A 57,671-nucleotide genomic window follows, 5' to 3' on the forward strand; every position below is an offset into this window, starting at 1 on the left:
ACCCGTCCACGCCCGCGAATCCCGAGCCACGACAGCCAGGGAGGACGTGGCATCGCGCACCCGCGCCGCCACCTCCACCACCGCAACCGTCGTCTCGAACATGTGTACGATTCTACGCGAACCGTACGCACCCGGCAAGGCCCTGACCTGCACAAACATATCCACAGGACCCACGCCGAGCCGCCCACAGCCCGCGAACTCAGGCTCAGACACGCGGTCGAAAGTCGGACGCGCAAAGCCCAGAATCGAGAGAGAGTCCGGGCGCCAGGATCCGAAGCGGACCGTGCGGTCCGCAGGCCGGACCGCCAAACCAGCCCTCGACCTACGCGCCCGCCGCCCGCAGCCGCACAGGCGCCACGGACCCGATCCCCGCCAACCGCCGCGCAGGCCGAGGCTCGAGCACGAACCGCGGATCGGCGGAGAGCACCTCGGCGGTCGAGGCGTCGACCAGGACGGTGCTCGGATCGGCGATGTCGGTCAGCCGGGCGGCCAGGTTCACGTCGGGCCCGAAGACGTCGCCGAACCGCGACAGCACCCGCCCCCACACGAGCCCCACGCGTACGGGGGTGACACCGCGGGCACCCTCGAAGAGGCCGCCGGTCGTGGTTTCTCGGTCGACGTCGAGCTCCTTACCGAGGGCGTCCGCCAGGCCGAGCGCGATGACCGCCCCGGTGGCGGCGCTGTCGGCGACGAAGAGGATGGCATCGCCGATGGTCTTGACCACGCGCCCGCCGTTGGCGGAGACCACGTCGCGCGCGGCAGCCTCGAACCGCTGGACGAACTGGGAGAGGTCCGTGGACCCCAGGCCGGCGGTCCGGCGCGTGAACGAGACCATGTCCGCGAACCCCACCGCGCGGGCCAGGGGCAGCGCGGAGCGGTCCGGATCGGGGCCGCGGAGCTGGCCGAACTCGCCCGCGTACCGGCCCGCGATGGCGGCGAGCTGGCGGCGGTAGGAGTGCACCAGCTGGGCCTCGAGGACCGGCGCCAGGGACGCGAGGCGGTCGAGGACGAGCAGCCGGGCCGAGGTGTCGTCGAGCTCGTAGCGCGTGGCCATGTCCTCGACCAGCGCCTCCACCTGCCAGAGCGCGAGGCGGTCGGAGGTGTGCCCGAGGGCGCGGGTGACGGTGATGACGGTGCGCAGGTCGAGCCCGTGCTCGCGGACCAGGGCGGCCGCCCGGTCGATGGCCTCGGCGTCGCGTTCGGTGTAGATCGGGTCGTCCGGGTCGGCGTGCGGCAGGCCCATGGTGGTCCAGAACGCGCGGACCACGTCGATCTCGATCCCGGCGCGCTCGGCCAGGTCACGGGCGCTCAGCGTGCGCGGGCCGCCCAGCAGCTCGGCGTCGAGCTCCCCCACGGTCGACTCGAGGAAGTCGAGGTCCTGCGATTGCTCGTCCGGCACGGGACGAGGGTAGTTCACCCGGCTGCGCGGACGTGGCGTACGTCACCCGCGAGCACCCGGTGCGGGGTGCCGGCGTCGTCGACGGCCACCAGCGCACCGTCCTCGTCGAGCCGTGCGGCCAGGCCGGTGACCGTGCCGCCTCCCGGCAGCTCGACCCGCACGACGGAGCCGAGGGTGCCGCAGACGGCCGCGACCTCGTCGGCCAGCCCGGACCGGACGGCGTCTCCCCCGGACTCGCGCCAGCGCTGGGCCACCTCGACCTGCGCGGCGACGAGGGCGACCAGCATGCTCTCGCGGTCGACGTGCTGCGCACCCGCGAGCGCCAGCGAGGTCGCACTGGGCACGGGGAGTTCGTCGGCCGTCTGGCTGACGTTGATCCCGATCCCGATGACGACGGCCGGGGGCTGACCCGACGGCAGCGCGACCACCTCGGCCAGGATCCCGCCGACCTTGCGCACGGCCCCCCACCCCTCGATCTCGGTCTCGGCGGGTACGAGCAGGTCGTTCGGCCACTTGAGCGTGGCGGGGACGCCGGCCGTGGCGCGCAGGGCGTTGACCGCGCCGAGCCCGGCGAGGAGTCCGATCCAGCCGAACGACGTCGCCGGCACCGGCGGGTGGACCACGAAGCTGCACGTCAACGACGTCCCGCGCGGTGTCTCCCACGTGCGCCCCGCCCGGCCGCGCCCACCGGCCTGGTGCTCCGCGACGAGCACGCTCGCGTCCGGCCACGAGGCCGGGTCGGCGCGCAGCGCGTCGGCGAGGTCGGTGTTGGTGGACTCGGTCACGTCGACCACCTCGACGCGCGTGAGCGGCCCGGCGGGGGCGAGCAGGAGGTCGCGGAGCTCGGCGACACGAAGCGTGGGCATGCCGCCATCCTGACGCCCCTTGTGGGAACCCGACACCCCGACGCGGGCAACGCGGTCATCGCACTGCACGTGCATGGTGGGCATCGACAACTAGCCTCGGTCGGGTGACCGACACCCAGCAGCCCGTCGAGACGGCTCCGCGCACCACGGCCGCCAAGCTGGCGGACCTCGCCTCGCGCTACGAGGCAGGTGCCGCGGCAGAGCAGTCCGCCGTCGACAAGCAGCACGCGCGCGGCAAGCGGTCCGCCCGCGAGCGCATCGAGCAGCTCCTCGACCCGGGCTCGTTCACCGAGCTCGACGCGTTCGTCCGGCACCGCTCCACCAACTTCGGCCTGGACAAGAAACGGATCGCCGGCGACGGCGTCGTCGTCGGCCACGGCACGGTGGACGGCCGTCCGGTCTGCATCTACTCGCAGGACTTCACGGTGTTCGGCGGCAGCCTGGGCGAGGTGCACGGCGAGAAGATCACGAAGGTCATGGACCTCGCGCTGCGCACCGGGGTGCCGCTCATCGGCATCAGCGACGGCGGCGGCGCGCGCATCCAGGAGGGTGTCGCGGGCCTGACGCAGTTCGCGGAGATCTTCCGCCGCAACGTCGCCGCGTCCGGGGTCATCCCACAGATCAGCCTCATCCTCGGCCCGTCGGCGGGCGGCGCCGTCTACTCCCCCGCGCTCACCGACTTCATCGTGATGGTCGACGGCACCTCCAACATGTTCATCACCGGCCCGGACGTGATCCGCGCGGTCACCGGGGAGGACGTCGGCTTCGAGGAGCTGGGCGGCGCGACCACGCACAACACCCGCTCGGGCGTCGCGCACTACATGGCGTCCGACGAGGACGACGCGCTCGACTACGTGCGCTCCCTGCTCACCTACCTGCCGCAGAACAACCTCACGGACCCGGTGACGTTCGACCACGAGACCGACCTGGAGGTGACCGACGCCGACGAGGAGCTCGACACCCTCCTGCCCGACTCGGACAACCAGCCGTACGACATGCGCAGTGTCCTGGAGCACGTGCTCGACGACGGTGTACTTCTCGAGGTCCAGCCGTTGTACGCACAGAACGTGCTCATCGGGTTCGGGCACGTGGAGGGCCACCCCGTCGGGATCGTCGCCAACCAGCCGATGTCCATGGCCGGCACGCTCGACATCAACGCCGCCGAGAAGGCCGCCCGGTTCGTGCGCACGTGCGACGCGTTCAACCTCCCGGTCCTCACGTTCGTCGACGTCCCGGGGTTCCTGCCGGGCACCGACCAGGAGTGGAACGGCATCATCCGGCGCGGCGCCAAGCTCATCTACGCGTACGCCGAGGCCACCGTCCCGCTCGTCACCGTCATCACCCGCAAGGCGTACGGTGGCGCGTACATCGTCATGGGCTCCAAGCAGCTGGGCGCCGACGTGAACCTGGCGTGGCCGACCGCGCAGATCGCCGTCATGGGCGCGGGCGGCGCGGTGAACATCCTGCAGCGCGGCGCTCTGAAGTCCGTCGCCGAGGCCGGTGGGGACGTGGAGGCCGAGCGCCGACGCCTGACCGCGGAGTACGAGGAGGCGATCGTGAACCCGTGGGACGCCGCCGACCGCGGCTACGTGGACGCGGTGATCGCCCCGGCGAAGACCCGCACCGAGATCACCAAGGCCCTCCGTCTGCTGCGCACCAAGCGCGCCAGCCTCCCGCCGAAGAAGCACGGGAACATCCCCCTATGAGCGAGCACCAGCACGACGAGCATGACGAGCACAGCGGGCACGACAACCCCTCCCACGGCCCCGAGCCGCTGGTCGGCGTCGACGCCACGGACCTGCACGCCGCCGTCGCCGCACTGGCAGCGGCCCTGCACGGGTACGTCGACGCGGCGGTGGGTGTGCGCGCCGAGTTCGGCTCGACGGAGGCCGACGAGGACCCGCGCATCCTCGTGCTGGAGTCGGAGATCGGCGGCCTGAACGCCCGGCTGTACGACCTGCTGCACGAGCGCCTGGGCCTGCACGCCGACCTCACGGGCATGTCCTGGGGCGAGGACGAGCACGGCGACGCGGACGCACCGCGCAGCGACGCCGAGGTCGACACGTTCCACCTCGGCTTCGTCGTCGGTCCGCCGCCCGGCACGTCGGACCTCTCGCTGGAGTCGGTGCTCGACCTCGTGGAGCAGGGGGGCGCCGAGCTGGCGCAGCACCTTGTCGACGCGGGGTTCGAGGTGGGCGAGTGGGGGGCGTCGCGCGGTGCGGCGGTCGAGTTCGAGGACGAGCTGGACGACGCGGACGAGGACGACGACAGCGACGACGACGTGACGGGCATGTCGTGATGCAGCGCGACGCCCACGTGCAGGTGGTCCGCGGCACGCCGGACGACATGGAGCTCGCCGCACTGGTGGCCGGGCTGATGGCCGCCGCGTCGGAGCGAGCACGCCTGGCGGAGGTCACCGACCGCGCCGTCGCGGCTCCGTGGGCGGACCGGCGCCGCACGATGCGGGGCTCCCGCGTCACGCTGCGGCCGGGCCCGGACGCGTGGCGCTGGAGCCTGCGCGGCTGACCCCGGAAAGCGCTCTGACCGGTCGGGTACCGACGAGTAGGGTCGGGCGGGTGACAACGACGCCCACCACCCCGAGCGCGCCGGCCGAGCGCGCGGCCTCTCCGATCGACACGATCGCGGAGTCCTACATCACCCAGTACGCGACCCTCGACCCGCTCGGCGCCACCGCCATGGGGATCGCCGGTCACGACGCCGAGATGACCGACCTCTCCCCCGCGGGCCAGCAGACCCGTGCCGAGCTGGCCAGGGAGACGCTCCAGACGCTCGACGGCGTCGCCCCCACCGACGAGATCGACGAGATCACCCTGGCCGCCATGCGCGAGCGCCTCGGCCTTGAGGTCGAGCTGCACGAGGCGGGCGAGTTCCTGCGGGACCTGAACAACATCGCCTCGCCCGTGCAGGGCCTGCGCGACATCTTCGACATCATGCCGACGGGCGACGTCGAGGCCTGGTCGAACATCGCCGCCCGCCTCAACGCGCTCCCGGGAGCGGTCGACGGCTACATCGAGTCGCTGCGGCTCGCCGCGAGCACCGGGGCCGTCGCCGCCGTCCGACAGGTCGAGGAGTGCGCCCGCCAGGCCGCCGAGCAGGCCGACCCCGAGAGCTCGTTCTTCACCACCTTCATCACGGGCGAGGCCGTCGACTCCGTGCTCGACGACTCCGCCGCGTGCTCGCTGGTCCGCGCCGAGCTGGAGCACGGCGCCACGGCCGCGCGCGCCGCGTACGCCACGCTCGCCGCCTTCCTGAAGGACGAGCTGGCCCCGCAGGCTCCGCAGGAGGACGCCGCGGGCCGGGCGCGCTACGCCCTGTGGTCGCGCGCGTTCCTCGGTGCCGCGGTCGACCTCGAGGAGACGTACCAGTGGGGGCTGGAGGAGCTCGCCCGCGTGGTCGCCGAGCAGGAGGCCGTCGCCGAGCAGATCGCCGGTCCGGGCGCCACGGTCCAGCAGGCCGTCGCCAAGCTCGACGAGGACCCCGAGCGCACGCTGCACGGCACCGAGGCCCTCCAGCACTGGATGCAGGAGACGTCCGACGCGGCCATCGCGGCCCTCAACGGCACGCACTTCGACATCCCCGTGCCCGTGCTCACCCTCGAGTGCAAGATCGCCCCGACCCAGAGCGGCGGCATCTACTACACGGGTCCCAGCGACGACTTCAGCCGCCCGGGACGCATGTGGTGGTCGGTGCCGCCGGAGGTCACCACGTTCAACACGTGGCGCGAGAAGACGACCGTCTACCACGAGGGCGTCCCGGGACACCACCTCCAGGTGGGGCAGGCCGTGTTCGAGCGCGCGACGCTCAACACCTGGCGCCGGCTGGCCTGCTGGACGTCGGGCCACGGCGAGGGCTGGGCCCTGTACGCCGAGCGCCTGATGGCCGACCTGGGCTTCCTCGACGACCCGGGCGACCGGCTCGGCATGCTCGACGGCCAGCGCATGCGGGCCGCCCGCGTGGTCTTCGACCTGGGCGTGCACCTGGGTCTGGAGGCCCCCGAGGAGTGGGGCGGCGGCACCTGGGACGCCGACAAGGGCTGGGAGTTCCTCAAGGCCAACGTCAACATGCCCGAGGCGTTCATCCGCTTCGAGTGGAACCGGTACCTGGGCTGGCCGGGTCAGGCACCCTCGTACAAGATCGGGCAGCGCCTCTGGGAGCAGACGCGCGACGCCGCCGCGACGAAGGCCGAGGCCGCCGGCGAGGAGTTCGACATCCGTGCGTTCCACGCGCGGGCGCTGAGCATGGGCTCTCTGCCGCTGGACGTGCTGAAGACCGCGTTCGCGGGCTGACGACCGACGACGAAGGGCCGGTGGCGCACGCCACCGGCCCTTCGTGCGTCGGTGCTCAGACGATCAGCGTGGACCCGTACTTGGCCAGCACCGCGACGGCCAGCAGGACGATCAGCGCGGCGGTGACGAACCAGTCGTTGCCGTGGGCCACGAACCGCCGCGCGGCCGGCCCCCAGCGACCCGGGAACGTGAGCACGCCCTCGCGCACGTTCAGCCGGGTCAGCCCGGCCCACACGAGCGTCGTGGTCACCGTGATGAGCAGGCACCACGGGCAGAGCGCCTTGATGACGAAGAACGCCTCGAAGAACAGCCACCAGGCGAACAGGAAGCCGAGGGTGTAGATCGTCTGCGCGCAGAGCATGTACCAGCGCGGGAACCGGACGCCGCCCGCGATGGCCACCGCCACGGTGATCACCACGGCCTCGGCGGCGATGCCGAGGAACGCGTTGGGGAAGCCGAACAGCTGCGCCTGCCAGCTCTTGGCGACGGTGGAGCAGCTGATGACCGTGTTGAAGTCGCACCCGAAGGTGGCGTTCTTGTCCGCCGCGAGCGCCAGCGCCTCGATGGAGAGCACGAACGACGCCAGCAGGCCGAGCAGGCCGGAGACGGCCATCTCGATCGCGGTGCGCGTCCGCCACGCCTGGGTCGGCGGCTCGAGCAGGTCGGGGTCGGGATCGACCTCGAGCTCGTCGAGCCCGTCGAACTCGTCCAGCTCGTCGACGGCCACGTCGCGCCCCTCGCCCACCTCGCTCGACGACCTCGTCGCGTCACCCACAGCGTCTCCTCGCGTCCCTCGTGATCCCGGACCGGCGGTACCGCCCGCCGCAACTGAGACCCGCGCCCATTGTGCCCCCCACACCTGTGCCACGGACCAGGACCATCGTCCGCTCAGCCGGGGCCGGACGAGCCGATCCGGACGAACAGCAACGCAGGAGCGAGCTCGACGTCGTGCGTGTGCGACGAGATCGTCGGTTGCAGCTCACACTCTCGACGCAGACTCACGATCTCGGCCGACCCAGGACCTTCGGACGACCGACGAACTAGGCTCCCCACCCGTGACCCGACTGCTGCTCGCCTCCGCCTCCCCCGCCCGCCGCGCCACCCTGCTCGCCGCGGGGATCGACCCCCTGGTCGCGGTGTCGGACGTCGACGAGGACGCGGTGCTCGCGGCGGCGACGGCCCGGTTCGGGGCACTCGACCCGGCAGACGCGGTGCTCCTGCTGGCGCAGGCGAAGGTCGAGGACGTGTCCCGGAACCTGCCCGACGAGCTCGAGGACGCGGTCGACCTGCTGCTGCTCGGCTGCGACTCGATGCTCGAGCTCGACGGTCAGATCTTCGGCAAGCCCACGGATGCGGCCGACGCCACGGCCCGCTGGCGGGCGATGCGCGGGCGGTCCGGCGTGCTGCACACCGGGCACTGGCTCATGGACGAGCGGGACGTGCCGACCATGCTCGGGGCGACGTCGTCGACGACCGTCACGTTCGCTGCGCTGTCTGACGAGGAGATCGACGCGTACGTCGCCACGGGCGAACCGCTGGCCGTGGCGGGGGCGTTCACGGTCGACGGGCTGGGCGGTCCGTTCGTCGACAGGATCGAGGGCGACCACCACGGCGTCGTCGGGCTGAGCCTGCCGCTGCTCCGGGAGCTGCTCGGCGAGGTCGGAGTGACGATCCCGAGCCTCTGGAACAAGTCCTGACCTAGGTCCCAGGGAGGACCCCGAGGGCCACGCCACGATGTTCACGTGAGCCAGCCCGCGAGGTTCACCGGGTCCGGGTAGGCCGGGACCGTCCAGGGCATCCAAGGACCTCATCATGTCGACCGTCACGAACCCCCGCTTCGTCCGCCTCGCCGGACTCCTCTCGATCATCGCCGGCGCGGTCTTCCTCGTCGCCGGTGCCGTCACCTGGAGCCAGGTGTCGACCCACCTCGCCGCAGAGAACATCACCGTCGCCGATGACGCTTCTGCCTTTGCCGGCCAGGCCGTGGACACCCCGTGGGAGGCCTTCTCCCAGGCGGACATCATCAACCACCACTCCCTCGAGGCGACCGGCGGCAAGACCTACGCCGAGCTCGACCGCGAGGACCCGCTGCGGGCGACCGCGATGAACGGCTCCTTCCTGCGCGCCTCGCTCTTCACCTCGGTCGTCGCCTTCGGTGTCGCCGCCCTGGTCATGGGCATCGGCGTGGTCTTCGGCCTCATCGGCTTCGCCCTCCGCCAGGTTGCGCCGGCCACCGCCGTCGCCGTCAAGGACGACAACGCGCTCGCCGCTGTCTGACGACCCCAGCGCACGCACACAGAGCCCGGCCCCTGAGGGGCCGGGCTCTTGCGCTTGTGCCCACCGGACAACCGCGGGCTCGCAGAGCGGGCATCACGGCCGCGTCGCCTGTGGATCCCTACAAACGACCTCCCTGGACGGTTGGCCGGATCGACAATCTTGGCGAGGCACGGGCGACGGGCGACGGGCGACGACGCCCCGGGCGTTACGGTGAGCCGTGCCCGCCATCTCCAAGGTCCTCATCGCCAACCGCGGTGAGATCGCCGTCCGCATCGCCCGAGCCTGTCGCGACGCCCGGATCGGCTCTGTCGCCGTCTACGCCGACACCGACCGCGAGGCACTGCACGTGCGGGTCGCCGACGAGGCGTTCGCACTCAACGGCGCTCGTGCGGCCGAGACGTACCTGGACATCGGCAAGCTGCTCGACGTCGCGCGGCGGTCCGGCGCCGACGCCGTGCACCCCGGATACGGCTTCCTCGCGGAGAACGCGGGCTTCGCGCAGGCGGTCATCGACGCCGGCCTGGTCTGGATCGGTCCCCCGCCGTCGGCCATCGACGCCCTCGGGGACAAGGTCAGCGCGCGGCACATCGCCCAGCGCGCCGGTGCCCCGCTGGTCGCCGGCACCTCCGACCCGGTGGCGGGCGTCGCGGAGATCCACGCGTTCGTCGCGGAGCACGGCCTGCCGGTGGCCATCAAGGCGGCGTTCGGCGGCGGCGGACGAGGCCTGAAGGTGGCACGCGAGTCGGGTGAGATCGACGAGATGTTCGAGTCGGCCACCCGCGAGGCCGTGGCGGCCTTCGGGCGCGGCGAGTGCTTCGTCGAGCGGTACCTCGACCGGCCGCGCCACGTGGAGACGCAGTGCCTGGCCGATCAGCACGGCACCGTCGTCGTGGTCTCCACGCGCGACTGCTCGCTCCAGCGCAGGCACCAGAAGCTGGTCGAGGAGGCGCCCGCACCCTTCCTCACCGACGCGCAGAACACCCAGCTGGTCGAGTCGTCGAAGGCGATCCTGCGCGAGGCCGGCTACGTCGGTGCCGGGACGTGCGAGTTCCTCGTCGCGGCCGACGGCACCATCTCGTTCCTCGAGGTGAACACACGCCTCCAGGTGGAGCACCCCGTCACCGAGGAGATCAGCGGCATCGACCTGGTCCGCGAGCAGCTGCGCATCGCGGCCGGCGAGCCGCTGGGCTACGACCACGTGCAGACGCGCGGCCACTCCATCGAGTTCCGCATCAACGGCGAGGACCCGGGCGCAGGCTTCCTGCCGGCCCCGGGGCGGATCACGACGCTCCAGTTCCCCTCCGGCCCCGGCGTCCGCGTGGACTCCGGCGTGGTCGAGGGCGACAGCGTGTCGGGGCTGTTCGACTCGATGATCGCCAAGCTGGTCGTCACCGGCGCCGACCGCCCGCAGGCCCTCGCCCGGGCGCGCCGCGCGCTGGCGGAGCTCGAGGTCGTCGGCATCCCCACCGTCGTCCCGTTCCACCGTGCCGTGCTGGACGCCGAGGCGTTCGCGCCCGCCGACCCGGCGCAGCCGTTCTCGGTGCACACCCGCTGGATCGAGACCGAGTTCGCGGAGACCGTCGCCGCGCTCAGTGCCGCGCCGACCCCCGCGCAGGACGAGGACGACGAGCCGGCGGTCCTCGAGCGCGTGGTCGTCGAGGTCGGCGGCAAGCGCCTCGAGGTCGTCCTGCCCGCCGCGCTGGCGCTCGGTCGTGGCATGGGCGGACTCGGTCGGGGGTCCGCCGGCCCGTCCGCGCGCCGCCCGGTCCGTCGGGCCGCCCGCACCAACGGCGGCAGCAACGGCACCACTCTCGCGTCTCCCATGCAGGGCACGATCGTCAAGGTCGCCGTGGCCGAGGGTGCGCAGGTGGCCGAGGGCGACCTGGTCGTCGTGCTCGAGGCCATGAAGATGGAGCAGCCGCTGGTCGCGCACCGCGCCGGCACCGTGACCGCGCTGACCGCGGGCGTCGGGTCGAGCGTGAGCGCCGGCACCGCCATCTGCGAGATCGTCGGCTGACGATCCACCACCACCGGCTCCCTGGCGACGGCTGGGTGGAGTGCGCCTGCGGCCGGCGGCACTGGGGTGTGCACGGCGCCGCGGGCCTGCTCCTGGTGCGCCGCGCGCCCGACGGGTCCCCCGAGGCCGTCGTCCTGCAGCACCGCGCGCTCTGGAGCGACCAGGGCGGCACGTGGGGCGTCCCGGGCGGCGCACGGATGCCCGGCGAGACCCCCGAGGACGCGGCCCTGCGCGAGGCGGCGGAGGAGGCGGGCATCGACCGTCAGGGTGTCCGGCTGCGCGAGTCCCGGGTGCTCCAGCACCCGGACTGGTCCTACACCACGGTGATCGCCGACGAGATCCTCCCCATCCACCCCGCGGTCACGGACTCGGAGAGCGTCGAGCTGCGCTGGGTCCCGCTGGACCAGGTGACGGAGCTGGACCTGCTCCCCGCCTTCGCCGACGCGTGGCCCCGGCTGCGCGAGCGGATCGTGGCGCTCGGCGGTCGGTGAGCCGTCTCACAGCACCGGCTGCTGGGACCGTGTCGCTTTCGGGGCAGGTGCGGGGGTAGTGTCCGGGCGGTGAGGTAAGCCTGCCCTCACCTGACGCGGGTCAGCACTGCACTCGGAAGCGTTCCATGGTCGCCAACTACCTCATCGGTCTGCGCGAGGGTCTCGAGGCCGCGCTGGTCGTCAGCATCCTCGTCGCGTACCTGGTCAAGTCCGGGCGCCGCGAGCAGCTGCCGGCGCTCTGGGCCGGGGTCGGGGTGGCGGTCGTCGCGTCGCTGGCGTTCGGGGCGATCCTCACGTTCGGCCCGTCCGGGCTGTCGTTCGAGGCGCAGGAGGCCATCGGCGGCACGCTCTCGATCGTCGCGGTCGGCCTGGTCACCTGGATGATCTTCTGGATGGCGCGCACCGCCCGCCACCTCAAGGCGGACCTGCACCACAAGCTCGACGACGCGCTCGGCGCGGGCAAGCAGGCGGTGCTGGTGGTCGCGATGCTGGCCGTGGGCCGCGAGGGCCTGGAGACCGCGCTGTTCCTGTGGGCGTCGGCGCAGGCGACCAGCGGCACCGGCTCGACCTTCGCGCCCCTGGTCGGCGCGGCCCTGGGCCTGGGCACGGCGGTGCTCGCCGGGTGGCTCATCTACCGCGGAGCCCTCAAGCTCAACCTGCGCGTCTTCTTCGCCTGGACCGGCGTGTTCCTCGTGGTCGTCGCCGCGGGCGTCCTCGCCTACGGGATCCACGACCTCCAGGAGGCCGGCATCCTCCCGGGCCTGAACACCCTGGCCTTCGACGTCTCCGCGACGATCCCGCCCAGCAGCTGGTACGGCTCGCTGCTCAAGGGCGTCTTCAACTTCTCGCCCGCCACGACCGTCCTCCAGGCGGTCGCGTGGGTGGCCTACCTCGTTCCGACGATGTACCTCTTCGTCCGCACCACGTGGGGCTCCGCACCCGCCCGCCCGTCGTCGCCCGCCGTCACGCCGGCCGTGCGCGCCACCGCTGCCTGACCCGCTCGCACGCCCCCAGCACCCTCTCCGAGGAGACCCATGTCCCGCCGCACCACCGCCGTCGCCGCCGCCCTGGCCGCGCTCGTCCTCCCGCTGGTCGCGGCCTGCGTCCCCAACGACACGGCAGCACCTGGTGACTCGGGCAGCGCGGGCGTGCTCACGGTGACCTCGACCGCCGACGCGTGCGACGTGTCCGCCGCCGAGGCCGACTCGGGCACGCTCCGTTTCTCCGTGACCAACGACGGCGACGACGTCACCGAGTTCTACCTGCTGGGCGACGACGGCCTGCGCGTGATCTCCGAGGTCGAGAACGTCGGCCCCGGGCTGACCCGCGACCTCGTCGTGCAGGTGCGGCCCGGCACGTACTTCACGGCGTGCAAGCCCGGCATGGTCGGCGACGGGATCCGCGCCGAGTTCACCGTCAACGACAGCGGTGTCGAGGTGGGCCCCACCGGGGACACCGCCGACCAGCTCGCCGCCGCCGAGGCCTCCTACGTCGCGTACGTGAAGGACCAGGTGGGCGCGCTCATCTCCGGCACGCAGGCGTTCGCCGACGCGTACACCGCGGGCGACGACGAGACCGCGAAGTCGCTGTACGCCGACACGCGCGCGCACTGGGAGCGGGTCGAGCCCGTCGCGGAGTCGTTCGGCGACCTGGACCCCCTGCTCGACCTGCGCGAGGCCGACGTCGAGGAGGGTGCCGCCTGGAGCGGCTGGCACCTCATCGAGAAGGACCTCTGGCAGCCCGCCCCGGACGCCAACGGCGGGGTCACCTACGTGCCGCTGACGCCCGAGCAGCGCGACGCGGCCGCGGCCGACCTGGTCACCTACACACAACAGCTGGTCGACGAGGTCAACGCCCCCGACTTCACGTTCGAGGCGTTCCAGATCGCCAACGGCGCCAAGGAGCTGCTCGACGAGGTCGCCACCGGCAAGGTCACCGGCGAGGAGGAGATCTGGTCGCACACCGACCTGTGGGACTTCCAGGCCAACGTCGACGGCGCACGCGTCGGGTACGAGGTGCTCGCGGACGTCGTCGAGGCCGAGGACCCGGACCTGGCCGAGACGCTGACCACCCGCTTCGCCGAGATCGACGCGCTGCTGGCCGAGCAGGGCTCCCTGGAGTCCGGCTTCACGTACTACGACCAGCTGACCGACGCGCAGGTCAAGGAGCTCGCCGCGGCGGTCGACGCGCTGTCGGAGCCCCTGTCGCGCCTCACGGCCACGGTGACGGGCGCCTGACCTTGGCCTCCCCGACGGACCCGCGCGACGAGCCCGGCGGTCCCCGGCTGTCGCGACGCGCCGTCCTCGGGCTCGGGGGCGGCCTGGCCGCCGTCGGGGTGGCTGCCGGCTTCGGTGCAGGGCGCGTGACCGGTGCGCCGACGGCAGCCGTGACCGACGACGCCGAGGGCACCTACCCGTTCACGGGCGCCCACCAGGCCGGCATCGTCACCCCCGCGCAGGACCGGCTCTACCTCGCCGCGTTCGACCTGACGACGACGTCGCGCGACGAGCTGGTCGAGCTGCTGCGCCGGTGGACCACCATCGCCGCGCGGCTGACGCAGGGCCTGTCGGCGGGACCGTTCGGGCCGGCGTCGGGACCGTACGACGCGCCGCCGGACGACACCGGTGAGGCCGCCGACCTGTCCCCCGCGGGCCTGACCCTCACGTTCGGCTTCGGCCGGTCGCTGTTCGTCGGCACCCCCGGTCCGGACGGCACGCCCGGCGAGGACCGGTTCGGCCTCGCCGACCGGCTGCCCGAGGGGCTCGTCGCGCTGCCGCACTTCGCCGCCGACGACCTCGACCCCGCCCGCAGCGACGGCGACCTGGTGGTGCAGGCCTGCGCGGACGACCCGCAGATCGCCGTGCACGCCATCCGCAACCTGTCCCGTGCGGCGTTCGGGTCCGCGACGATCCGCTGGACCCAGCTCGGGTACGGCCGGACGTCCTCGACGAGCACCGCGCAGCGCACCCCGCGCAACCTGTTCGGGTTCAAGGACGGCACGGCGAACGTGAAGGCGGAGGAGACCGACGCGCTCGCGGAGCACGTCTGGGTGCCCGCGAGCGATGTCGACGCGTCCTCGGAGTGGCTCGTCGGCGGCTCGTACCTGGTGGCCCGCCGCATCCGGATGCGGATCGAGACGTGGGACCGCACCTCGCTGCGCGAGCAGGAGAACCTGGTCGGGCGCACCAAGGGCGAGGGCGCTCCCCTGTCCGGTGGGACCGAGTTCACCGAGCCCGACTTCGCGCAGGAGGGCCGCGGCGGCGCGCCCCTCATCGCGGTCGACTCGCACGTGCGGCTCGCCCACCCGACGTCCAACGACGGGGTCCGGCTGCTGCGTCGCGGGTACAACTTCACCGACGGCAACGACACCCTCGGGCGGCTCGACGCGGGGCTGTTCTTCCTCGCGTTCGTCCGGGACCCGCGCACGCACTTCATCCCCATGCAGACCAGGCTGTCCAGCCAGGACACGCTCATGGAGTACCTCACGCACACCGGGTCCGGCCTGTTCGCCGTGCCGCCCGGCATCCCCGAGGGCGCGCTGGTCCTCGGCGACGACGGCACGCCCGTGACCACGGACGACAGCCCGTTCGTGGGGCAGCAGCTGTTCGCCTGACCGCCCCGGTAGTCTCGCGCGCGTGACGACCACCCCGCCCGCCGGCACCCCCGTCCGTACCCCGCCCGACGCCGGCACCCCGACCCGGGTGTGGCTCGTCGCCCTGCTCACCGTGCTCTGCCTCGAGCTGGTCCGCGCCAGCGGGCCCCTGCTGGACCGTGCCTTCGCGGCCGGGGTCGTCAACGCCGCGGTGACCGCGCTCGGCACCTACGCGTTCGCGGGGGTCGTCGCCGCGCTGCTGCTGCTCGCGACGCGGCGCACCACCGGCTCCCCCGACGCCCGCACCCTGCTGGTCGGCTCGGCGGTGCTCGCCGCGCTCCGGCTGGTGCTCCAGGCGCTCGACGGCTCCGCGCTGTTCGTGGTCGGGCTGGTCGCCGTGGCCGTGGCGGTCGGGGTGCTCACGCTGGCGGTCGCGTTCGTCGCCGGACGTCCCGCCGGCGGGCGGGAGGCGGCCATCGGGCTGGTCCTGGGCTGCGGGCTGTCCGTCGGGCTCCAGCTGGTGCTCGGCACGTGGGACGCGGTGTGGCGCGACGGGTGGACCGGCTGGGTGGTCGCGGGCATCCTCGCGCTCGGGGTGGTCGCGACCGCGCGCGGGCTGGTCGCGTTCACCGCCGCCACCTCGGCAGAGGCGACCGGGCGCCCCCGCCGGCTCTGGGTGCTCGGCCTGTTCCTCGCGCTGGCCGCGATGATCGTCGCCAACCCTGCGTTCGTGGCCTCGCAGTCCGGGGTAGCGCTCGGCTGGGCGGGGCTCGTCGTCGTCGTCGCGAACAGCCTCGGCGCCCTGACCCTCCTGCGACGCGACCCGTGGTCCGCGTCCGTGCGGGTGGGCGCAGCGGTCCTGCTGGTCGCCGGGGTGGCGTGCGCGCTGTGGCTCACCGGCATCGCCGCGCTGGTGGCCGTCGTCGTGCTCCAGCTCTCGATCGGCATCGTGCTCTCGGCCGCGCTGAGCGCCCACCGGCCGGCGCAGCACGGGATCAGCCGCACGGGCGCCGCGACGCTCGTCGTCGGTCTCGGCACCATCGGCCCGCTGCTGCTCTACATGCTGGACTACGACGTCCCGCTGCCGGTCGACAACGTGTGGGTCATGGTGCTCGCCGCGCTCGGGCTGGCACTGTCCGGCCTGCGCCGACGCACCCCGGGAGCCGTCCCCGCGCTGACCAGCCCGGACCGGCTGCCGCGCCGCATGAGCTCGGTCCGGCTGCTGGTCCTGCCCGCACTCGCCCTCGCAGCGGTCGGTCTCAACCCGTCGACCACCAGCACCACGGGTGCCGACGTGCCAGCCCGTGCGGACGACGAGCCGCTCGTCCTCGTGGGCTGGAACCTGCACTACGGCGTCTCCCCCCTGACCGCGGTCGACCTCGAGGGCATCGCGGTGGAGATCGAGTCGATGGACCCGGACGTCGTCACGCTGCAGGAGGTGAACCGTGGCTGGGTGTTCGGCGGCGGCACCGACATGGCCACCTGGCTCGCGCACCGCCTGCGCATGACCGTCCACTTCGCGCCCGCGGCCGACCACCAGTTCGGCAACGCGGTGCTGGCCCGCTCCGAGCTCACCGACTCCGTCGTGCACCCGCTGCCCTACGGCGCCGGCCCGCAGAGCCGGTCCGCCCTGTCGACCACGCTCACCACGGCGGACGGGACCGCCCTGCGCGTCACGTCCATCCACACGCAGCACCGCGAGGCGAACACGCCGACCCGGCTGGAGCAGCTGACCGCGCTGGCCGACGCCGAGCCTGTCACGCCCCCTGCTCTCCTGGCCGGGGACCTCAACGCCGAGCCGGGCTGGCCGGAGATCGAGCTGCTGGAGTCCGCGGGCTGGGTGCCGGCGGACTCGGAGACGCTCACCTCGCCCGCGGACGCCCCCACGGCCAAGATCGACTGGGTGTTCGGCCAGGGCGTGAGCTTCCTCCGGGGGTACGTGTGGACCGCCCCGCAGTCCGACCACCGACCCCTGTCCGTGGAGTTCTCAGTCGACTGACGCCGGCCCCGTCGACTCGCGCACCACCAGCTCGACGCCCAGGCGCACGACGCGGTCCCGTGGGTTGTCGCCGTGGATCAGGCGCAGCAGGAGCTCGGCGGCCGCGCGCCCCTTGCCGGCGGTGTCCTGACGGATCGTCGACAGGCTCGGGCTGACGTAGCGGGCGAGGTCGGCGTCGTCGAACCCCAGCACGGAGACGTCCTGCGGCACCCGGCGGCCCGCGCGGATCAGCCCGGCCTGGATGCCCGCGGCGAGCAGGTCCGCGGTCGCGAACACGGCCGTCGCGGACGGGTGCTCGCGCGCGATCCGCTCCCCTGCGGCGAGCCCGTCCTCGTAGCTGGTGCGGGCGACGACCGTGACGGGGTCGGCACCGAGGACGTCCCGCAGGCCCGCCAGCCGACCGGCCACCACGGGGCTGCGCGAGTCGGTGGGACCGCAGAACACGACCCGCCGGTGCCCGAGGGCGCGCAGGTGGTCGCCCGCCAGCCGGCCGCCGCCGACGTCGTCGGTCCGCACCGCTCCCGCGCGCCCGTCAGCCGAGGCGTCGATCACCACCGTCGGCACGTCCTCCGGGAGGTCCAGCGCCCGCAGCTCGTCGTCCGTGAAGCCCATCACGACGACGCCGTCGAGGTTCCACCGCTGCACCGAGTCCTGCACCTCGCGGGCGTCCTGGACGGCGCGGAGCATGAGGTGGTGGTCGCGCTCGCGCAGGCCCGCCTCCAGCGCACCGGCGACGCTCACGTCGTGCGGGCTGCCCAGCAGGCTGATCCCGCCGTCGCGCGCGGGGAGCAGCAGCCCCACCAGGCGGGTGCGGCGGGTGGCCAGGCTCTGCGCGGGACCGCTCGGCACGTAGCCGCGCTCCTGGACGATCCGCTCGACGGTCGCGGCGGTGGCGGGTGACACGCGGCCGAGGTTGCCGTTGACCACGTTCGACACCGTCATCACGGACACGCCGGCCTCGCGCGCGATGTCCTTGAGCGTGACGCGGGGCACCGGGACCTCCTTCGCGTGTTGACGCCCGACCTAGGGAAGTTTAGCGTTAAACGCCCGCAGCACCCGAGAGGACACCATGACCCCCAGGCAGCCCCTGCCCTCGCGCCCGGCCGCGGACCCCCGAGCGGTGGTCCTCGGGCCGCAGTTCCGGATCACGGTGCTCACCGAGGGGCTCGTGCGGCTGGAGCACTCCCCGGACGGCGTCTTCGAGGACCGCGCGTCCACGTTCGCCCTCAACCGCGAGCTGCCCGTACCGGAGTTCCGGGTGATCGAGACGGGGTCCCACGTCGAGGTCCTCACGGCCCGGCTGCACCTCGTGTACGACCGCGGACCGTTCTCCACGAGCGGCCTGAGCGTGTCTGTGCTGGGCGGCGTCAGCGCGTACCACTCAGTGTGGCGGTACGGCGACGACTCCCCCGACTCCGTGGGGCTGGGCGGGACCGCCCGCACGCTCGACCTGGCCGACGGCGCCATCCCGCTGGAGCCCGGCATCGTGTCCCGGCAGGGCTACGCGGTGCTCGACGACTCGCGCTCGATGGTGTTCGAGGCCGACGGGTGGGTGGCGCCGCGCGACGGGTCCCGGACCGACCTGTACGTGTTCGCGTACGGCCACGACTACCGCGAGGCGCTGCGGGCGTTCTACGCGGTCTCCGGCCCGACGCCCGTGCTCCCCCGGTTCGCGCTGGGCAACTGGTGGAGCCGGTTCCACCGCTACACCACCGAGACGTACACGGCCCTGCTGCACCGGTTCGACGCCGAGGGGATCCCGTTCAGCGTCGCCGTCATCGACATGGACTGGCACGTCACGGACGTCGACCCCGCCATCGGCAGCGGCTGGACCGGGTACACGTGGAACCGGGACCTGTTCCCCGACCCGGCGGCGTTCCTGAGCACCCTGCACGACCGCGGCCTGCGCGTCACGCTCAACGTCCACCCCGCCGACGGCGTCCGCACGCACGAGGACGCGCACGCCGAGCTGGTCGCCGCGCTCGGCCGCCCGCCGCAGGAGCCGATCCCGTTCGACGTCACCGACCGGGAGTTCCTCGACGCCTACTTCGACGTCCTGCACCGCGGCCTCGAGCGTGACGGCGTGGACTTCTGGTGGCTCGACTGGCAGTCCGGACCGCACTCGCGCGTCGCCGGCATCGACCCCCTGTGGATGCTCAACCACTTCCACTTCCTCGACAACGCGCGCGACGGGCGCCGGCCGCTCACGTTCTCCCGCTACGCCGGCCCCGGCAGCCACCGCTACCCGGTCGGGTTCAGCGGCGACACCGTCATCTCGTGGGCGTCCCTGGCCTTCCAGCCGTACTTCACCGCGACCGCGTCGAACATCGGCTACGGCTGGTGGAGCCACGACATCGGCGGGCACATGTTCGGCGGTAAGGACGACGAGCTGGCCACCCGCTGGCTCCAGCTCGGCGTGTTCTCGCCGATCCTGCGCCTCCACTCGGGCTCCAACCCGTTCACGGCGAAGGAGCCGTGGACGTTCGAGCCCGCCGCGCGCGCCGTGATGACCGAGCACCTGCGCCTGCGCCACCGCCTGCTGCCGTACCTGCACACGATGAACCACCGGGCCGCGGCGCAGGGCCGGCCGCTGGTCGAGCCGATGTACCACGCCTGGCCGTCCGAGCCGGAGGCGTACGACCAGCCGAACCAGTACCTGTTCGGCAGCGAGCTCGTGGTGGCCCCACTGACCAGCCCCGCCGACCTGCGCACGCGACTGGCCTCCGTCCGCGCCTGGCTGCCCGCCGGCACCTGGGTCGACGTGCTCACCGGCCTGGTCTACGACGGCGGCCGCGAGCTCCTGCTGCACCGCGACCTGGCGACCATCCCCGTGCTCGCCCCCGCCGGTGCGATCGTGCCGCTCGACGGCGCCGCGGTTCCCGGGAACGACCCGGTGAACCCTTCGACGCTCGAGGTCCTGGTCGTCGTCGGCGCGGACGGCACCTTCACGCTCGTCGAGGACGACGGCTCGGCCGACGGTGTCGCGTCGACGCCGCTCACCTTCGCGCAGAGCACCGGGACGTTCACGGCGGGGCCCGCGGTCGGCGCGCTGGACTGCCTGCCCGCCACCCGGTCGTGGACCGTGACGTTCCTGTCCTTCGACGGCTCACCGTCGGTCGACGGCGTCGAGAGCCGGCTGGAGCGCACCGACGGTCGCGTCTCGATCACGGTCGACGACGTCCCCGTCGGCGCCACGCTCACGGTCGACGTCGGCCCGGACCCGCAGCTCGCTCCCAACGACGTCGCCGCGCGCCTGTTCGCCCTGCTCGACCGCGCGCAGATCAGCTACGACCTCAAGACGCGCATCCACCAGATCGCGACGTCCGACGCGCCCCTGACGGTCCGCGCCTCACACCTCCAGTCGCTCCAGCTCGACCCGGCCCTGGGCACGGCGGTCGGCGAGCTCCTGCTGGCCCGCGCCTGACGACAGGGTCGATCGCTTCCGTTCAGAGTCCGAGGAGCCTGTGGACCGCTTGCTCGACCGCGAGGACGACGAGCGGCTCGGCCGAGCCGAAGCGGGTCGTCAGGCGCCGCGGCGAGATCGCGCCGCCGTCCTCGCACCTGGCGTAGCTCGTCGCCTTCAAGCCCGAGCTGCCCGGCTCGATCTCGATCCGGGTCGGTGAATCCCACGGTGTCCTCGTGATCGGAACGACCGTGACGACCGGCGGGTTCGAGTCCAGCCACGGCTGCGCGCTGAGCACCAGCACCGGCCGCGTGCCACCCTGCTCGTGCCCGACGGGCTGCCCGAGGTCCGCGAGGTAGATGTCGCCGCGCCTCACCAGTCGCCGGCCGCGCTGATGGCGTCGTCGGCGCTGTCGGCGACGTTCTGCCGCATCGTCGCGGCGCCGGCGTCGACCACGTTCGCCGACTCGGCGTTCGCGCGCCGCACCTGCTGCCAGAACTGCTGCTCCTCCACCTGGTCGAGCGCAGCCGTCAGCGCCCCCGCGAGGGTCGTACGCTCCTGCTCCGCGAGCCGCGACAGCCGATCGCGGAGATCCTTGGGGACCTTGATGGTGGTCATCACAGTCATACTGCAAGTATACCGCCAGGGATACCTGCGGGCCACTACGGGCGCGTGCCGCTCCGCGACCCCCACCCTCCACGGCGCTCCGGGTCAGTCCCAGAGTCCATGGTCGGACCGACCCTGCGCTCCACTACGGGCGCGTGCCGCTCCGCGACCCCCACCCTCCGCGGCGCTCCGGGTCAGTCCTCCGCGCGGTGGTGCAGGACGCGCGCCACCTCGGCGATCGTGCCCGACATCGACGGGTAGACCGTCGCCGTCTCGGCCAGCTGGTCCGTGGTCAGGTGGTGCGTCACGGCGAGCGTCAGCGGGTAGATCGACTCGCTGGCGCGGGGTCCGACCACCACGGCGCCGAGCACGGTCCCGGTGGCGCCGTGGGCGAAGATCTTGATGAACCCGTCGCGCACGCCCAGCATCTTGGCGCGAGGATTGCGGGCCAGCGGCAGCATGCTCACCGAGTACTTGACGCCCTGCTCCTGGAGCCGCGCCTCCGACGAGCCCACCGTGGCGATCTCGGGCGACGTGAAGATGTTCGCGGACACCCCCCGCAGCGACAGGGGCTTCACCGCGTCGCCCAGCGCGTGCGCCATGGCGAGCCGGCCCTGCATGGCCGCGACCGACGCGAGCGGCAGCACCCCGGTCACGTCGCCGGCGGCGTAGATGCCGCGCACGTTGGTGCGGGAGACCTTGTCCACCTCGATGTGCCCGGACGGGGTGAGCCGCACCCCCGCCTCCTCCAGGCCGAGGCCCGCGCTGGTCGGGATGGAGCCGACCGCGAACAGCACGTGCGAGCCTTCGATCACGCGGCCGTCGGACAGGGTCACCTCGACGCCGTCGGCGGTCCGGCGGGCCCCCGCGGCACGCGACCGGGACATCACCGTCATGCCACGCGTCTTGAACACGTCCTCGAGCAGCTGGGCGGCGTCGGCGTCCTCACCGGGGAGCACCCGGTCGCGGCTGGACACGAGGACCACGTCCGCGCCGAGCGAGGTGTACGCCCCGGCGAACTCGGCCCCCGTGACGCCCGACCCGACGACGATGAGACGCTTCGGCAGCACGTTCAGGTCGTACAGCTGGGTCCAGGTGAGGATCCGCTCGCCGTCGGGCCGGGCCTCGTCGAGGGTGCGCGGGGTGGCCCCGGTGGAGACGAGCACGACGTCGGCGTCGAGCGTGAGGTCGTCGACGCCCTGCGGGGTGGTCACGACGACCTTCGACGGACCGTCGAGGTGGCCGTGCCCGATCACGATGCGCACGCCCTCGCGCTCCAGGCGGGCCCGGATGTCGGCGGACTGCGCGGCCGCGAGCGCCTTGACCCGCGTGTTCACGGCCGCGAGGTCGATGCGGTGCCGCAGCTGCTCGAGCGTGCCGCCGACCGCACCGGACAGCAGCGTGCCGTCGAGCCGGATGCCCAGCTCCGGGGCGCGGTCCGCGATCGTCATCCACTCGGCGGTGGCGATGAGGGTCTTGGACGGGACCACGTCGGTCAGCACGGCGGCGCCGCCCATCCCGGCCGCCTCGACCACCGTGACGTCCGCGCCGAGCCGACGCCCGACGAGGGCCGCCTCGTAGCCTCCGGGTCCGCCGCCGAGGATGACGACGCGGTTGGCTGCGGGATGCTGCGCGGGGGTGCTCACGGTCACCCATTCTGCCGGTCCGGCGGCGAGCGGCCAGGCGGACGGTGGGCGTTAGCCTTCGACCATGAGCGACGTCACACCGGCCCCCGACCTCGACGACCCGGCGACGGACCCGTCCGACGTGGCCCGCGCCGCAGCCGCGTACATCGCGCAGGCCACCGGCGTCGAACGCCACCACGTCGCACTCGTGCTGGGTTCGGGCTGGGGCGGCGCGGCCGAGCTGCTGGGCGAGACGGTCGCGGAGCTGCCCAGCCACGAGGTGCCGGGGTTCGCCGCACCGGCCGTCGTCGGGCACGTGGGCACCATCCGGTCCATCCGGATCGAAGGCACCGACCGGCACGCCCTGGTGCTCGGCTCGCGCACCCACCTGTACGAGGGCCGGGGCGTCCGCAGGGTCGTGCACGGGGTGCGCACCGCGGCTGCGACGGGTGCGTCGACCGTGGTCCTCACCAACGGCTGCGGCGGGCTCAACCCGGCGTGGGGTCCCGGCACCCCGGTGCTCATCAGCGACCACCTCAACCTCACGGCCACCTCCCCGCTGGAGGGCGCGACGTTCGTCGACCTCACGGACCTGTACAGCGCACGGCTGCGCGCGGTCGCCCGGGAGGTCGACGCCTCGCTGGACGAGGGCGTCTACGTGCAGTTCCGCGGGCCGCACTACGAGACCCCGGCCGAGGTGCGGATGGCCGGGACGATCGGCGGCGACCTGGTGGGCATGTCGACGACGCTGGAGGCCATCGCCGCGCGGCATGCCGGCCTCGAGGTGCTCGGCATCTCGCTGGTGACCAACCTCGCGGCCGGCATCAGCCCGGAGCCGCTGTCGCACGCCGAGGTCCTCGAGGCCGGCCGGGCGGCCGGTCCGCGGATCAGCGACCTGCTCGCGCAGATCGTCCGTCGCCTCTAGGTGCAGGGGGCCCGGCGGCTTGAGTACGTTGGGCCCATGACCGGCGACGACGCATGGGCAGGCCTCGAGGCGCGGGTACAGACCTGGATCGACGACGACCCCGATCCCCAGACGGCTGACGAGCTGCGCGGCCTGCTCGACCTGGCCCGCTCCGCACCCCCGGCGCTCGCGCCCGGGCACGAGCCCGACCCCACGCAGCGCCAGGCGCTCGACGCACGCTCGGCTGCCCGCGACGAGCTGGCGGACCGGTTCACCGGACTGCTCCAGTTCGGCACCGCGGGGCTGCGCGGGCGGCTCGGCGGCGGTCCGCACCGGATGAACCGCGCGGTCGTCATCCGGGCCGCGTCCGGGCTCGCCGACTACCTGCTGGGCGAGCTCGACGGTGTCAGCCCTCGCCCGCGCGTGGTGATCGGGTACGACGCCCGGCACAAGTCCGTCGACTTCGCGCGCGACTCGGCGGCGGTGCTCACCGCGGTGGGCATCGAGGTGCTCGTCCTGCCGTCGGCGCTGCCCACCCCGGTGCTCGCGTTCGCCGTCCGCCACCTGGGCGCCGACGCCGGGATCATGGTGACCGCGTCCCACAACCCGCCCCAGGACAACGGCTACAAGGTCTACCTGGGCGGCCGCGTGGTCACCGACTCCGGGCAGGGCGCGCAGATCGTGCCCCCGGCCGACGCCGCCATCGCCGCCGAGATCGCGCACGTGCCGTCCGTGGCCTCGGTGCCACGTGCCGCGAGCGGCTGGACGGTCCTCGGCCCCGAGGTGCTCGACGCGTACGTCGCCTCCGTCGTCGCGCTGGCACCCACCGACGACGCCACGCGCGCGGCCGCGAAGAAGCTCCGCATCGTCCTGACCCCGCTGCACGGCGTCGGCGGCGCGGTCGCCCAGCGGGTGCTCGCCGAGGCGGGGTTCGCCGACGTGCTGGTGGTGCCCGAGCAGGCGGAGCCGGACGGCGACTTCCCGAGCATCGCGTTCCCGAACCCCGAGGAGCCCGGCGCCATCGACCTCGCGATCGGCCTGGCCAGCGACGAGGGCGCCGACCTGGTGATCGCCCTCGACCCCGACGCGGACCGCTGCGGCGTCTGCGTCCAGGACCTGCGCCACCGGTCCTTCCGCGGTCCGGACACCGCGGAGGCAGAGGGCTGGCGCATCCTGCACGGCGACGAGACGGGGTCCCTGCTCGGGGCACGCCTCGCGTCCGCGCCGCACCCCAACGGGTCGGCCTTCGCCAGCTCGATCGTCTCGTCGCGCCTGCTCGGCAAGATCGCGCGCGCCGCGGGCTTCGGCTACTCCCAGACTCTGACGGGGTTCAAGTGGATCTCCCGCGTCGACAACCTGGTGTTCGGGTACGAGGAGGCGCTGGGCTACTGCGTGGACCCGGCGCACGTGCGCGACAAGGACGGCATCTCGGCGGCGGTGCTCGTCGCGGGGCTCGCGGCACGCCTGAAGGCGGAGGGCCGCTCGATCACGGACGCGCTGGACGACCTGGCCCGCGAGCACGGCCTGCACCTGACCGACCAGGTGTCCGCGCGCTTCGCCGACCTGTCGCAGATCGGCGCGACCGTGCAGCGGCTGCGCAGCCGGCCCCCCACGAAGCTGGGTGGATCCCGTGTCACCGAGGTGGTCGACCTCGCGACCGGGACCGAGGACGACCGGGACGGCCTGCCGCCCACCGAGGGGCTGCGCCTGCTCACCGCCGACGGGACGCGCGTCATCGTCCGCCCGAGCGGGACCGAGCCCAAGGTCAAGTGCTACCTGGAGGTCGTGCTCCCGCTGGACCCCGCGGCGGACCACAAGGCCGTCGGTCACGCCCGCACGGAGGCGCGCTCCCGGCTGGACGCCGTGGCCGCGGACGTGCGGACCGCGCTGGGGATCTAGGAGCTCGGGTCAGCGGGTCCGGGTGCAGCTGACCGGGGGCACCTGGAGGCCCGCGTCCCCGGGTGCGGTGCCCTGGAAGCCGAACGTCGCCGAGTCGCCGTCCCGCAGGGAACCGTTGTAGCTCATGTTCTCCGCGGTCACCTGGGAGCCGCTGGTGCCCAGGCGGGCGTTCCAGACGGTCGTGATCTGCTCACCGGCCGGGAGCGCCCAGGTCACCGCCCAGCCCTCCACACCGGTGCTGCCCGCGGTGACGACGACCTGCCCCTGGAACCAGTTCTGGCCCTCCGAGGTCCAGTGGTTGGTGACCGTGTAGACCGCCGTGCACGCGCTCGCCGGCATCGGTTCCGGCGGTTCGACGCCGCCCTCCGTGGGGCTCGGCGCCTTGGTCGGCTCCGGCGTCGGCGCCGGCGGGGTCCTGCTCGGGGTGGGTGTCGGCGTCGGCGTCGGCGTCGGGTCCGGGGTGGGGGTGGCGGTGGGCTCGGGTGCGTTGCTGAGCACCAGGTCGGCCGCCGAGAAGGGCACCGAGGTCGCGTTCACGTCCGCCAGGCTCGTCCGGCCGTCGCACCAGCGGGCGGGATCGAAGGTCGTGTACGTCCCCGAGGCGCAGGTGAAACTGACGACCGCGTCGCCCGCCACGAGCACGGTGCCGCCGAGGCGTGCAGTCGAGCGGACGAGCGCGACGTCGCGCACGACAGCGCTGCCCTCGACGACAGCGCCCGCCTCGACCCAGGCGCGGCCCTCGATCCGCGCGGTGCCCAGCACCTGCGCGTCCCCCCGGACCACGGCGTCCGGGCCGACGAAGGCGGTGGGGTCGACCGTCGCGGTGTCGTCCACCCAGCCGCCGCCGTTGGCGTGGCGGTGACCGCCGGGCGTCACGGCCCTCGCGGCGTCCTCGACCACGCGCGCGCCGGACAACCGGAACTCGTACGGGTACCGGGCGACCTCGCCGAACCCGGCGGTGGAGCCGTGCGCGTGGTTCTGCGTCGGGGTGCCGACGACGACCAGGTACACCTCCTGCTCCCCCGAGCGCAGCGTCAGCTGGACCTCCTGGTCGAGGCTCTCCGTGACCGGGCTGTACCGGGGCACGCCGTTGCGCAGGACGACGAACCCGAAGCTCAGGCCGGCGTCCGCGGCGTCGGTGTGGCCGCGCAGCCGCAGGTGGAGGTCACGGACCCCTGCGTCGGGCTGGAGGCGGACGATCGTGAAGCCGTAGTCGGACGGGGCGAACCCGTCGAGCACGCGGTAGTGCCCCGGGTCGCCCTCGACCGTCTCGACCGGGGTGGTCCGGTCCGCGAGCAGGACGGGGTCGAGTGCGTCGACCGCGGCGGCGATCGCGGACCGGTCCGTGAAGTCCCACGTGACGGTCCGCAGCGCGTACTCGGCGATCCGCCGGTTCAGGTCCGCCTGCGTGAGGCCGGTGAGCCGCTTGTAGGTGCTCAGCGGGTCCTCGCCCTCCTGCGCCTCGCGCCACATGCTCCCCAGCAGCCGCTCGCCGTCGCGCTCCGCGAGGTACTGGAGCAGCAGCCAGCCGCCGTCTCCCAGGCGCGGGCTCGCCCAGTGCAGCTGCGGGCTGCGCACCAGGTCGGCGGGGTCGCCGATCCCGCCGGGGGCGGCCACGGTGGCCAGGTAGGCCGCGCTGGCCGACCAGAACGTCGCGGCGTCGTCGGACGCGAACCCCCGACCGGGTGCGTCCAGCGAGGCGAAGCCCTGCACCACCTCGGCGAAGCCCCGCGCCAGCTCCCACGACGGGTCGAACTCCGAGCCGCCGGCGACCGCGGGGTCGGCGGTGGCGGGCGACGTCGCGGACCGGTGTCCCCGCGCGGTCAGCGCCGCTACGTCCACCCGCAACAGCCCGACGCCCTCGGTCACCGACCCGGTGACCCCGCGCTCGGGCTGCGAGAGCCCGCCGACCGTGGGGACGACGACGACCTCCGTGGGCGCGCCAGGCCCGTCGGACCAGGTCCCGTCGACGACCACGACGATCTTGTGCCGGGCGATCGCCCCGTCGGCGTCCACGACCCCCAGGTCGAACACGTCGAGCGCGTACAGCGCGTCCAGCTGGGCGACGGCCCGCGCTGCGTCGAACCGCAGCTCCGCCGGCGCCGTCGAGGGGTCGGGCCCGGCCCGGTCACCCCAGGCGAGCACCACGTCCTGGCCCTCGCGGACGTGCGCCTTCTTCCACGACTGAGTCCAGGCGGTCGGCACGACGACGGTCTTGTCGGAGCGGAGGTGCTGGACGGTCGCCCCCACGCCGAGGCCCGCCAGCAGGGCGACCAGGACCACGACGGCGACGATGCCGCCGCGTCCCCATCGCCCCATCCCCGCTCGTCCCCTCGCCCGGCGCACGCCGGGCGCGCTCCCGAGGACTCGGGCCCGCCGCACGGCCGCCCCACTGTCGCCGACCGCCCCGGTCGAGTCAATTGGGGGCAGAAGTCCCGATCGGGTGATTCTGCCGGTCGAGGCCGGCGCCTGCTCATATGAGCAAAGAATGCAACGAGTGTTGCGGCGCGCGGCGGCCGTGCCTACCCTGGGTCGACGTGAGAGGAACGGGATGATCGAGTCGGACGAGCTGCTGTCGATCCGCGCGGCCGAGCTGTACTACGAGGAGGACAAGACCCAGGACGAGATCGGGTCGATCCTCACGCTCACCCGCTGGAAGGTCGGGCGACTGCTCGCGCAGGCCAAGGCGAACGGCTTCATCCGCATCGAGATCGTGCACCCGCGCGCGCGCCGGCTGCCCCTCGAGCGCCGGCTGCGCGAGACCTGCGGCCTCACCGACGCCGTCGTCATCTCCGCGACCGGGGTCGACGACCCGGACGAGCTCCAGTCGCGGGTCGCCCAGGCGGCAGCCGACTACCTCACAGCCCTGCGCCCGGTCCCGCGCACCCTCGGCATCAGCTGGGGTCGGACCCTGGACGACGTCGCCCTGCACCTGCGGGACGGCTGGGCCCGCGACGTCGACGTCGTGCAGATCAACGGAGGCGTGAGCCTGAACCGGCGCGCCGGCACCGCCGCCTCCACCGCGGTCAGCATCGCGCAGAAGGCCGGTGGGCACGCCACCCTGCTGCCCAGCCCGGCGATCCTGGAGCGGCTGGAGACCAAGCAGGCCATCGAGTCCGACCGTGCCGTCTCGGCCGTGCTGGACCTCGCCGCGGGGGCCGACGCCTACCTGTTCAGCGCGGGGGCGGCCGACGCGGGCTCGGTGCTCGTCGACAGCGGCTACCTCACCGCCGAGGACGTGTCCGGGCTCGTCCGTCGGGGTGCCGTCGGCGACGTCGTCGGCAGGTACATCGACGCCGCCGGTGCCATCGTGGATCCCGGGCTCGACGAGCGGACCGTCGGACTGTCCCTCGAGAGCCTGCGCGCGGCGCGGCTCAGCATCGCGGTGATCGCGGGGGCGGCCAAGCACGCGGTCGCGAGCGCGGTCGTCGGCAGCGGCCTGTGCACCGTGCTCGTCACCGACGAGGAGACGGCCGTGCACCTCATCGAGCACCACCCACCCGTCCAGGACAGCGAAGGACAGCGAGGCACAGCATGACAGGCACCCAGATCGTCCCCGGGGAGCGCGCGATCGCGCTCCTGGGCGGTGAAGCGAACGACGCCAACCTGCGGCGCTACCTGCACGGCATCCCGGGGGTCGACGCCGTCGGCCTGGAGCAGCGCGCCGCCGGGCTCGGTACCCGCTCCATCAAGACGACCTCCAAGGCGTGGGCGCTGGACCGGATCATCGGGCTGATCGACCTGACCACCCTCGAGGGGGCCGACACCCCGGGCAAGGTGCGCTCGCTGGTGGCCAAGGCGGTCACCCCGGACCCGGCCGACCCCGGCTGCCCCCGCGTCGCGGCCGTGTGCGTGTACGGCGACATGGTCGGTCACGCGGTGCAGGCGCTGGGCTCCGCGCACGGCGACCCGGACCAGGGCAGGATCGCCGTGGCCGCGGTGGCGACGGCGTTCCCGAGCGGGCGCGCGTCGCGGTCGATCAAGCTCGAGGACACCGCCGACGCGGTCGCCGCGGGTGCCGACGAGATCGACATGGTCATCGACCGCGGTGCGTTCCTCGCGGGCCGGTACGGCCAGGTGTACGACGAGATCATCGCCGTGAAGGAAGCCTGCCGCCGCGCGGACGGGACCTACGCGCACCTCAAGATCATCCTCGAGACCGGCGAGCTGAACACCTACGACAACGTCCGCAGGGCGTCGTGGCTGGGGATCCTCGCGGGCGGCGACTTCATCAAGACGTCGACCGGCAAGGTCGCCCCGGCGGCCACGCTGCCCGTGACCCTGCTGATGCTCGAGGTCGTGCGCGACTGGTACCGGCTCAGCGGCGACAAGGTGGGCGTCAAGCCCGCCGGCGGCATCCGCACCTCCAAGGACGCGATCAAGTACCTGGTGACCGTCGCCGAGACCGTCGGCGAGGAGTGGCTGACCCCGCACCTGTTCCGGTTCGGCGCCTCGAGCCTGCTCAACGACGTGCTGATGCAGCGGCAGAAGATGACGACCGGCCACTACTCCGGTCCCGACTATGTGACGATCGACTGAAGGGCCCCTGATGTCATTCCTCGAGTACGCCCCGGCCCCTGAGTCGCAGGCGATCCTGAACCTGCGCAGCGAGTACGGCTTGTTCATCGACGGCGAGTTCCGCGAGGGCCACGGCACGCCGTTCGCCTCCATCTCGCCGGCCACCGAGAAGCACCTCACGACGATCTCCACCGCGGACGGCGCGGACGTCGACGCCGCCGTCGCCGCGGCCCGTCGCGCCTACGACCGCACCTGGTCGCGGATGTCCGGCGCAGACCGCGGCAAGTACCTGTTCCGCATCGCGCGCCTGGTCCAGGAGCGCAGCCGCGAGCTGGCCGTGGCCGAGAGCCTCGACAACGGCAAGCCGATCAAGGAGAGCCGCGACGTCGACGTGCCGCTCGTGGCGGCCTGGTTCTTCTACTACGCGGGCTGGGCCGACAAGCTCGACCACGCCGGCCTCGGCGCCAACCCCGCGTCGCTCGGCGTCGCCGCCCAGGTCATCCCGTGGAACTTCCCGCTGCTCATGCTCGCGTGGAAGATCGCCCCCGCGCTGGCCGCCGGCAACACCGTCGTGCTGAAGCCGGCGGAGACCACGTCCCTGACCGCGCTGCTGTTCGCGGAGATCGTGCAGCAGGCCGACCTGCCGCCGGGCGTCGTCAACATCATCACGGGCGCGGGTGCCACGGGCGTCGCGCTGGTCGGGCACGACGACGTGGACGCGGTCGCGTTCACCGGGTCCACGCCCGTCGGCCGGGCGATCGCGAAGTCCGTCGCCGGGACGCACAAGAAGGTGACGCTGGAGCTGGGCGGCAAGGCGGCGAACATCGTGTTCGACGACGCCCCCATCGACCAGGCCATCGAGGGGATCGTCAACGGCATCTTCTTCAACCAGGGTCACGTCTGCTGCGCGGGCAGCCGGCTGCTGGTGCAGGAGTCCATCCACGACGAGGTCGTCGACCGGCTGAAGTCCCGCCTGTCCACCCTGCGCCTGGGTGACCCGCTGGACAAGAACACCGACATCGGCGCGATCAACAGCTCCGCGCAGCTGGACCGCATCCGGGCGCTGAGCGACATCGGCGAGGCCGAGGGCGCCGAGCGCTGGACGGCCGAGTGCACCATCCCGGAGAACGGGTTCTGGTTCGCGCCGACCATCTTCACCAACGTCTCGACCAGCCACCGGATCGCCCAGGAGGAGGTCTTCGGGCCCGTCCTGTCGGTGCTCACGTTCCGCACCCCGGCAGAGGCGATCGCCAAGGCGAACAACACCCCGTTCGGCCTGTCCGCCGGCATCTGGTCCGACAAGGGCAGCCGGATCCTGGCCGTCGCCGACAAGCTCCGCGCCGGGGTCATCTGGGCGAACACCTTCAACCGGTTCGACCCGGCGAGCCCGTTCGGTGGCTACAAGGAGTCCGGCTACGGACGCGAGGGCGGCCGCCACGGCATCGCCTCCTACCTGAAGACCGCCGCGCCCGCCGCAGCCCTCGAACCCACGCGCAAGTCCGTCACCAAGGGAGCCGCCAAGTGACCCGCCTCGCCGTGCCCAAGACCTACAAGCTGTACATCGGCGGGGCGTTCCCGCGCAGCGAGTCCGGTCGGACGTACGAGATCGTCAGCGCCAAGGGCGCGTTCCTGGCCAACGCCTCGAAGGCGTCACGCAAGGACGCCCGGGACGCCGTGGTCGCCGCCCGCGGCGCGTTCGGCGGCTGGTCGGGTGCGACCGCGTACAACCGCGGCCAGGTGCTCTACCGCGTGGCCGAGATCCTCGAGGGCCGTCGCGCGCAGTTCGTCGCCGAGATCGTCGATGCCGAGGGCGTCTCCACCGCCGTCGCGACCGCCCAGGTGGACGCTGCGATCGACCGCTGGGTCTGGTACGCCGGCTGGGCCGACAAGTACGCGCAGGTGGCCGGCAACGCCAACCCCGTCGCCGGGCCGTACTTCAACATCTCGGTGCCGGAGCCCACGGGCGTCGTCGCGATCATCGCGCCGCAGGACTCGTCCCTGCTCGGGCTGGTCTCCGCGGTGGCCCCCGCGCTGGTCGCCGGGAACACGGTCGTGGTGGTGGCGTCCGAGCGGCTCCCCCTGTCGGCGATCAGCCTGTCCGAGGTGCTCGCGACCAGCGACGTGCCCAAGGGCGTCGTCAACGTGCTCACGGGGTCGCCCGCAGAGATCGCGCCCTGGCTGGCCAGCCACCAGGACGTCAACGCGCTCGACCTGGTCGGCGCCGGCGCCCTCGACTGGGTCGACCTCCAGATCGCGGCCGCTGACACCCTCAAGCGGGTGCTCACGCCGGAGAACGGCTCGGACGCAGCGGCGCCGACTCTGGGCCGGATCACGGCGTTCGTCGAGACGAAGACCGTCTGGCACACGAAGGGCCTGATCTAGCCCGACGCCCGACGCCCGACGCCCGACGCCCGACGCCCGACGCCCGACGCCCGACGCCCGACGAGAACAACCTTGCACGCGTTCTTGACTTCTATAGCGCGTGCAAGGTTGTTTTCGCGCGCTCGCGGCATCGCCGCGAGGAGGTCAGGCGCGGTGGCGTCCGCCGCGGGCCGCCATGTACGCGGGCCGGATGACCTGGTCGATCAGGGCGGACCGCTCGTCGTGGTGCAGGAACGAGTGCGCCGCGGCGGTGACGGCCACGTCGCGCAGGTCCACCAGGTCCCAGCCGGCCTCCTGGACCAGGAGCGTGAGCTCCCGGGTCATCGAGGTGCCGGACTGCAGGCGGTTGTCGGTGTTGACCGTGACGGCGAAGCCCAGGTTCCGCAGCCGTGTGACGGGGTGGGTGGCGACGGACTCCGCGGCTCCCGTCTGCACGTTGGACGACGGGCACAGCTCCAGCGGGATGCGCCGGTCCCGCACCCAGTGCGCGAGCGTGCCCAGGCGATCGCCCAGGCCGTCGGTGGTGATGTCCTCGACCAGCCGGACTCCGTGACCGATCCGGCAGGCGTGCGCGACGTGCACGGCCTCGGCGATCGACTCGACGCCGGCCGCCTCGCCCGCGTGCACGGTCGCGGGGAAGTCCGCGTTCGCGAGCGTCGTGAACGCGGCGGCCTGCCGTGAGGGCGGGAAGCCCGCCTCGGCGCCGGCGATGTCGAAGCCGACCACGCCGTTGTCCCGGTTCTCCAGCGCGAGCGCCGCGATCTCGTCCCCGCGGTCCGCGTGCCGCATGGCGGTGATCAGGGTGCCGACCCGGATGGAGCGGCCCTGCGCCGCGGCCTCCGAGATCCCCTCGGCGAACCCGGCCTGCACGGCGTCGACCACCTGCTGGAGCGAGAGTCCCTTCTGGAGGTGCTGCTCGGGCGCGTACCGCTGCTCGGCGTACACGACCCCGTCGGCAGCCAGGTCGAGCACGGACTCGCGCGCGACCCGGCGCAGCCCGTCCTCGGTCTGCATGACGGCGACCGTGTGGTCGAACGTCTCGAGGTACCGCTCCAGCGTGCCGGAGCTGGCGGCCTCGACGAACCAGCGCCCCAGCTCGACGGGGTCCGTCGCGGGCAGCTCGTAGCCGATCTCGGCGGCGAGCTCGATGATCGTCGCCGGCCGCAGGCCCCCGTCGAGGTGGTCGTGCAGGACGACCTTGGGCAACGTCGGGATCAGCGCGACCAGGGCTGCAACCGGGTCGGTGGCCTCGGGCGGGTCGCTGGGGGCGTCAGCCACCGAGGGCTCGGAGGGGGAGGTCATGCGCTCACCGTACCGGGACGGACCGCCCTCACCACCGCTCAGGCGTCGCCGCTCTCGTCGTCGGTCGGTACCTCGGTGTCCTGCTCCACGACGTCGGCCTCGTCCGCGCGGCCGTCCCGGTCGGCCCGGGCGAACTCCGGCTCGTACTCCTCGGGGTCGGCGTCGTCGGCCGACGCGTCGTCGTCGCCGAGCCGGCGGGGCACGTCCAGGTCCGCCGGGGCCAGGCCGGCGTCCCGCCACGAGTCGTTCCCGGGCACGGTGCTCATGACCCCATCGTGCTCCCGTCGGCGCGCGCCCGGAAGGGTCAGGCGTCGATGCGGTCGATCACCAGGGAGCGTGCCGCCACGGCCGTGCCCGCGGGCGCGACGACGACCGCACCGTCGAGCGCCTCCCGCGCGCGGGCGAACCGCTCGGGGGTGTCCGTGTGGAGTGTCATGAGCGGCTGACCGGCTCGCACGACGTCGCCGGGCTTCGCGTGCAGCTCGACGCCGGCGCCCGCCTGCACCGGGTCCTCCTTGCGCGCGCGTCCCGCGCCGAGGCGCCACGCAGCGATGCCCACCGCGTACGCGTCGAGCCCGAACAGCACCCCGTCGGACTCCGCCAGCACCTGCTCGGTCTCCCGGGCCACGGGCAGCGTCGCGTCCGGGTCGCCGCCCTGCGCCGCGATCATCCGTTTCCACGCGTCCATCGCGCGACCGTCGGACAGCGCGGCCACGACGTCCTGACCCGGGCGGCCCGCTGCGTCGAGCATCTCGCGCGCCAGCGCCACGGTGAGCTCCACGACGTCCGCGGGTCCCCCGCCGGCCAGCACCTCGACCGACTCGCGCACCTCGAGGGCGTTGCCCGCGGTCAACCCGAGCGGCGTCGACATGTCGGTGAGGAGCGCCACGGTCTTCACGCCCGCGTCCGTGCCGAGCGCGACCATCGTGCGGGCCAGCTCGCGGGCGCGGGCGACGTCCTTCATGAACGCGCCGGAGCCGACCTTCACGTCGAGCACGAGCGCACCCGTGCCCTCGGCGATCTTCTTGCTCATGATCGAGCTGGCGATCAGCGGGATGGCCTCGACCGTGCCCGTGACGTCCCGCAGCGCGTACAGCTTGCGGTCGGCGGGGGCGAGCCCGGACCCGGCTTGGCAGATGACGGCGCCGACGTCGTCGAGCTGCGCCATCATCTCCTCGTTGCTCAGCGCGGCCCGCCAGCCGGGGATGGACTCCAGCTTGTCCAGCGTCCCGCCGGTGTGGCCCAGACCGCGGCCCGACAGCTGCGGCACAGCGACGCCGAACACCGCGACGAGCGGCGCGAGCGGCAGCGTGATCTTGTCCCCCACGCCGCCGGTCGAGTGCTTGTCCGCGGTCGGGCGCGACAGCCCGGAGAAGTCCATCCGCTCGCCGCTCGCGATCATCGCGGCCGTCCACCGGGCGATCTCGGCGCGGTCCATGCCGTTGAGCAGGATCGCCATGTTCAGCGCCGACATCTGCTCCTCGGCCACCACCCCGCGCGTGTACGCGTCGATGACCCAGTCGATCTGCGCGTCGCTCAACCGGTGCCCGTCGCGCTTGGTGACGATGACGTCGACTGCGTCGAAAGCCTCGGTGCTCATGCCCGTTCCTCCAGGTCGGCGGGCCCGAACGCGTCCGGGAGCACCTCGGTCATCGGCTTGATGCCGTGCGTCGTCTCCACCAGCAGCCGGGCTCCGCCGTGCTCCCAGAGCAGCTGCCGGCACCGGCCGCAGGGCATCAGGACGTTCCCGTGCTTGTCCACGCACGTGAACGCCACCAGCCGTCCGCCGCCCGAGACGTGCAGGCCGGAGACCAGCGCGCACTCGGCGCAGAGCGTCACGCCGTACGACGCGTTCTCCACGTTGCAGCCGACGACCACCCGGCCGTCGTCCACCAGCGCAGCGGCGCCGACGGGGAAGTTCGAGTACGGCGCGTACGCCTTGTGCATGACCTCGGTGGCGGCGGAGCGCAGGGCGTCCCAATCAATGAGTGACTCGCTGTTCATGTCCGCTTTTCACTTCGTGTAGGGGATGCCCTCGGCGGCCGGCGGGCGCACGCGTCCGACCAGCCCCGCGACGGCGAAGATCGTCACGATGTACGGCGTCATCAGCATGATCTGGCTGGGGATCGGCGTTTGGATGATGCTCAGCTGGAGCTGCAGGTTGTTGGCGAACCCGAACAGCAGGGCCGCCGCCAGCGCACCCTTGGGGCTCCAGCGGCCCAGGATCATGGCGGCGAGCGCGATGTACCCCTTGCCGTTGGTCATCTCCTTGCCGAACGCCAGCCCCGCGGCCACCGTGAAGAACGCGCCACCCAGACCGGCCACCGCCCCGCCCAGCACGGTCGAGCGCAGACGCGTGCGGTTGACCTTGATGCCGACGGTGTCCGCGGCCTTCGGGTGCTCGCCGACCGAGCGCAGGCGCAGCCCCCAGCGGGACCGGAACACCATGATCTGCAGCACGATCACGACGACGTACATGATGTAGACGAGCGCGGTCTGCCGGAACAGCACAGGGCCGATGATCGGGATCTGCGAGAGCACGGGGATGCTGATGACCGGCAGGCCCGGGGGGTTGTTCCAGGTGTCCGGGTTCGCCTTGAGCACCGTGGAGAACAGGTAGCTGGTCACGCCGATGACCAGCACGTTCAGCACGACACCGACGATGATCTGGTTGACCACGTACTTGATGGAGAACAGCACCAGCAGCAGCCCGACGAGGGCGCCCGCGACCGGCGCGGCGATGAGCCCCGCATACGCGCTGCCGGTCAGGGTCGCGACGACTGCGGCGAGGAACGCGCCGCCCAGCAGCTGACCCTCGATGGCGATGTTGATGATGCCCGAGCGCTCGCACAGCAGACCCGCGAGGGCACCGAAGACCAGCGGGATGGCCAGGAACAGGGAGCCCTGGAGCAGGCCGGTCAGCGGCAGCGCGCTGTCCTTGCCGGCGACCGCCCAGACGAGGAACGCGAAGACCATGAGCACGCCGTACGTGATCGGCAGCCAGACGCCGGCCTTCTCGCGCCGGCGGGTCTCGTAGAAGGACACACCCGCGAGCGCCAGCGCCCCGAGGCACAGGACGATCGCCGTGAGCTTGGACGGCACCGAGAACGGTGTGAACTGGATGAAGTCACGCGACGTGGAGATGCCGAACGTGCTGGTCTCCCCGCTGGGACCGAGCAGGCCGAAGACGACCAGCCCGACCAGGGCGACCGCTGCGTAGGCGATCGGCGCGTGCCACCGGATCGGGGGCAGGACCTGCGCGGAGGCGGGGCGTGCCGACGCCGGGGCGTCGATCGTGGGGGCGCTCATGCGGTGACCTCCTTCGCGGTGACGGGGACGACGGGCTTCGGTGCGCGTGGCGTGTCCGGCGACGGGAGCCGGAACACCGACCGCACCAACGGCGGGGCCGCGATGAACAGGACGATGAGCGACTGCACGACGAGCACGATGTCGATGGGCGTCCCGGTGCGCGCCTGCATGACCACGCCGCCGGCGCGCAGCGCGCCGAACAGGATGCCCGCGAGCACCGTGCCGAGCGGCTTGGACCGGCCGAGCAGGGCGACCGTGATGGCGTCGAACCCGTAGCTCGCCGCGACGCCCGCGGTGAGCACCCGCTCGGTGCCGAGCACCTGCGCGGACCCCGCGAGGCCCGCGAACGCACCGGCCGTGAGCATGACCCAGACGTACGCCGCGTTCACCGAGATGCCCGCGGTGCGAGCCGCGTGCGGGTTGGACCCGACCGCGCGGAACCGGAAGCCGATGGTCGACCGCTCCATCAGCCACCACGCGAACACCGCGGCCGCGATGGCCACCAGGAAGCCCGCGTGCAGGCGGAACCCGCTGCCCAGCAGCAACGGGTAGACGGCCGTGTCCGGGATGGGCGGGCTCACCGGGTTGTTGCTGCCGGGCCGCTGGAACGCGTTGAGGCTCAGCAGGTACGCGACCAGGTACACCGCGATGTTGTTGAGCATGATCGTGACGATGACCTCGTGCGCGCCCGTGCGCGCCTTGAGCACGCCGGCGATGCCTGCCCACAGGGCGCCACCGAGCGCGGCGCCGATGACGCAGAGCAGCAGGTGCAGCACCGGGGGGAGGTCGAACGTGAACCCGATGTACCCGGCGAAGATTCCACCGAGGATGATCTGGCCCTGGGCGCCGATGTTGAACAGCCCGGCGCGGAAGCCGATGCCCAGGCCGAGACCGGCCAGGATCAGGGGGGTCGCGACCGTCAGCGTCTCGGTGAAGGGCCGGACCGCCCGGGACAGCTCCTCGGCCCGCGGGTCGTAGACGGCCCCCGCGAAGAGCGCCGCGTAGGCCTCCGAGACCGCGGTCCAGGCCGCGGACAGCAGGTCGCCGGGGCGCGAGAAGAAGTAGCCGGCCGCGGCCTGCACCGCCGTGTCGGCGGCGGCGATGAGCACCCCGCCGAGGATCAGCGCGAGCACCACCGCCAGCACCGAGACCAGCCAGCTGCTGGTGAGCATCTCGTGCAGGATCCGCCGTCCGCCGTCCGACCTGTCGGCCGGCTCGGCCACGCCCGTCTGCCCGGGGGGCGGCACCTGCGCGTCGGGCAGGGGGACCGGCGTCGGGCTGCTCACAGCTCCTCCTGGTCGGGCATCGTCGGGGCTGTCGGGGAAGTCGGGGCTGTCGGGGGGGCCGGCGGTGCCGGTGGCGCCCCCGGGGCGGCCGCCTCGAGGTCGGCGACGCCGAGCGTCGTGCGGTGCTCGGCGGCCTGCCGCACGGCGTCGTCCAGCGGCACGCCGGCCATCATCAGGCCCAGCACGTCGCGGTCCGTCCCACCGGGGACGTCGCCGACGATGCGGCCGCGGTACATCACCAGGATCCGGTCGGCGAGCGCCAGGACCTCGTCCAGCTCCGTCGACACGATGATCACCGGGGTGCCGTTGTCGCGCTCCTGGACGATCCGCGTGTGCACGAACTCGATCGAGCCGACGTCCAGGCCACGGGTGGGCTGGGAGGCGATCAGCAGGCGCAGCGGCCGCGACATCTCTCGCGCCAGCACCACCTTCTGCTGGTTGCCGCCGGACAGGGTGCTCGCGTGCGCGTCGATGGACCCCGTCCGCACATCGAACTCCGCGATCCGCTTCTCGGCGTTCTCGCGCACCGCGGCCGGCCGCAGGGCGACCCCGCGCGCGAAGGGCTCGTAGCGGTGCAGGTCGAGGATCAGGTTCTCGGCGATCGAGAAGTCGGCGATCACGCCGTCGGTCGAGCGGTCCTCGGGGACGAAGCCCACGCCGGCGTGGAGCACGTCGCGCACCGAGCGGCCGACCAGCTCGACGCCGTCCAGCGTCACGGAGCCGGCCACGGGGGCCTGGAGCCCGAGCACCACCTCGGTGAGCTCGGTCTGCCCGTTGCCCTGCACGCCGGCGATCGCGACGATCTCCCCGCGGGCGACGTCGAACGACACGTCGTCGATCTGCCGCACGCCCGCCTGGTCGATCACCGTGAGGTTGCGCACCTGCACGGTGACCTCACCGGGCACCGCGACGGAGCGGTCGACGCCGAGGTCCACCGAGCGGCCGACCATCATGGAGGCGAGCTCGGTCTCCGTCGACGACGGCTGGGCGGTGCCGACGACCTTGCCGCGACGGATGACGGTGATGCGGTCCGCGACCGCGCGCACCTCGCGCAGCTTGTGGGTGATGAAGACGATCGAGGTCCCGGACTCCTTGAGCTGGCGCATGATGCCGATCAGCTCGTCGGTCTCCTGCGGCGTGAGCACGGCGGTGGGCTCGTCGAGGATGAGGACCTCGGCCTGGCGGGAGAGCGCCTTGATGATCTCCACGCGCTGCTGGACGCCGACGGGCAGGTCCTCGATGTACGCGTCGGGGTCGACGTGGAACCCGAACCGGTCGGAGATCTCCTTGACCCGGCGGCGCGCCTCGGGAAGGTCGATCAGGCCTGCGCCGCGCACGGGCTCGTGACCGAGCACCACGTTCTCGGCGACGGTGAAGACGGGGACGAGCATGAAGTGCTGGTGCACCATGCCGATGCCCGCGGCCATCGCGTCCCCGGGCCCGGCGAACGTCACGGGCGCGTCGTCGACGAGGATCCTGCCCTCGTCGGGGACGTACAGGCCGTACAGCACGTTCATCAGCGTGCTCTTGCCGGCGCCGTTCTCGCCCAGCAGGGCGTGGATCTCGCCGGGCTCGACCACGAGGTCGATGTGGTCGTTGGCGACCAGCGGCCCGAAGGTCTTGGTGATGCCCTGCAGCTCCAGCTTCACCGGTGGTCTCCTTCGACGTCACGAGCGTTCTCAGACACTATCCATCTGCGTGGCGCGAGTGCGCCGGACAGGCCGACGGCCCGGGCACTGGCCCGGGCCGTCGTCCGTCGGTACTGCGTCAGATCACTTCGGGGAAGCGTCGGACTCGACGACGATGTCACCGGAGATGATCGACGCCTTGAGCTCGTCGAGCTTGGTGACGACGTCCGCGGGGACCTTCGACTCGAGGTCGTGGAACGGCGCCAGGCCGAGGCCCTCGTTCTCCAGCGTGCCGACGTACGGGTCGGAGCTGAAGGTGCCGTCGACGGCCTCGCTGATGGTGTCGAAGACGGCCGGGCCGATCTCCTTCATGACCGAGGTGAGGACGATCGGGCCGTACTCCGTGGTCTCGAACCAGTCGGCGTCGACACCGATGATCGAGACGGTGCCGGCCGCCTGCGCGACGGACGCCGTGCCGATGCCCACCGGGCCGGCGACGGGCATGATGATGTCCGCGCCCTGGTCGATGAAGCTCTGGCCGATGTTCTTGCCGTCGTCCTGGCTGTCGAAGTTGCCGGCGAAGACGCCGGTCTGCGCGGCCTTGTCCCAGCCGAGGAGCTGGACGGCGCCGCCGTTGTCCTCGTTGAACTTGGCGACGCCGTCGGCGAAGCCGTCCATGAAGATCGTGACGGACGGGATGGCGATGCCACCGAAGGTCGCGACCTTGCCGGTGGTCGTCGTCGCCGCGGCGACGTAGCCGGCGAGGTAGGCCGCCTGGGCGGTGTCGAAGAGGATCGGCTTGGCGTTGTCCAGGGTGACCGGGTTGAAGTCAGCGTCGGAGAACGAGCTGTCGACGAGCGCGAAGTTCACGTCCGGGTTGGCCTCGGCGGCCGCCTGGATCGGGTCCTCGAGCAGGAAGCCGACGCCGATGATCAGGTCGCAGTTCTCGGCGACGAGACCCTCGATGTTCGGGGTGTAGTCGGTGTCGGCGGCGGACTCGACGCTGGCAATCTCGATCCCGAGCTCCTCCTCGGCCTGCGTGAGGCCCTCGAAGCCGGACTGGTTGAACGACTTGTCGTCGAAGCCGCCCGCGTCCGAGACCATGCAGGCCTTGTAGTCGGCGCTCGCGGCTGTCTCGCCGCCAGTCGTCTCCTCGGTCTCCTCCGGAGCACTGCCACACGCCGCAAGCGCGAGGGCTACAGCCCCGCTGAGGGCGGCCACTCGAATGATCTTCTTCACGCGACTCTCCTGAATCTCGTCAGCAGCCGGTCCGGCTGGGCCGACCGTGCGGTTGGCACGACGGTGTACCACCACAAGGTCTGGGGCTGCCCGGCATTGATTCTCGGACCATAGCCAGCACGAGGTGTCGGGCAGGTTACCGGCGGGTATCCGTGCAGGTTCCGTTACCGACTTGGTATGTCCGCCCAGGTGACGGACGCGTCGTCTCAGCCCGCGAGAAGGGCAGTCCGCGCCAGGAGCAGTGCCCCGACCTCGACCGCGCGCTCGTCCACCCGGAGGTCGCCCTGGTGGATGTCGTAGGTGTGACCGCCCGGCGTGCGCGTGCCCAGCCGGGCCATCGCGCCCGGCACCTTGGTCAGGTACCAGGCGAAGTCCTCGCCGCCCAGCGACTGCTCGGTCAGCTGGACCGACCCGGCGCCCAGCACGTCGTGCGCAGCGGCCTCGAGGATCCCGGTCGCGTGCGCGGAGTTCTCGACGGGCGGGACGCCCCGGTGGTGCCGGACCTGGACCTCGACGCCCAGGGGCGCCAGGACCTGCTCGACCGCCGAGTGGAACACCTCCGACGCCTTCTCCCACGCGCGGACGTCCAGGCACCGCAGAGTGCCCTTGACGGTCCCCGTCGACGGGATCGCGTTGTGCGCCGACCCCGCCTGTACGGCGCCCCAGGTGAGGTTCACCCCGGAGCGCGGGTCCAGGCGGCGGCCCAGGATCGCGGGCACCTGCGTGATGACCTGCCCGAGCGCGAACACCACGTCACCCGTCAGGTGCGGGCGCGACGTGTGCCCGCCCGGTCCGGTGATCGTCACGGTGACCTCGTCGCTCGCGGACGTGATCGGGCCGATCCGGGTGCCCACCTGGCCGACGTCGACCTTGGGGTCGCAGTGGAACGAGTAGATCTCCCCGACGCCGTCCAGCCCGCCCGCGGCGACCACGTCGAGCGCCCCGCCGGGCTGCACCTCCTCGGCCGGCTGGAACACCAGCCGCACCCCGGTGCGCAGCTCGTCCGCCAGCTGGGCCAGGACGAGCCCGGCGCCGAGCACCGCCGCCGTGTGCACGTCGTGCCCGCAGGCGTGCGCGACGCCCCGCACGGTCGACGCCCACGGCGTGCCGGTGGTGTCCTGCACCGGCAGCCCGTCGAGGTCGGCGCGCAGGGCGATCCGCTTGCGGCCGCTGGTCGCCGGGCCCGGACCGATGTCGCAGATCAGACCGCTGCCGGGCAGGAGGCGCGGCTCGAGCCCGGCGGCCCGCAGCCGCTCGGCCACCAGCTTGGTGGTGCGGACCTCGGTGCGGCCGAGCTCCGGGTGCGCGTGCAGGTCCCGGCGGACGGCGGCCAGCTCGTCACGCAGCTCGGCGACCAGCACGGCGAGGCGGGCCGACGCGGGGTCGGTGGGGTCGGGTCGCAGGCTGGTCAGGGGGGCGACGACCGGGTCGGGATGAGCAGAGGACACGCTTCGACCCTAGCCGCGCACGCGAGCAGCGGCCGAGAGTGTCCGCGTCAGAGCAGGTCCTCGCGGCCGCGCGCGCGCCAGGCGTCGACCGCGGACTTCACGGCCTGCGCGTGCGCGAGCGTGGTCACCAGCACGGCGTCGGGGGTGTCGACCACCACGGCTCCGGGCAGACCGATCACCGACACGGTCCGGCCCGTCCCGGGCACGACGAAGGCTCCGTCGGCGTCGATGCGCAGGACGGCGCCGTCGTCGCCGAGGGTGTCCACCGGCAGGAGCGTGGCGAGCGACTCGAAGTCACCGATGTCGTCCCAGGTGAAGTCGCCGGGCACGACGGCCACTCCCCCGGCGGCGGCCACCGGCTCGGCGATCGCGTGGTCGATCGCGATCCTGGTCAGCCCCGGCCAGACGCGCCCCAGCACCTCGCCGCGGTCCGGGCCGTCCCAGGCGGCCGCGATCTCCTGCAGTCCGGCGGCGAGCGTCGGCAGCTGCGTCGCCAGGTGGTCCAGCAGGACGCGCGCGCGGACGAGGAACATCCCGGCGTTCCAGCGGTACTCCCCCGTCGCCAGGTACGCGGTCGCGGTGTCGGCGTCGGGCTTCTCCGTGAACCCGGCGGCGTGGGCGACCGTCGGCGCGTCAACCAGGCCGAGCGAGGCACCGGAGCGGACGTAGCCGAACGCGGTCGACGGTCCGGTCGCCGCGATGCCGATGGTCACGACGTACCCGGCACGGGCCGCGACGACGCCCTCGCGCACGGCGCGCTGGAACCCCTCGGCACCGTCGATGACGTGGTCGGCCGCGAACGACCCGAGCACGACGTCCTCGCCGTGCCGGGCGAGCAGGACCGCGGCGGCCAGCCCGATCGCGGCCATCGAGTCGCGCGGCGAGGGCTCGGCCAGCACGTCCTCGGCCCCGACCTCGGGCAGCTGCCCGGCGACGGTCTCCGCGTGCCGTGCCCCGGTCACCACGAGGACGCCCCCCGCCCCGGTGAGCGGGAGCAGCCGGTCGACCGTCGCCTGCAGCAGGGTGCGACCCGAGCCGGTGAGGTCGAGCAGGAACTTCGGGTGGCCCGCGCGCGACAGCGGCCACAGGCGCGTGCCCGCACCGCCTGCCGGGACGACGGCGTGGAATCCGGGGATCACCGAGGACACGGTGGGCGTGGTCGACATGGGGGTCAGGGTAGCGACCGCGCGCCCCTGCCCCACGCTGTGCAATACCTCACAGCGGGGGCCTAAGGACCCTTGCCGAGCGGTTGCGTACTCCTCAGTTCACTACAGTTGGGCCGACAAGGACGCCGTCGTCCGAACCTCTGATCCGCCAGGAGGCCCCCAGTGCCCGCAGCGCCCGCGCCCAGCGGAGTGCCGGCCACCCGCAAGGTGCCCGCCGGAACGCTCTACCGAGGGCGGGAAGGTATGTGGTCGTGGGTCGCCCATCGGGTCACCGGCGTCGCGATCTTCTTCTTCCTGCTCGTGCACGTGCTGGACACCTCGCTCGTGCGCGTGTCGCCCGAGGCCTACAACGACGTGATCGGCACGTACAAGAACCCGATCATGGGGCTCGGTGAGGCCGGGCTCGTGGCCGCCATCGTGTTCCACGCGTTCAACGGCATCCGGATCATCCTGGTGGACTTCTGGGCGAAGGGCCCCAAGTACCAGCGCGTGATGCTCTGGGTGGTGATGGGCCTGTTCGCCGTGACCATGGCCGGCTTCCTGCCCCGTCACCTCATGCACGTGTTCGGAGGCGAGTGATGACCACGATCGCCGACCCGAAGGCCCCACGTCCGCCGAAGCCCCGTCCGGCCCGCCTCACCACCCGCGGCAACACCGAGCTCTACGGCTGGGTGTTCATGCGCGCGTCCGGCGTGATCCTCGTCGTCCTGATCTTCGGGCACCTGTTCGTCAACCTGGTCGCCGGTGAGGGCATCTCCGCGATCGACTTCGGCTTCGTCGCCGGCAAGTGGGCGTCGCCGTTCTGGCAGATCTGGGACCTGCTGATGCTCTGGCTCGCGATGATCCACGGCACCAACGGCGTGCGGACGATCATCAACGACTACGCGGAGCGCGACGGTGTGCGGCTCGCCCTCAAGGCGTCGCTGTACCTGGCGTTCGTCGTCGTCGTCGTGCTCGGCACGCTCGTCATCTTCACGTTCGACCCGTGCCCGGCGGGATCACCGGCTGACCTGCTGCCCTCGTTCTGCACCACGGCCTGACGCTCTCCCCTCAGAAACAGGAAGGCATCGACCGCGATGCAGACCCACCAGTACGACGTCGTGATCGTCGGCGCGGGCGGCGCCGGCATGCGCGCGGCCCTGGAGTCCTCGACGCGCGTGCGCACCGCCGTCATCTCCAAGCTCTACCCGACGCGCTCCCACACGGGTGCGGCGCAGGGCGGCATGTGCGCCGCCCTGGCCAACGTCGAGGAGGACAACTGGGAGTGGCACACGTTCGACACCGTCAAGGGCGGTGACTACCTGGTGGACCAGGACGCCGCCGAGGTGATGGCCAAGGAGGCCATCGACGCGGTGCTGGATCTGGAGAAGATGGGCCTGCCGTTCAACCGGACGCCCGAGGGCAAGATCGACCAGCGCCGGTTCGGCGGGCACACCCGCAACCACGGCGAGGCGGCCGTGCGCCGGTCCTGCTACGCCGCGGACCGCACCGGCCACATGATCCTCCAGACGCTCTACCAGCAGTGCGTGAAGAACGACGTCGAGTTCTACAACGAGTTCTACGTGCTCGACCTGCTGGTGGACCACGACCTCGCGGCCGGCCACGTGCCGGACGGCGAGGAGGTCAACGTCTCGGGCGTCGTCGCCTACGAGCTGGCCACCGGCGAGATCCACGTGTTCCGGGCCAAGTCGGTGGTCCTGGCCACGGGCGGCGCCGGGAAGATCTACAAGACGACCTCCAACGCACACACCCTCACGGGCGACGGCATGGCGCTGGCGTACCGCCGCGGCATCCCGCTGGAGGACATGGAGTTCTTCCAGTTCCACCCGACCGGCCTGGCCGGGCTCGGCATCCTTCTGTCGGAGGCCGCGCGCGGCGAGGGCGGCATCCTGCGGAACTCCGAGGGCGAGCGCTTCATGGAGCGCTACGCCCCGACCATCAAGGACCTGGCGCCGCGCGACATCGTCGCCCGATCCATGGCCAACGAGGTGCGCGAGGGCCGCGGCGCCGGTCCGAACAAGGACTACGTGCTGCTCGACCTGACGCACCTCGAGCCGGCGCACATCGACGCCAAGCTCCCCGACATCACCGAGTTCGCCCGGACGTACCTCGGCATCGAGCCGTACACCGAGCCCGTGCCGGTCTACCCGACGGCGCACTACGCGATGGGTGGCATCCCCACCAACATCGAGGCGCAGGTGCTGCGCAACTCCACCGACGTCATCCGCGGCCTGTTCGCCGCCGGCGAGGTCGCGTGCGTGAGCGTGCACGGCTCCAACCGCCTGGGCACCAACTCGCTGCTCGACATCAACGTGTTCGGCAAGCGGGCCGGCATCTCGGCTGCGGCCTACGCGCAGACCGCGTCGTTCATCGAGCTCCCCGACGACCCCGCGGCCACGGTCGTCGCCGGGCTGGAGGAGATCCGCACGCGCCCCGACGGCGAGCGTGTATCGGACATCCGCAAGGCGCTCCAGGAGTCGATGGACCTGAATGCGCAGGTGTTCCGCACGTCCGAGTCGCTGACCCAGGCGCTCAACGACATCAAGGCCCTCCAGAAGCGGTTCCGCCGGGTGTCGGTGCAGGACAAGAGCAAGATGTTCAACACCGACCTGCTCGAGGCCGTCGAGCTGGGCTTCCTGCTCGACATCGCGGAGACGGTCGTCGTCGGCGCCCTCAACCGCGACGAGTCGCGCGGCGGGCACTTCCGCGAGGACTTCCCGGACCGCGACGACAAGAACTACATGCGCCACACGATGGCCTACCGGCGCCCGCTCCCCGTGAAGGGCCACCGCCTCTGGGGCACCGAGGGCGACGGGGACCACAAGGGCTCGTTCGCGCACACCACCCTGTTCGAGGACTACCAGCTCGTGCTGGGCTCCAAGCCCGTCACGATGACCCGCTACCAGCCGATGGAGCGTAAGTACTGATGACTGCGACGCTTGACGCGCCCTCGGCCGCTCCCGTGATCCCGTCCTTCGACGTGACCCTGAAGATCCGGCGCTTCCTGCCGGACGACGGGGCCGGCGCACCGGAGCCGTACTGGGACGAGTTCACGGTCCGCGCCCACGGCACCGACCGCGTCCTCGACGCCCTGCACAAGGTGAAGTGGGAGGAGGACGGCTCGCTGACGTTCCGTCGCTCCTGCGCCCACGGCGTCTGCGGGTCCGACGCGATGCGGATCAACGGCCGCAACCGGCTGGCCTGCAAGACGCTGCTCAAGGACCTGGACCCGAGCAAGCCGATCATCATCGAGCCCATCAAGGGCCTGCCGGTGATCAAGGACCTGGTCGTCGACATGGAGCCGTTCTTCGCGTCCTACCGCGAGATCATGCCGTTCCTCATCACCACCGGGAACGAGCCCACCAAGGAGCGCCTGCAGAGCGCCGAGCAGCGCGAGCGGTTCGACGACACCACCAAGTGCATCCTGTGCGCCGCGTGCACCTCGTCGTGCCCGGTGTTCTGGACCGACGGCCAGTACTTCGGCCCCGCGGCGATCGTCAACGCGCACCGGTTCATCTTCGACAGCCGCGACGAGGGTGGCGCCCAGCGCCTCGAGATCCTCAACGACAAGGAAGGCGTGTGGCGCTGCCGCACCACCTTCAACTGCACCGAGGCGTGCCCGCGTGGCATCGAGGTCACCAAGGCGATCCAGGAAGTGAAGCGCGCGATGATCACGCGCGCCTTCTGACGCACGACAGCGATTCGTCTACGAGGGGGGCACGCACCCGCACCGGGTGCGCGCCCTCTCGTGTGAGTACCTTGTTCCGCCTGGCGGAGCGAAGTCGTCACACGAGCTCGTCGGGGTGCGCGGGAGAAGTGAGTCGCGCAGCGGCCGTCAGGCGCGCGATGATCACCCGTGCCCGCTGAACCCCTCACCGCGACCCCCGGCCCGGACGACGAGATCCCGCTGCCCGGCGGGAACGTCGGCGGGGCGGTCCGCGTCGGTGACACGGTCCGCCGCCCGACCGGCCCGTGGACCCCGGCGGTCCACGAGCTGCTCGACTTCCTGGCCGCCGCGGAGCTCCCCCGCATCCCCCGGGTGCTCGGCATCGACGACCGCGACCGGGAGATCCTCACGTTCCTGCCCGGCCGCGTGCTGGACATCGGCCGGGAGACGCTCAGCGACGCCCAGGTCCGGTCGGCGATGCACTGGTTGCGGGAGTACCACGCGGTCGTCGCCGGCTTCCCGCGGGACACCCGGCGCTGGCGGTTCGTCGAGCGCGCGCTGGCGCCCGGCGAGATCGTCTGCCACCACGACTCCGCGATGTACAACATGACGTTCGACGGCGACGAGCTGGCCGGGGTGTTCGACTGGGACGTCGCCGGCCCCGGGATCCCGCTGGACGACGTGGCGATGTTCACCTGGAACAGCGCGGTCCTGTTCCCCGACGCCGACGCTGCCGAGGTCGCGCACGCCCTGCACACGATCGCGGACGGCTACGGCGGCCTGGACCCGCACGCGGTCCTCGACCACGTGATCACCCGCATGACGGACGCGGCCGACCGCATCGCGGCCGCGCAGGCGGCGGGAGACCCGGGGATGCTGCGGCTGGGCGAGGCCGGAGAGCCCGCCAACACCCGCGCACGCCTGAGGGTCCTCGCGTCGCGCCTCCCGGAGCTGCACGCCGCGGTGGACGCCACGCGCTGACGGCTCAGGCGGGCGCTCCCGGCGGCGCGACGTACGGCGGGTCGGCGGTCCAGGCGGCTGCGAGCAGCATGATCCGGGCGATCAGGTTGACCCACACCAGCAGCGTCACCAGCACGGCGACGGAGGTGAACAGCGGGTTCCTGCTCACGCTCCCCGCCACGACCGTCGTGCCCAGCGTCCGCACGATCCCGAGACCCGTCGCCGCGACCAGCGCCCCCCGGACCAGGTCCCGCCGCGGCGGGTGCTCCGCGGCCAGCACCGTGACGACCAGCACGAAGAGCGCGACGTCGATCGCGAACGCGACGAGGATGCCGAGCGCCCGCACCACGGCGGTCGTCAGACCGTCCCAGCCGAGGGCGTCGAGGATCCAGGACGCCACCGTCCCGAGGCCGGTGGTCAGGGTCGCCGACAGCAGCACGGCGAACCCCATCCCGACGAACCCGCCGAGGTCGCGAGCCTTGCCGAGCACCGGGTTGCCGCCGAGCTCCGTCGCGAACATCGCCCGCACCGACCTGCGCAGGGCCGTCATCGCCGCGATCGCGCTCAGCAGCAGCACCACGACGGCGACGATGCCCGCGACGGTCAGGTTGGTGGACAGCTCGAGCACCTCCGGGTCGATGGCACCCTGGCCGTCCCCGGTGTCGAGCAGGTGCGGATACGTGGTGTCGACGGCCCGCAGGACCCTCTCACGCAGCTCGTCGTTGTCACCGAGCACCGCGACGAACGCCGTGTAGCTGATGGTCAGTGCGGCGAACACCGAGAACAGCGCCGCGTAGGCGATGCCGCCCGAGAGGACGCCGCCGCTGCGTGCGCGGAAGCGCGCGTTCGCCCGACCGGGTCGGGTGTGCTTCCACCACACGAACAGGGCCTTGCCCCGCGCGGCCGGTGACGTCTGCCGGACCCCTGCGCTCGCGACCTCGTCGGCTGCCATGGGCCGACCCTAGGTCGGGCGCGCGAGCCCGGTACAGGTCGAGGGCGGCGGCTCAGTCGGTGGGCGCCTCGGGTTCGTCGGCCGCCGGCTCGACGAACGGCGGGTCCGCGGTCCATGCGGCCGCCAGCAGGACGATGCGGGCGATGAGGTTGATCCAGACCAGCAGGGTGACGATCACGGCCACCGAGGTGAACAGCGGGTTCTTGCTCACGCTGCCGGCGACGACCGACGTGCCGAGGATGCGCACGATGCCGATGCCGACACCCGCGATGACCGCGCCCCAGCGCAGGTCCCACCACGCCGGGCGCTCGTCGGCGAGGACCCAGACGATGAGCAGGAACGTCGCCGCGTCGATGACGAACGCCACGAGGATGGCGAGCACGCGCGCCACGACCGTCGCCGCGCTCCCCCAGCCGAGCGAGTCGAGGATCCACGACGCCGCGCTCGCGACCCCCGTCGTCACGAGCGCCGAGAGCAGCACGGCGAACGCCATGCCCGCGAAGCCGCCGAGCTCGCGCGCCTTGCCGAGCACCGCGTTCCCGCCGGCACCCTCCTCGGCGAACATCGCCCGCACCGCGGTCCGCAGGGCCGCCATCGCCGCGATCGCGCTCAGCAGCAGCACGACGACGGCGATGATCCCCGTGACGGTCAGGCCACCGCTGAGCTCGAGGGACTCGGGCTTGATCATCCCGCCGTCGCCGGTGTCTATGAGCCCCGGCAGAGACTCGTTCACGGCGTCGAGGACCTTCTGCCGCAGCTCGTCGTTCCCGCCCAGCACCGCCATGAACACCGTGTAGCCGATGGTCAGCGCGGCGAAGACGGAGAACAGCGCCGCGTAGGCGATCCCTCCGGTGAGCACGCCACCGCCGCGGGCGCCGAACCGGGCGTTCGCGCGGGCCGGTCGGGTGCGCTGCCACCACGCGAACAGCGCCTTGGCCTTCTGGATCACTGACTGCTTGGGCCCCGTCTCGACCGGGTCCGGCGACGTCGCCACGGCGCGCGCGTGAGCGGCTCCCGCACCGACCGCGGGCCCTGTCTCGTCCGTGCCGTCGGCTGCCATGGACCGACCCTAGGTCGCGGTGATGACCCCGGCATCCGCGGGAGAACCGGTGAGGCTGAAGTCACGCGCTGGCCGCCACACACCGTCGTCGCCGTGGGCGTAGCTGTGGAAGCTGTCGACGACGAACGAGGCGTCGAAGTCCGCCATGCCCCCGAACGCTGCGTCCAGCTGGTCGTCGGGCACCTCGTGCGCGACCGTCACGTGCGGGTGGTAGCGGAACCGGAGCTCCTGGGTGAGCACCCCCGACCGCACGCTGCGCTCCAGCGCCTCGCAGCCGCCCGCACCCTCGGTCACCTGGACGAACACGACGGGCGACACGGGCCGGAACGTGGCGGTGCCGCGCAGCCGGATGACGAACGGTGCGTGCTGGGTGGCGATCGTCGCCAGGTGCTCGTCGACCGGGAGGATCTCGTGGTGCTCGATGACCGTCGGCCCGAGCAGCGTGATGTGCGGCGGGATGAACTCGGCCCACGGGTCGCCGAACCGCGCGCGGGCGGCCTGCAGCACCGAGCCGTAGGGCTCGGGCACGGTGATGGCGACGCCGATCCGGACCTGGTCGCCGGACCGCTCCGGCAGCCTCACGCGCCCACCCGGGTGCGCGCGCGACGCGGCAGCAGACCGCTGCGGTCGTAGAGCCGCTCGAGCGTGCCGGCGGCCAGCTTGCTCGCCCGGTCGGCCCCGTCGGACAGGACGTCGTCGAGCGTCGACGGGTCGGACAGGTACCCGTGCACGCGCGCCTGGAACGGGGTGAGGAAGTCGACCACCACGGCGGCCAGGTCCACCTTGAGGTCGCCGTAGCCCTTGCCCGCGTAGTCGGCCTCGAGCGCGGGGATCTCCCGGCCGGTCAGCGCGGAGTAGATGGTGAGCAGGTTGGAGACGCCGGGCTTGTGCTCGGGGTCGAAGCGGATCTCGCGCTCCGCGTCCGTGACAGCGGACCTGATCCGCTTGGCGACGACCTTCGGGTCGTCCAGCAGCTCGATGAGGCCGTTGGGGCTCTCGGCCGACTTGCTCATCTTGGCCGTCGGGTCCTGCAGGTCGTAGATCTTGGCGGTGGCCTTGACGATGTGCGGCTCCGGCACGACGACCGTGTCCGGCCCGAACCGCGCGTTCAGCCGCTGCGCGAGGTCGCGCGTGAGCTCCAGGTGCTGGCGCTGGTCCTCCCCCACAGGGACGAGGTTGGTGTCGTAGAGCAGGATGTCCGCCGCCATGAGCACCGGGTACGTGAACAGCCCGACGGTGGTGCCCTCGGTCCCGTGCTTGCCGGACTTGTCCTTGAACTGCGTCATCCGGTTGGCCTCGCCGAACGCCGTGTGGCACGACAACAACCAGGCCAGCTCGGCGTGCTCGGGCACCTGCGACTGCACGAACAGGATCGAGCGCGCGGGGTCCACGCCGGCCGCCAGGTACTGCGCCGCGGTGCGACGCGTGCGGTCGCGCAGGACGGAGGGGTCGGGGCTCACCGTGAGCGCGTGCAGGTCGACGACGCAGTAGATGGCGTCGTGCTCCTCCTGGAGGGCGACCCACTGGGTCAGCGCGCCCAGGTAGTTGCCCAGCTGGAGGGAGTCGGAGGTGGGCTGCATCCCGGAGAAGATGCGCGACTGCTGGGGCGCCAAGACCATCGGACCATTCTGTCAGGGCGGGAGGACCCGTCGTGCCGGGTGCCGTCCCGGAGGAGGGGGGACGTGATCTCGCGTGGGCGTCAGGTGGCCTCGTCGTCGTACGGCGTCGGTGCCGGCGCCGGCACGGAGGCCGCTGCAGCACCCCCCGTGGCCGCGCGCGCGGCCGCGGCGCCCGTCACGGGGCGGGTGGCCGGGGTGCTCACGCGGCGGACCGGCGGGTCGTCCTCCAGGAGCGCGTCGCGCACGATCCGGCGGGGGTCGTACTTGCGCGGGTCCAGGGCCGCCCAGTCGACGTCCCCGACCTCCTCGCCCAGCTCCTCGTCCACGCGCGCCTTGGCGTCCCGGACGAACTGGCGGCCGCGACGCACCCACTGGCCGAGCTGCTCGGCATAGCCGGGCAGCCGCTCGGGGCCGATGACCAGCGCGGCGACGACGAGCAGCACCAGCAGCTCACCGCCGTTGATCCCGAACACCGGGTCAGAGTACCCCCGCGCGCTGAGCCCTCAGGGGTCAGTCCGTGGGCGACTCGTCCAGCTTCACGCGGACGTCGCGCTCGCTGGAGCCGCTGCGCACGTGGAGCACGATCGTGTCTCCCGGGGTGCGCGCGCGGATGGCCACGATCAGCTCGTCCGGGTCGGTCACCGGGCGTCCGTCGATCGCCAGGATGACGTCGCCCGGGTGGATGCCGGCACGCTCCGCGGGGCCGTCGGCGGTGACCGGCTGCCGGTCCTCCTGCGCGCTCGACGACACCTGCACGCCCTCGCCCGTGTACCGCTGGTCGAGCAGCACGCCGATGATCGGGTACGTCGCGTGGCCCGTCTCGATGAGCTGGTCGGACGTGCGGCGCACCTGGTTCGAGGGGATGGCGAACCCCAGCCCGATGCTCCCCCCGACGAGCGACGTGGACCCCGGCGGCTGGGCGATCGCCGAGTTGATCCCGATGACCTCGCCGGCCGCGTTCACCAGCGGTCCGCCGGAGTTGCCGGGGTTGATCGCGGCGTCGGTCTGGATCGCGTTGATGAACGCCTGGTCGTCCGGGTCCTCCGACTCGCCGGCCGAGACGGGCCGGTTGAGCGCGCTGACGATCCCCGTGGTGACGGTCCCCGCCAGCCCGAGCGGCGCACCGACGGCCACGACGGCGTCGCCGACCACCACCTCGTCGGAGTCGCCCAGCAGCAGCGGGGTCAGGCCCTGCACGTCCACCTTGAGCACCGCGAGGTCGTAGTCGGAGGTGCGCCCGACGATCGACGCCTCCTGCTCGCTGCCGTCGCCGAACGTCACCGTGATGGTCGTGCCCGCGTCGTCGGCCTGCGCGATCACGTGGTTGTTGGTCACCAGGTAGCCGTCGCCGCGCAGCACGAACCCCGACCCGGTGGCGCTGCCCTCGGGACCGTCGACCTGGATGGAGACCACGCTCGGCAGCACCCCGGCGGCGATCCCCGCCACCGACTCGGGTGCACGCACGATGGTGTTCGAGCCTGCGGCGGCCAGGGGCAGCCCGGCGTCGGCCAGGTGGTCGTCCTCGCCCAGCCGCGAGCCGACGACCCCGCCGATCGCACCCGCCGCCAGTGCGAGCACGAGCAGCGGGACCAGCCACGCGGCCGAGAGCGTGCGCCGGCGCTTGCGGTGCAGGACGACGGTGTGCGGCACGCCGCTCGGACCTGGTGCCGGTTCGGACGGGACGTCCGTCGCCGCGTACGGCACGCCCGCCCACGACTCCGGGGCGGGCTGGTGGGCGGCCGGCCCGGACGGGTTCGGCGGCGCGAAGGGTGAGGTCGGCGCCGCGGACGGCACCGAGCCGTGCGGGACGGACCAGTGGGTCCCGGGAGGCCGGACCTGCTCGGCGCGCGCCGGCGGGTCCTCCGCAACGGGCGCCGCGTCGGGGACCGGAGCCGGAGCGACGTCCGGTGTCGGGGGCAGCGTGCGGCGTCCCGACGGCGACGCGAACGGGCTCGCCGGCGCCTCTCCGGCGGGCACCGGGACGGGCTGCACGTCGTCGGGGGTCGTCATGGCCGTTCGAGCGCTCCTGTCACCGTGGCCCAGCCGCGCGTGATGCGCGCGGGCACGCCGTCGTCGAAGGCGCCGCCCGGAAAGGCTCCCACAAGTGTCGCGGCAGAGTCCGTCTGCTGCGAGCCGACCACCTGGACGACCGTCCCGTCCGCCTGCCACACGACGTGCCACGGCTCGAACGACAGCACGTAGACCTCACGCCCGCCGACCTCCGCCGTGGGTGCACCGGCGAGCGCGGTCGCGTCGAGCCTGCCCTGCTGCTCGGTCACCACGAGCGAGGCACCGTCCGGTCCCAGCACGTCGACCTCGAGCACCCGTGAATCGTCGCCGGACCAGCGCACGGTGGTCACCGACCAGCCGGTGGGCAGCTCGGCCGGGAACGACCAGGCGTGCTGGCGGAGCCACGCGACCGTCTCCCGGGTGCTGCCCGCGACCGGCACGGTCGACGAGCTGATCTCGTCGGCGGAGGCGGACGGGTCGGCCGTGATCGCCTGACCGAGCAGGCCGAGGTCCACGCCGGGGTGCACGGTGGGCACCACGTCGGGACGCTCGCCCAGCACGAAGAGCATCGCCGCGACCGCGCCGAGGCCCGCCATCGAGCCGGCCGCGATCCGGACCGAGGACCGCCGGTGGCCGACGTCGCCCCGCAGGGAGCTGCCGGCACGCCAGCCCCGAGCACCGAGGCCGCCGCTGGCGACGCCGTAGGACGCCAGCTCGTCGCGGGACTGCCGCACCGGCGGCGCGAACAGGTCGGACGTGAGCGGCTCCGCGCCGCAGCCGAGGGACAGGAGCCGCGCCGTGAGGTCAGGGGCCGGGGCGACCTCGTCGGCGGAGGCCAGGGCGCGGCGGGCCGCGCGGGACGCGGTGAGCTCCGCGGAGCACTCGGGGCAGACGGCGACGTGCGCGAGGGCCTTCTCGGTGTCCGCCACCGAGAGCTGCCCGTCGACCAGCGCGCTGATCCGCGACCCGAGGTGGCTCATCCGAGGACCGTCAGGGGTGAGGCATCAGCAGAGTCGGCGAAGGAGCTCGGTGCGCGGTGCTCGAGGGACACGCGCAGCCGCGCCCGAGCGCGGTGGATGCGGGAGCGGACGGTGCCCAGCTTGATGCCGAGCGTGACCGCGATCTCCTCGTAGGACAGGCCCTCGATGTCACACAGGACGACGGCCGCGCGATACTCGGGGGGCAGCTGGTCGAGCGCCCGCTGGATGTCGAGGTCGAGGTTGCCGTGCTCGAACGCGCGCTCGGGGGCGCTCAGCTGGTCGCCCGAGGCGTAGCGCTCGGCGTCCTCCCCCATGGCGTCCATGCGGATGCGCTGCTTGCGGCGGGCCTGGTCGAGGAAGAGGTTGGTGGTGATGCGGTGCAGCCAGCCCTCGAACGTGCCGGGCGTGTAGGAGTGCAGGGAGCGGAACACGCGGACGAACGTCTCCTGCGTGAGGTCCTCGGCGTCGTGCTTGTTGCCCGTGAGGCGGTACGCCAGCCGGTACACCCGCGCGGAGTGGTCGCGGACGATCTCCTCCCATGACGGTGCCTGCCAGGCGGCGGGCTGGGTGCTCATGGGGTCGGTCTCCTCGGTGCGTGCCATCGTGCTCCAGTGTCCCAGGTGGAACTGTGAGCCTCGAACGCTAGGAACGCCCACGACGGGCGAGAAGTTCCGCTGGTAGCGGAGGCCACCGCCTCCCGCGTCGGCGGACAGGGCGCGACTACGCTGGCCGACGACCGTTGCACCACCCCGTCATCCGCCCAGGAGGCAGCCATCTCCACCGACAAGGCCCAGAGCTGGGTCTACTGCGAGGAGTTCCTGCAGGAGGACGACATCGTGCTGCGCGCCCGTGAACGCGCCGCGCAGCTGGGGTGCACGCCGGTCCTGCCCGGGTCCGGTGCCGCCCTGAGCGTGCTGGCCGCCGCCGTCGCGGCCCGTGCGGTCGTCGAGATCGGGACCGGCGCCGGCGTCGGCTCCCTGTACCTCCTGCGCGGGATGCCCGCGGACGGCGTGCTCACCACCATCGACCTCGAGGTCGAGCACCAGCGTGCCGCCAAGGAGGCGTTCGTCGAGGAGCGCGTCAAGCCCACCCGGACGCGCACCATCTCCGGCCGCGCGCTCGACGTGGTGCCGCGCCTCACCGACGGCGGCTACGACCTGGTGTTCGTCGACGCCGACAAGGAGAACTACCCCGGCTACGTCGAGCAGGCCGTGCGGCTGCTCCGGCCCGGCGGCGTGCTCGCGGTCGACAACGCGCTGTGGCACGACCGGGTCGCGGACCCCGCGCGCCGCGACGAGACCACGACGACCATCCGCGAGGTCGGCCGCATCGTCCGCGCCGACGACCGCCTGCTGCCGGCCCTGCTGCCCACCGGCGACGGCCTGCTGGTCGCGGTCAAGCGCTGACGCGGTACGGCCGGAAGAAGTCGCGCAGCTCCTGCGCGTAGAGCTCGGGCTCCTCGATCGGCGCGAAGTGTCCGCCGCGCGGGGGTTCCGTGACCCGGACGACGTTCGCCGTGCGGTCCAGCCACGCGCGCGGCGGCCGGACGAGGTCGCCGGGGAACAGCGAGAAGCCGGACGGCACCTCGACCCGGCGGGCGTGCTGGGCGGGCGGGATCGCGGAGTTGGCGTTGTACATCCGCATCGACGAGCCGATCGTGCCGGTGAGCCAGTAGATCGTCAGGTTCGTGAGCATCTCGTCGGGCGTGAGGCTCCGGTCGCTCCAGGACCTGAGCTTCTCGACGATCCACGCGGCGAGCCCCGCGGGTGAGTCGGTGAGCCCGACAGCGGCCGTCTGCGGCTTGGTGCGGTGCATCGCGGCGTACGCGCCCTCCGACCCGCCCCACGCGGCGGCACCCGCGAGGAAGTCGCGCTCCTCGGGCGCGAGGGTCGCCGGGTCCCCTGCGAAGACCGGCAGGCCTCCGTCGGTGCGGTGGACGGCGACGACGCGGTCGGGGTGATCGAGTGCGAGGAACCGGCTGACCCCGCTGCCGATGTCGCCGCCCGCCGCGCCGAACCGCTCGTAGCCGAGGACGGTCATCAGCCGGGCCCACAGGCCGGCCACGGCGACCGTGTCGAGCGCCGGACCGGTCGGGCGGTCCGAGTAGCCGTAGCCCGGCATGTCCGGGACCACGACGTCGAACGCGTCCGCGGAGTCACCGCCGTGCGCCCCGGGGTCGGTCAGCAGCGGCACGACCGTCGAGTACCGCCAGAACGAGTCCGGCCAGCCGTGGCTGAGGACCAGCGGGAGCACCGGCCCGGCCGGCGCGACCGCGCGTGCGTGCACGTAGTGGATCCCCAGGCCGCCCAGCGGGACCCGGAAGTGCGGCAGCCGGGCGAGGTCCGCCTCCTGCGCCGGCCAGTCGAACCCGTCCGCCCAGTACGCGACGAGGTCGCGCAGGTACGCGACGTCGGTCCCGAGCGCCCAGCCCGCATCCTCCGGAGCATCCGGCCAGCGCGTGGCCCGCAGGCGGGCGCGCAGGTCCGCCAGTGCGGCGGGGTCGGTGTGCAGGGTGAACGGCTCGGGGCGGGGCGTCGCGTCCGGCATGCGGATCAGCCTAGGGCGACGATCCGCAGTGCTACGGCGTGTGACAGGAGCAACAGATCGTCGATGACAAGTCCCGAGGGCGGTGCTAGCGTGTCGAAACCGACCGGTCGGTTTGTGCATGAAGCGCCTACGGGCACGTCCGTCCGCGGGCTCCATCCGAGAGAGGACACACCGTCGTGACATCTCTGAGATCGTGGCGCCGAGCCGTCGCCA

53 protein-coding genes (1 of these 53 running past the window's edge) are annotated in these 57,671 nt (G+C 72.7%); 26 read left to right on the plus strand and 27 right to left on the minus strand.

What is annotated here, in order from left to right:
- Nucleotides 1–322: 322 nt before the first annotated feature.
- Both HP550_RS01305 and HP550_RS01310 read right to left on the minus strand, forming a co-directional pair.
- Nucleotides 323–1,399, minus strand: a complete 1,077-nt coding sequence (locus HP550_RS01305) for an adenylate/guanylate cyclase domain-containing protein (RefSeq protein ID WP_343047927.1) — start codon at nt 1,397–1,399, stop codon at nt 323–325.
- 14 nt (nt 1,400–1,413) lie between these two features.
- Nucleotides 1,414–2,265, minus strand: a complete 852-nt coding sequence (locus HP550_RS01310) for a biotin--[acetyl-CoA-carboxylase] ligase (protein WP_175345800.1) — start codon at nt 2,263–2,265, stop codon at nt 1,414–1,416.
- A gap of 104 nt (nt 2,266–2,369) precedes the next feature.
- Between HP550_RS01310 and HP550_RS01315 the strand changes: the two genes are divergently transcribed.
- Genes HP550_RS01315 through HP550_RS01330 form a run of 4 tightly spaced genes read left to right on the plus strand, consistent with a single transcriptional unit; the run spans nt 2,370 to nt 6,572 of the window.
- Complete coding sequence (locus HP550_RS01315; RefSeq protein WP_175345801.1) at nt 2,370–3,971, plus strand: carboxyl transferase domain-containing protein; 1,602 nt, start codon at nt 2,370–2,372, stop codon at nt 3,969–3,971.
- Nucleotides 3,968–4,564: a hypothetical protein gene (locus HP550_RS01320; RefSeq protein WP_175345802.1), complete on the plus strand. Its 597-nt coding sequence runs from the start codon at nt 3,968–3,970 to the stop codon at nt 4,562–4,564. Before HP550_RS01315 ends, HP550_RS01320 begins: the two co-directional genes overlap by 4 nt.
- Nucleotides 4,564–4,791, plus strand: coding sequence for an acyl-CoA carboxylase subunit epsilon (locus HP550_RS01325; protein ID WP_175345856.1), 228 nt, complete (start codon nt 4,564–4,566; stop codon nt 4,789–4,791). The genes HP550_RS01320 and HP550_RS01325 overlap by 1 nt, the downstream gene beginning before the upstream one ends.
- Before the next feature lie 50 nt (nt 4,792–4,841).
- Nucleotides 4,842–6,572 carry a DUF885 family protein gene (locus HP550_RS01330; protein WP_175345803.1) on the plus strand — a complete coding sequence of 577 codons (1,731 nt, stop codon included), beginning with the start codon at nt 4,842–4,844 and terminating at the stop codon, nt 6,570–6,572.
- Nucleotides 6,573–6,627: 55 nt separating this feature from the next.
- Here the strand turns inward: HP550_RS01330 and HP550_RS01335 are convergent, their stop codons facing one another.
- On the minus strand, nt 6,628–7,347 hold the full coding sequence (locus tag HP550_RS01335) for a vitamin K epoxide reductase family protein (protein WP_343047929.1): 720 nt from the start codon (nt 7,345–7,347) through the stop codon (nt 6,628–6,630).
- 280 nt (nt 7,348–7,627) lie between these two features.
- Between HP550_RS01335 and HP550_RS01340 the strand changes: the two genes are divergently transcribed.
- The 8 genes from HP550_RS01340 to HP550_RS22875 all read left to right on the plus strand — a co-directional run bounded on the left by HP550_RS01340 (nt 7,628) and on the right by HP550_RS22875 (nt 16,948).
- Nucleotides 7,628–8,269 (plus strand): Maf family nucleotide pyrophosphatase, encoded by a 642-nt coding sequence (locus tag HP550_RS01340; RefSeq protein ID WP_175345804.1) that lies wholly within the window; start codon nt 7,628–7,630, stop codon nt 8,267–8,269.
- 115 nt (nt 8,270–8,384) lie between these two features.
- Nucleotides 8,385–8,849 carry an aromatic ring-opening dioxygenase LigA gene (locus HP550_RS01345; RefSeq protein WP_175345805.1) on the plus strand — a complete coding sequence of 155 codons (465 nt, stop codon included), beginning with the start codon at nt 8,385–8,387 and terminating at the stop codon, nt 8,847–8,849.
- Nucleotides 8,850–9,066: 217 nt separating this feature from the next.
- Nucleotides 9,067–10,866 carry an ATP-binding protein gene (locus tag HP550_RS01350; protein ID WP_175345806.1) on the plus strand — a complete coding sequence of 600 codons (1,800 nt, stop codon included), beginning with the start codon at nt 9,067–9,069 and terminating at the stop codon, nt 10,864–10,866.
- A gap of 68 nt (nt 10,867–10,934) precedes the next feature.
- Entirely contained in the window at nt 10,935–11,357 is a 423-nt protein-coding gene (locus tag HP550_RS01355) for an NUDIX domain-containing protein (protein WP_343047930.1), read from the plus strand.
- Nucleotides 11,358–11,482: 125 nt separating this feature from the next.
- The gene (gene efeU, locus HP550_RS01360; protein WP_175345807.1) at nt 11,483–12,352 is read left to right on the plus strand and encodes an iron uptake transporter permease EfeU; all 870 of its coding nucleotides are present in this window, start codon (nt 11,483–11,485) and stop codon (nt 12,350–12,352) included.
- 39 nt (nt 12,353–12,391) lie between these two features.
- Nucleotides 12,392–13,594 (plus strand): iron uptake system protein EfeO, encoded by a 1,203-nt coding sequence (gene efeO, locus HP550_RS01365; RefSeq protein WP_175345808.1) that lies wholly within the window; start codon nt 12,392–12,394, stop codon nt 13,592–13,594.
- Nucleotides 13,595–13,596: 2 nt separating this feature from the next.
- Nucleotides 13,597–14,970, plus strand: coding sequence for an iron uptake transporter deferrochelatase/peroxidase subunit (gene efeB / locus HP550_RS01370; RefSeq protein WP_175345809.1), 1,374 nt, complete (start codon nt 13,597–13,599; stop codon nt 14,968–14,970).
- Between the two features lie 22 nt (nt 14,971–14,992).
- Nucleotides 14,993–16,948: an endonuclease/exonuclease/phosphatase family protein gene (locus HP550_RS22875; RefSeq protein WP_175345810.1), complete on the plus strand. Its 1,956-nt coding sequence runs from the start codon at nt 14,993–14,995 to the stop codon at nt 16,946–16,948.
- Here the strand turns inward: HP550_RS22875 and HP550_RS01380 are convergent.
- On the minus strand, nt 16,937–17,941 hold the full coding sequence (locus tag HP550_RS01380) for a LacI family DNA-binding transcriptional regulator (protein WP_343047931.1): 1,005 nt from the start codon (nt 17,939–17,941) through the stop codon (nt 16,937–16,939). The genes HP550_RS22875 and HP550_RS01380 overlap by 12 nt on opposite strands.
- 76 nt (nt 17,942–18,017) lie before the next feature.
- Between HP550_RS01380 and HP550_RS01385 the strand changes: the two genes are divergently transcribed.
- Nucleotides 18,018–20,372: a glycoside hydrolase family 31 protein gene (locus HP550_RS01385; protein WP_175345811.1), complete on the plus strand. Its 2,355-nt coding sequence runs from the start codon at nt 18,018–18,020 to the stop codon at nt 20,370–20,372.
- 22 nt (nt 20,373–20,394) lie between these two features.
- On the opposite strand, the gene HP550_RS01390 is transcribed toward HP550_RS01385, so the two are convergent.
- The 3 genes from HP550_RS01390 to HP550_RS01400 all read right to left on the minus strand — a co-directional run bounded on the left by HP550_RS01390 (nt 20,395) and on the right by HP550_RS01400 (nt 22,603).
- Nucleotides 20,395–20,727: a type II toxin-antitoxin system PemK/MazF family toxin gene (locus HP550_RS01390; protein WP_175345812.1), complete on the minus strand. Its 333-nt coding sequence runs from the start codon at nt 20,725–20,727 to the stop codon at nt 20,395–20,397.
- Entirely contained in the window at nt 20,724–20,978 is a 255-nt protein-coding gene (locus tag HP550_RS01395; RefSeq protein ID WP_175345813.1) for a hypothetical protein, read from the minus strand. The genes HP550_RS01390 and HP550_RS01395 overlap by 4 nt, the downstream gene beginning before the upstream one ends.
- A 173-nt stretch (nt 20,979–21,151) precedes the next feature.
- Complete coding sequence (locus HP550_RS01400; protein WP_175345814.1) at nt 21,152–22,603, minus strand: NAD(P)H-quinone dehydrogenase; 1,452 nt, start codon at nt 22,601–22,603, stop codon at nt 21,152–21,154.
- A gap of 64 nt (nt 22,604–22,667) precedes the next feature.
- Between HP550_RS01400 and HP550_RS01405 the strand changes: the two genes are divergently transcribed.
- Nucleotides 22,668–23,507, plus strand: coding sequence for a purine-nucleoside phosphorylase (locus HP550_RS01405; protein WP_175345815.1), 840 nt, complete (start codon nt 22,668–22,670; stop codon nt 23,505–23,507).
- A gap of 36 nt (nt 23,508–23,543) precedes the next feature.
- Nucleotides 23,544–25,385 carry a phospho-sugar mutase gene (locus tag HP550_RS01410; RefSeq protein ID WP_175345816.1) on the plus strand — a complete coding sequence of 614 codons (1,842 nt, stop codon included), beginning with the start codon at nt 23,544–23,546 and terminating at the stop codon, nt 25,383–25,385.
- Nucleotides 25,386–25,394: 9 nt separating this feature from the next.
- Here the strand turns inward: HP550_RS01410 and HP550_RS01415 are convergent, their stop codons facing one another.
- Entirely contained in the window at nt 25,395–27,704 is a 2,310-nt protein-coding gene (locus tag HP550_RS01415; protein WP_175345817.1) for a DUF6055 domain-containing protein, read from the minus strand.
- Between the two features lie 232 nt (nt 27,705–27,936).
- Here HP550_RS01415 and HP550_RS01420 point away from each other — a divergent pair, with 232 nt between their 5' ends.
- Genes HP550_RS01420 through HP550_RS01435 form a run of 4 tightly spaced genes read left to right on the plus strand, consistent with a single transcriptional unit; the run spans nt 27,937 to nt 32,285 of the window.
- On the plus strand, nt 27,937–28,923 hold the full coding sequence (locus HP550_RS01420) for a sugar-binding transcriptional regulator (RefSeq protein ID WP_175345818.1): 987 nt from the start codon (nt 27,937–27,939) through the stop codon (nt 28,921–28,923).
- On the plus strand, nt 28,920–29,924 hold the full coding sequence (gene deoC / locus HP550_RS01425; protein ID WP_175345819.1) for a deoxyribose-phosphate aldolase: 1,005 nt from the start codon (nt 28,920–28,922) through the stop codon (nt 29,922–29,924). The genes HP550_RS01420 and deoC overlap by 4 nt, the downstream gene beginning before the upstream one ends.
- Before the next feature lie 10 nt (nt 29,925–29,934).
- The gene (locus HP550_RS01430) at nt 29,935–31,428 is read left to right on the plus strand and encodes an aldehyde dehydrogenase family protein (protein ID WP_175345820.1); all 1,494 of its coding nucleotides are present in this window, start codon (nt 29,935–29,937) and stop codon (nt 31,426–31,428) included.
- Nucleotides 31,425–32,285, plus strand: a complete 861-nt coding sequence (locus HP550_RS01435) for an aldehyde dehydrogenase family protein (protein WP_175345821.1) — start codon at nt 31,425–31,427, stop codon at nt 32,283–32,285. Before HP550_RS01430 ends, HP550_RS01435 begins: the two co-directional genes overlap by 4 nt.
- Nucleotides 32,286–32,429: 144 nt before the next feature.
- Here the strand turns inward: HP550_RS01435 and HP550_RS01440 are convergent, their stop codons facing one another.
- From HP550_RS01440 to HP550_RS01485, 10 genes are all read right to left on the minus strand, one after another.
- Complete coding sequence (locus HP550_RS01440) at nt 32,430–33,587, minus strand: adenosine deaminase (protein ID WP_175345822.1); 1,158 nt, start codon at nt 33,585–33,587, stop codon at nt 32,430–32,432.
- A 38-nt stretch (nt 33,588–33,625) separates the two neighbouring features.
- On the minus strand, nt 33,626–33,853 hold the full coding sequence (locus HP550_RS01445) for a hypothetical protein (protein WP_175345823.1): 228 nt from the start codon (nt 33,851–33,853) through the stop codon (nt 33,626–33,628).
- Between the two features lie 38 nt (nt 33,854–33,891).
- Entirely contained in the window at nt 33,892–35,187 is a 1,296-nt protein-coding gene (locus tag HP550_RS01450; protein WP_175345824.1) for a thymidine phosphorylase, read from the minus strand.
- Nucleotides 35,184–35,591 carry a cytidine deaminase gene (locus tag HP550_RS01455; protein ID WP_175345825.1) on the minus strand — a complete coding sequence of 136 codons (408 nt, stop codon included), beginning with the start codon at nt 35,589–35,591 and terminating at the stop codon, nt 35,184–35,186. Before HP550_RS01455 ends, HP550_RS01450 begins: the two co-directional genes overlap by 4 nt.
- A gap of 9 nt (nt 35,592–35,600) precedes the next feature.
- Nucleotides 35,601–36,896 (minus strand): ABC transporter permease, encoded by a 1,296-nt coding sequence (locus HP550_RS01460; protein ID WP_175345826.1) that lies wholly within the window; start codon nt 36,894–36,896, stop codon nt 35,601–35,603.
- Nucleotides 36,893–38,182 carry an ABC transporter permease gene (locus HP550_RS01465; RefSeq protein ID WP_425484409.1) on the minus strand — a complete coding sequence of 430 codons (1,290 nt, stop codon included), beginning with the start codon at nt 38,180–38,182 and terminating at the stop codon, nt 36,893–36,895. Before HP550_RS01465 ends, HP550_RS01460 begins: the two co-directional genes overlap by 4 nt.
- Entirely contained in the window at nt 38,179–39,831 is a 1,653-nt protein-coding gene (locus HP550_RS01470; RefSeq protein WP_175345827.1) for an ATP-binding cassette domain-containing protein, read from the minus strand. The genes HP550_RS01465 and HP550_RS01470 overlap by 4 nt, the downstream gene beginning before the upstream one ends.
- Before the next feature lie 123 nt (nt 39,832–39,954).
- On the minus strand, nt 39,955–41,049 hold the full coding sequence (locus HP550_RS01475) for a BMP family lipoprotein (RefSeq protein ID WP_175345828.1): 1,095 nt from the start codon (nt 41,047–41,049) through the stop codon (nt 39,955–39,957).
- Nucleotides 41,050–41,255: 206 nt separating this feature from the next.
- Nucleotides 41,256–42,452, minus strand: coding sequence for an amidohydrolase (locus tag HP550_RS01480; protein ID WP_246280399.1), 1,197 nt, complete (start codon nt 42,450–42,452; stop codon nt 41,256–41,258).
- Between the two features lie 92 nt (nt 42,453–42,544).
- On the minus strand, nt 42,545–43,663 hold the full coding sequence (locus HP550_RS01485; protein ID WP_175345830.1) for a mannose-1-phosphate guanylyltransferase: 1,119 nt from the start codon (nt 43,661–43,663) through the stop codon (nt 42,545–42,547).
- Nucleotides 43,664–43,852: 189 nt separating this feature from the next.
- Between HP550_RS01485 and sdhC the strand changes: the two genes are divergently transcribed.
- The 5 genes from sdhC to HP550_RS01510 all read left to right on the plus strand — a co-directional run bounded on the left by sdhC (nt 43,853) and on the right by HP550_RS01510 (nt 48,311).
- Nucleotides 43,853–44,242 carry a succinate dehydrogenase, cytochrome b556 subunit gene (gene sdhC / locus HP550_RS01490; protein ID WP_343047934.1) on the plus strand — a complete coding sequence of 130 codons (390 nt, stop codon included), beginning with the start codon at nt 43,853–43,855 and terminating at the stop codon, nt 44,240–44,242.
- Nucleotides 44,242–44,703 carry a succinate dehydrogenase, hydrophobic membrane anchor protein gene (gene sdhD, locus HP550_RS01495; protein WP_057207982.1) on the plus strand — a complete coding sequence of 154 codons (462 nt, stop codon included), beginning with the start codon at nt 44,242–44,244 and terminating at the stop codon, nt 44,701–44,703. Before sdhC ends, sdhD begins: the two co-directional genes overlap by 1 nt.
- A 36-nt stretch (nt 44,704–44,739) precedes the next feature.
- A complete protein-coding gene (sdhA, locus tag HP550_RS01500; protein ID WP_175345832.1) occupies nt 44,740–46,590 on the plus strand; it encodes a succinate dehydrogenase flavoprotein subunit in 1,851 nt (616 codons plus the stop codon).
- Nucleotides 46,590–47,351 (plus strand): succinate dehydrogenase iron-sulfur subunit, encoded by a 762-nt coding sequence (locus HP550_RS01505; RefSeq protein ID WP_175345833.1) that lies wholly within the window; start codon nt 46,590–46,592, stop codon nt 47,349–47,351. Before sdhA ends, HP550_RS01505 begins: the two co-directional genes overlap by 1 nt.
- Before the next feature lie 168 nt (nt 47,352–47,519).
- Complete coding sequence (locus tag HP550_RS01510) at nt 47,520–48,311, plus strand: phosphotransferase (RefSeq protein ID WP_175345834.1); 792 nt, start codon at nt 47,520–47,522, stop codon at nt 48,309–48,311.
- A gap of 4 nt (nt 48,312–48,315) precedes the next feature.
- On the opposite strand, the gene HP550_RS01515 is transcribed toward HP550_RS01510, so the two are convergent.
- The 8 genes from HP550_RS01515 to sigE form a co-directional block, all read right to left on the minus strand.
- The gene (locus tag HP550_RS01515) at nt 48,316–49,242 is read right to left on the minus strand and encodes a YihY/virulence factor BrkB family protein (RefSeq protein ID WP_175345835.1); all 927 of its coding nucleotides are present in this window, start codon (nt 49,240–49,242) and stop codon (nt 48,316–48,318) included.
- A gap of 52 nt (nt 49,243–49,294) precedes the next feature.
- Nucleotides 49,295–50,302: a YihY/virulence factor BrkB family protein gene (locus HP550_RS01520; protein ID WP_175345836.1), complete on the minus strand. Its 1,008-nt coding sequence runs from the start codon at nt 50,300–50,302 to the stop codon at nt 49,295–49,297.
- A 9-nt stretch (nt 50,303–50,311) separates the two neighbouring features.
- Entirely contained in the window at nt 50,312–50,884 is a 573-nt protein-coding gene (locus HP550_RS01525; protein WP_175345837.1) for a 2'-5' RNA ligase family protein, read from the minus strand.
- Nucleotides 50,881–51,921: a tryptophan--tRNA ligase gene (gene trpS / locus HP550_RS01530; RefSeq protein ID WP_175345838.1), complete on the minus strand. Its 1,041-nt coding sequence runs from the start codon at nt 51,919–51,921 to the stop codon at nt 50,881–50,883. The genes HP550_RS01525 and trpS overlap by 4 nt, the downstream gene beginning before the upstream one ends.
- Before the next feature lie 80 nt (nt 51,922–52,001).
- A complete protein-coding gene (locus tag HP550_RS01535) occupies nt 52,002–52,394 on the minus strand; it encodes a twin-arginine translocase TatA/TatE family subunit (protein ID WP_175345839.1) in 393 nt (130 codons plus the stop codon).
- 37 nt (nt 52,395–52,431) lie between these two features.
- A complete protein-coding gene (locus HP550_RS01540; RefSeq protein ID WP_175345840.1) occupies nt 52,432–53,931 on the minus strand; it encodes a S1C family serine protease in 1,500 nt (499 codons plus the stop codon).
- Nucleotides 53,928–54,911 carry a zf-HC2 domain-containing protein gene (locus tag HP550_RS01545; protein ID WP_175345841.1) on the minus strand — a complete coding sequence of 328 codons (984 nt, stop codon included), beginning with the start codon at nt 54,909–54,911 and terminating at the stop codon, nt 53,928–53,930. Before HP550_RS01545 ends, HP550_RS01540 begins: the two co-directional genes overlap by 4 nt.
- A complete protein-coding gene (gene sigE, locus HP550_RS01550; protein ID WP_175345842.1) occupies nt 54,908–55,486 on the minus strand; it encodes an RNA polymerase sigma factor SigE in 579 nt (192 codons plus the stop codon). The genes HP550_RS01545 and sigE overlap by 4 nt, the downstream gene beginning before the upstream one ends.
- Before the next feature lie 198 nt (nt 55,487–55,684).
- Here sigE and HP550_RS01555 point away from each other — a divergent pair, with 198 nt between their 5' ends.
- Nucleotides 55,685–56,317, plus strand: a complete 633-nt coding sequence (locus HP550_RS01555; protein WP_175345861.1) for a class I SAM-dependent methyltransferase — start codon at nt 55,685–55,687, stop codon at nt 56,315–56,317.
- Here HP550_RS01555 and HP550_RS01560 read toward each other — a convergent pair.
- Complete coding sequence (locus tag HP550_RS01560) at nt 56,307–57,458, minus strand: epoxide hydrolase family protein (protein WP_175345843.1); 1,152 nt, start codon at nt 57,456–57,458, stop codon at nt 56,307–56,309. The genes HP550_RS01555 and HP550_RS01560 overlap by 11 nt on opposite strands.
- A gap of 176 nt (nt 57,459–57,634) precedes the next feature.
- Between HP550_RS01560 and HP550_RS01565 the strand changes: the two genes are divergently transcribed.
- Nucleotides 57,635–57,671, plus strand: partial view of a poly(ethylene terephthalate) hydrolase family protein gene (locus HP550_RS01565; RefSeq protein ID WP_175345844.1) — the beginning only. 836 nt of this gene lie beyond the right edge of the window; only the first 37 of its 873 coding nucleotides appear in the window; its start codon is at nt 57,635–57,637; its stop codon lies beyond the right edge, outside the window.

The sequence above is a fragment of the Cellulomonas humilata genome (assembly GCF_013359775.1).
Classification (GTDB): Bacteria; Actinomycetota; Actinomycetes; order Actinomycetales; family Cellulomonadaceae; genus Cellulomonas; species Cellulomonas humilata.

Bases quoted from the DNA above. Each gene is read 5' to 3' on its own strand.
- HP550_RS01310 (WP_175345800.1), bottom strand. From the start codon at position 2,265: ATGCCCACGCTTCGTGTCGCCGAGCTCCGCGACCTCCTGCTCGCCCCC.
- HP550_RS01320 (WP_175345802.1), top strand. From the start codon at position 3,968: ATGAGCGAGCACCAGCACGACGAGCATGACGAGCACAGCGGGCACGAC.
- HP550_RS01325 (WP_175345856.1), top strand. From the start codon at position 4,564: ATGCAGCGCGACGCCCACGTGCAGGTGGTCCGCGGCACGCCGGACGAC.
- HP550_RS01345 (WP_175345805.1), top strand. From the start codon at position 8,385: ATGTCGACCGTCACGAACCCCCGCTTCGTCCGCCTCGCCGGACTCCTC.
- efeU (WP_175345807.1), top strand. From the start codon at position 11,483: ATGGTCGCCAACTACCTCATCGGTCTGCGCGAGGGTCTCGAGGCCGCG.
- efeO (WP_175345808.1), top strand. From the start codon at position 12,392: ATGTCCCGCCGCACCACCGCCGTCGCCGCCGCCCTGGCCGCGCTCGTC.
- HP550_RS01385 (WP_175345811.1), top strand. From the start codon at position 18,018: ATGACCCCCAGGCAGCCCCTGCCCTCGCGCCCGGCCGCGGACCCCCGA.
- HP550_RS01395 (WP_175345813.1), bottom strand. From the start codon at position 20,978: ATGACTGTGATGACCACCATCAAGGTCCCCAAGGATCTCCGCGATCGG.
- HP550_RS01405 (WP_175345815.1), top strand. From the start codon at position 22,668: ATGAGCGACGTCACACCGGCCCCCGACCTCGACGACCCGGCGACGGAC.
- HP550_RS01410 (WP_175345816.1), top strand. From the start codon at position 23,544: ATGACCGGCGACGACGCATGGGCAGGCCTCGAGGCGCGGGTACAGACC.
- HP550_RS01415 (WP_175345817.1), bottom strand. From the start codon at position 27,704: ATGGGGCGATGGGGACGCGGCGGCATCGTCGCCGTCGTGGTCCTGGTC.
- HP550_RS01420 (WP_175345818.1), top strand. From the start codon at position 27,937: ATGATCGAGTCGGACGAGCTGCTGTCGATCCGCGCGGCCGAGCTGTAC.
- deoC (WP_175345819.1), top strand. From the start codon at position 28,920: ATGACAGGCACCCAGATCGTCCCCGGGGAGCGCGCGATCGCGCTCCTG.
- HP550_RS01430 (WP_175345820.1), top strand. From the start codon at position 29,935: ATGTCATTCCTCGAGTACGCCCCGGCCCCTGAGTCGCAGGCGATCCTG.
- HP550_RS01440 (WP_175345822.1), bottom strand. From the start codon at position 33,587: ATGACCTCCCCCTCCGAGCCCTCGGTGGCTGACGCCCCCAGCGACCCG.
- HP550_RS01445 (WP_175345823.1), bottom strand. From the start codon at position 33,853: ATGAGCACCGTGCCCGGGAACGACTCGTGGCGGGACGCCGGCCTGGCC.
- HP550_RS01450 (WP_175345824.1), bottom strand. From the start codon at position 35,187: ATGAGCACCGAGGCTTTCGACGCAGTCGACGTCATCGTCACCAAGCGC.
- HP550_RS01455 (WP_175345825.1), bottom strand. From the start codon at position 35,591: ATGAACAGCGAGTCACTCATTGATTGGGACGCCCTGCGCTCCGCCGCC.
- HP550_RS01460 (WP_175345826.1), bottom strand. From the start codon at position 36,896: ATGAGCGCCCCCACGATCGACGCCCCGGCGTCGGCACGCCCCGCCTCC.
- HP550_RS01485 (WP_175345830.1), bottom strand. From the start codon at position 43,663: ATGTCGACCACGCCCACCGTGTCCTCGGTGATCCCCGGATTCCACGCC.
- sdhD (WP_057207982.1), top strand. From the start codon at position 44,242: ATGACCACGATCGCCGACCCGAAGGCCCCACGTCCGCCGAAGCCCCGT.
- sdhA (WP_175345832.1), top strand. From the start codon at position 44,740: ATGCAGACCCACCAGTACGACGTCGTGATCGTCGGCGCGGGCGGCGCC.
- HP550_RS01505 (WP_175345833.1), top strand. From the start codon at position 46,590: ATGACTGCGACGCTTGACGCGCCCTCGGCCGCTCCCGTGATCCCGTCC.
- HP550_RS01515 (WP_175345835.1), bottom strand. From the start codon at position 49,242: ATGGCAGCCGACGAGGTCGCGAGCGCAGGGGTCCGGCAGACGTCACCG.
- HP550_RS01520 (WP_175345836.1), bottom strand. From the start codon at position 50,302: ATGGCAGCCGACGGCACGGACGAGACAGGGCCCGCGGTCGGTGCGGGA.
- trpS (WP_175345838.1), bottom strand. From the start codon at position 51,921: ATGGTCTTGGCGCCCCAGCAGTCGCGCATCTTCTCCGGGATGCAGCCC.
- HP550_RS01540 (WP_175345840.1), bottom strand. From the start codon at position 53,931: ATGACGACCCCCGACGACGTGCAGCCCGTCCCGGTGCCCGCCGGAGAG.
- HP550_RS01545 (WP_175345841.1), bottom strand. From the start codon at position 54,911: ATGAGCCACCTCGGGTCGCGGATCAGCGCGCTGGTCGACGGGCAGCTC.
- sigE (WP_175345842.1), bottom strand. From the start codon at position 55,486: ATGAGCACCCAGCCCGCCGCCTGGCAGGCACCGTCATGGGAGGAGATC.
- HP550_RS01560 (WP_175345843.1), bottom strand. From the start codon at position 57,458: ATGCCGGACGCGACGCCCCGCCCCGAGCCGTTCACCCTGCACACCGAC.